54 protein-coding genes and 1 pseudogene (1 of these 55 running past the window's edge) are annotated in these 57,671 nt (G+C 37.0%); 15 read left to right on the top strand and 40 right to left on the bottom strand.

Annotated features, from left to right (window positions below; all coding sequences use genetic code 11):
• The 5 genes from ACSHW7_RS13925 to ACSHW7_RS13905 form a co-directional block, all read right to left on the bottom strand.
• Nucleotides 1-1,081 carry the 5' portion of an aldehyde dehydrogenase gene (locus ACSHW7_RS13925; protein ID WP_435679977.1) on the bottom strand. It extends 368 nt beyond the left edge of the window, so the window shows 1,081 of its 1,449 coding nt (coding positions 1-1,081); it begins with the start codon at nt 1,079-1,081; its stop codon lies beyond the left edge, outside the window.
• A 23-nt stretch (nt 1,082-1,104) separates the two neighbouring features.
• Complete coding sequence (locus ACSHW7_RS13920) at nt 1,105-1,533, bottom strand: RidA family protein (protein ID WP_435679976.1); 429 nt, start codon at nt 1,531-1,533, stop codon at nt 1,105-1,107.
• Between the two features lie 8 nt (nt 1,534-1,541).
• Nucleotides 1,542-2,960, bottom strand: coding sequence for an FAD-dependent oxidoreductase (locus tag ACSHW7_RS13915; protein WP_435679975.1), 1,419 nt, complete (start codon nt 2,958-2,960; stop codon nt 1,542-1,544).
• An 85-nt stretch (nt 2,961-3,045) separates the two neighbouring features.
• On the bottom strand, nt 3,046-4,305 hold the full coding sequence (kynU, locus tag ACSHW7_RS13910; protein ID WP_435679974.1) for a kynureninase: 1,260 nt from the start codon (nt 4,303-4,305) through the stop codon (nt 3,046-3,048).
• A gap of 39 nt (nt 4,306-4,344) precedes the next feature.
• Nucleotides 4,345-5,037: a hypothetical protein gene (locus ACSHW7_RS13905; RefSeq protein ID WP_435679973.1), complete on the bottom strand. Its 693-nt coding sequence runs from the start codon at nt 5,035-5,037 to the stop codon at nt 4,345-4,347.
• 72 nt (nt 5,038-5,109) lie between these two features.
• Here ACSHW7_RS13905 and ACSHW7_RS13900 point away from each other — a divergent pair, with 72 nt between their 5' ends.
• Nucleotides 5,110-5,277 carry a CDGSH iron-sulfur domain-containing protein gene (locus tag ACSHW7_RS13900; protein ID WP_435679972.1) on the top strand — a complete coding sequence of 56 codons (168 nt, stop codon included), beginning with the start codon at nt 5,110-5,112 and terminating at the stop codon, nt 5,275-5,277.
• A gap of 111 nt (nt 5,278-5,388) precedes the next feature.
• Here the strand turns inward: ACSHW7_RS13900 and ACSHW7_RS13895 are convergent, their stop codons facing one another.
• The 6 genes from ACSHW7_RS13895 to ACSHW7_RS13870 all read right to left on the bottom strand — a co-directional run bounded on the left by ACSHW7_RS13895 (nt 5,389) and on the right by ACSHW7_RS13870 (nt 9,467).
• Complete coding sequence (locus ACSHW7_RS13895) at nt 5,389-5,520, bottom strand: hypothetical protein (protein ID WP_435679971.1); 132 nt, start codon at nt 5,518-5,520, stop codon at nt 5,389-5,391.
• A gap of 30 nt (nt 5,521-5,550) precedes the next feature.
• Complete coding sequence (locus tag ACSHW7_RS13890; protein WP_435679970.1) at nt 5,551-5,706, bottom strand: lmo0937 family membrane protein; 156 nt, start codon at nt 5,704-5,706, stop codon at nt 5,551-5,553.
• Nucleotides 5,707-5,883: 177 nt separating this feature from the next.
• Nucleotides 5,884-7,422, bottom strand: a complete 1,539-nt coding sequence (locus ACSHW7_RS13885; RefSeq protein ID WP_435680042.1) for a cryptochrome/photolyase family protein — start codon at nt 7,420-7,422, stop codon at nt 5,884-5,886.
• An 11-nt stretch (nt 7,423-7,433) separates the two neighbouring features.
• Nucleotides 7,434-8,711, bottom strand: a complete 1,278-nt coding sequence (locus tag ACSHW7_RS13880; protein ID WP_435679969.1) for a DASH family cryptochrome — start codon at nt 8,709-8,711, stop codon at nt 7,434-7,436.
• Nucleotides 8,704-8,850: a DUF2256 domain-containing protein gene (locus ACSHW7_RS13875; protein ID WP_435679968.1), complete on the bottom strand. Its 147-nt coding sequence runs from the start codon at nt 8,848-8,850 to the stop codon at nt 8,704-8,706. Before ACSHW7_RS13875 ends, ACSHW7_RS13880 begins: the two co-directional genes overlap by 8 nt.
• The gene (locus ACSHW7_RS13870) at nt 8,850-9,467 is read right to left on the bottom strand and encodes a flavin reductase family protein (RefSeq protein WP_435679967.1); all 618 of its coding nucleotides are present in this window, start codon (nt 9,465-9,467) and stop codon (nt 8,850-8,852) included. Before ACSHW7_RS13870 ends, ACSHW7_RS13875 begins: the two co-directional genes overlap by 1 nt.
• Nucleotides 9,468-9,759: 292 nt before the next feature.
• On the opposite strand from ACSHW7_RS13870, the gene ACSHW7_RS13865 reads away from it, so the two are divergent.
• Nucleotides 9,760-10,557, top strand: coding sequence for a class I SAM-dependent methyltransferase (locus ACSHW7_RS13865; RefSeq protein WP_435679966.1), 798 nt, complete (start codon nt 9,760-9,762; stop codon nt 10,555-10,557).
• Nucleotides 10,558-10,595: 38 nt separating this feature from the next.
• On the opposite strand, the gene msrA is transcribed toward ACSHW7_RS13865, so the two are convergent.
• From msrA to ACSHW7_RS13850, 3 genes are all read right to left on the bottom strand, one after another.
• Entirely contained in the window at nt 10,596-11,288 is a 693-nt protein-coding gene (gene msrA, locus ACSHW7_RS13860; RefSeq protein WP_435679965.1) for a peptide-methionine (S)-S-oxide reductase MsrA, read from the bottom strand.
• A 148-nt stretch (nt 11,289-11,436) separates the two neighbouring features.
• Nucleotides 11,437-12,216 (bottom strand): zinc ribbon domain-containing protein, encoded by a 780-nt coding sequence (locus ACSHW7_RS13855; RefSeq protein ID WP_435679964.1) that lies wholly within the window; start codon nt 12,214-12,216, stop codon nt 11,437-11,439.
• 3 nt (nt 12,217-12,219) lie between these two features.
• Complete coding sequence (locus ACSHW7_RS13850; protein WP_435679963.1) at nt 12,220-13,314, bottom strand: Nif3-like dinuclear metal center hexameric protein; 1,095 nt, start codon at nt 13,312-13,314, stop codon at nt 12,220-12,222.
• Nucleotides 13,315-13,417: 103 nt separating this feature from the next.
• On the opposite strand from ACSHW7_RS13850, the gene lpxK reads away from it, so the two are divergent.
• Entirely contained in the window at nt 13,418-14,431 is a 1,014-nt protein-coding gene (lpxK, locus tag ACSHW7_RS13845) for a tetraacyldisaccharide 4'-kinase (protein ID WP_435679962.1), read from the top strand.
• Here the strand turns inward: lpxK and ACSHW7_RS13840 are convergent.
• From ACSHW7_RS13840 to ACSHW7_RS13810, 7 genes are all read right to left on the bottom strand, one after another.
• Complete coding sequence (locus tag ACSHW7_RS13840) at nt 14,428-16,683, bottom strand: ATP-binding protein (protein WP_435679961.1); 2,256 nt, start codon at nt 16,681-16,683, stop codon at nt 14,428-14,430. The two genes, lpxK and ACSHW7_RS13840, sit on opposite strands and share 4 nt — an antisense overlap.
• A gap of 33 nt (nt 16,684-16,716) precedes the next feature.
• Nucleotides 16,717-17,715 carry a type I glyceraldehyde-3-phosphate dehydrogenase gene (gene gap / locus ACSHW7_RS13835; RefSeq protein ID WP_435679960.1) on the bottom strand — a complete coding sequence of 333 codons (999 nt, stop codon included), beginning with the start codon at nt 17,713-17,715 and terminating at the stop codon, nt 16,717-16,719.
• Between the two features lie 3 nt (nt 17,716-17,718).
• A complete protein-coding gene (lipA, locus tag ACSHW7_RS13830) occupies nt 17,719-18,591 on the bottom strand; it encodes a lipoyl synthase (protein ID WP_435679959.1) in 873 nt (290 codons plus the stop codon).
• 67 nt (nt 18,592-18,658) lie between these two features.
• Entirely contained in the window at nt 18,659-19,870 is a 1,212-nt protein-coding gene (locus ACSHW7_RS13825) for an Nramp family divalent metal transporter (protein WP_435679958.1), read from the bottom strand.
• Nucleotides 19,871-19,873: 3 nt separating this feature from the next.
• Nucleotides 19,874-20,437, bottom strand: a complete 564-nt coding sequence (locus ACSHW7_RS13820) for an RNA polymerase sigma factor (RefSeq protein ID WP_435679957.1) — start codon at nt 20,435-20,437, stop codon at nt 19,874-19,876.
• Nucleotides 20,428-21,531 carry a glycosyltransferase gene (locus ACSHW7_RS13815; RefSeq protein WP_435679956.1) on the bottom strand — a complete coding sequence of 368 codons (1,104 nt, stop codon included), beginning with the start codon at nt 21,529-21,531 and terminating at the stop codon, nt 20,428-20,430. Before ACSHW7_RS13815 ends, ACSHW7_RS13820 begins: the two co-directional genes overlap by 10 nt.
• A 25-nt stretch (nt 21,532-21,556) precedes the next feature.
• Entirely contained in the window at nt 21,557-21,760 is a 204-nt protein-coding gene (locus tag ACSHW7_RS13810) for a membrane or secreted protein (protein WP_435679955.1), read from the bottom strand.
• A gap of 93 nt (nt 21,761-21,853) precedes the next feature.
• On the opposite strand from ACSHW7_RS13810, the gene ACSHW7_RS13805 reads away from it, so the two are divergent.
• Nucleotides 21,854-22,459 carry a fasciclin domain-containing protein gene (locus tag ACSHW7_RS13805; protein ID WP_435679954.1) on the top strand — a complete coding sequence of 202 codons (606 nt, stop codon included), beginning with the start codon at nt 21,854-21,856 and terminating at the stop codon, nt 22,457-22,459.
• A 184-nt stretch (nt 22,460-22,643) separates the two neighbouring features.
• Nucleotides 22,644-24,233, top strand: a complete 1,590-nt coding sequence (locus tag ACSHW7_RS13800) for a DUF4139 domain-containing protein (RefSeq protein WP_435679953.1) — start codon at nt 22,644-22,646, stop codon at nt 24,231-24,233.
• A 118-nt stretch (nt 24,234-24,351) separates the two neighbouring features.
• On the opposite strand, the gene ACSHW7_RS13795 is transcribed toward ACSHW7_RS13800, so the two are convergent.
• The 4 genes from ACSHW7_RS13795 to ACSHW7_RS13780 form a co-directional block, all read right to left on the bottom strand.
• A complete protein-coding gene (locus ACSHW7_RS13795; RefSeq protein ID WP_435679952.1) occupies nt 24,352-25,446 on the bottom strand; it encodes a glycoside hydrolase family 3 N-terminal domain-containing protein in 1,095 nt (364 codons plus the stop codon).
• A 65-nt stretch (nt 25,447-25,511) separates the two neighbouring features.
• Complete coding sequence (locus tag ACSHW7_RS13790) at nt 25,512-25,910, bottom strand: hypothetical protein (protein ID WP_435679951.1); 399 nt, start codon at nt 25,908-25,910, stop codon at nt 25,512-25,514.
• 22 nt (nt 25,911-25,932) lie between these two features.
• On the bottom strand, nt 25,933-26,604 hold the full coding sequence (locus ACSHW7_RS13785; RefSeq protein WP_435679950.1) for a hypothetical protein: 672 nt from the start codon (nt 26,602-26,604) through the stop codon (nt 25,933-25,935).
• An 81-nt stretch (nt 26,605-26,685) separates the two neighbouring features.
• Entirely contained in the window at nt 26,686-28,002 is a 1,317-nt protein-coding gene (locus ACSHW7_RS13780) for an amidohydrolase family protein (RefSeq protein WP_435679949.1), read from the bottom strand.
• A gap of 231 nt (nt 28,003-28,233) precedes the next feature.
• On the opposite strand from ACSHW7_RS13780, the gene ffh reads away from it, so the two are divergent.
• Both ffh and ACSHW7_RS13770 read left to right on the top strand, forming a co-directional pair.
• Nucleotides 28,234-29,562, top strand: a complete 1,329-nt coding sequence (gene ffh, locus ACSHW7_RS13775) for a signal recognition particle protein (protein ID WP_435679948.1) — start codon at nt 28,234-28,236, stop codon at nt 29,560-29,562.
• 63 nt (nt 29,563-29,625) lie between these two features.
• A complete protein-coding gene (locus ACSHW7_RS13770; RefSeq protein ID WP_435679947.1) occupies nt 29,626-30,513 on the top strand; it encodes a bifunctional 5,10-methylenetetrahydrofolate dehydrogenase/5,10-methenyltetrahydrofolate cyclohydrolase in 888 nt (295 codons plus the stop codon).
• Nucleotides 30,514-30,681: 168 nt separating this feature from the next.
• Here ACSHW7_RS13770 and ACSHW7_RS13765 read toward each other — a convergent pair whose 3' ends face one another.
• The 7 genes from ACSHW7_RS13765 to ACSHW7_RS13735 form a co-directional block, all read right to left on the bottom strand.
• On the bottom strand, nt 30,682-31,131 hold the full coding sequence (locus ACSHW7_RS13765; RefSeq protein ID WP_435679946.1) for a YkvA family protein: 450 nt from the start codon (nt 31,129-31,131) through the stop codon (nt 30,682-30,684).
• Between the two features lie 90 nt (nt 31,132-31,221).
• Nucleotides 31,222-32,265 (bottom strand): AI-2E family transporter, encoded by a 1,044-nt coding sequence (locus ACSHW7_RS13760; protein WP_435679945.1) that lies wholly within the window; start codon nt 32,263-32,265, stop codon nt 31,222-31,224.
• 11 nt (nt 32,266-32,276) lie between these two features.
• On the bottom strand, nt 32,277-32,699 hold the full coding sequence (locus ACSHW7_RS13755; RefSeq protein ID WP_435679944.1) for a VOC family protein: 423 nt from the start codon (nt 32,697-32,699) through the stop codon (nt 32,277-32,279).
• Between the two features lie 23 nt (nt 32,700-32,722).
• A complete protein-coding gene (locus ACSHW7_RS13750; RefSeq protein ID WP_435679943.1) occupies nt 32,723-32,923 on the bottom strand; it encodes a hypothetical protein in 201 nt (66 codons plus the stop codon).
• 207 nt (nt 32,924-33,130) lie between these two features.
• Nucleotides 33,131-33,697: a hypothetical protein gene (locus tag ACSHW7_RS13745; RefSeq protein WP_435679942.1), complete on the bottom strand. Its 567-nt coding sequence runs from the start codon at nt 33,695-33,697 to the stop codon at nt 33,131-33,133.
• A 164-nt stretch (nt 33,698-33,861) separates the two neighbouring features.
• On the bottom strand, nt 33,862-35,391 hold the full coding sequence (locus ACSHW7_RS13740) for a helicase HerA-like domain-containing protein (protein WP_435679941.1): 1,530 nt from the start codon (nt 35,389-35,391) through the stop codon (nt 33,862-33,864).
• Nucleotides 35,392-35,444: 53 nt separating this feature from the next.
• Nucleotides 35,445-36,143, bottom strand: coding sequence for a hypothetical protein (locus tag ACSHW7_RS13735; RefSeq protein WP_435679940.1), 699 nt, complete (start codon nt 36,141-36,143; stop codon nt 35,445-35,447).
• Nucleotides 36,144-36,306: 163 nt separating this feature from the next.
• Between ACSHW7_RS13735 and ACSHW7_RS13730 the strand changes: the two genes are divergently transcribed.
• Nucleotides 36,307-36,936, top strand: coding sequence for a 7-carboxy-7-deazaguanine synthase QueE (locus ACSHW7_RS13730; protein WP_435679939.1), 630 nt, complete (start codon nt 36,307-36,309; stop codon nt 36,934-36,936).
• Nucleotides 36,937-37,018: 82 nt separating this feature from the next.
• Here ACSHW7_RS13730 and ACSHW7_RS13725 read toward each other — a convergent pair whose 3' ends face one another.
• The gene (locus ACSHW7_RS13725) at nt 37,019-37,591 is read right to left on the bottom strand and encodes a DUF2911 domain-containing protein (RefSeq protein WP_435679938.1); all 573 of its coding nucleotides are present in this window, start codon (nt 37,589-37,591) and stop codon (nt 37,019-37,021) included.
• A 339-nt stretch (nt 37,592-37,930) separates the two neighbouring features.
• On the opposite strand from ACSHW7_RS13725, the gene gyrB reads away from it, so the two are divergent.
• The 4 genes from gyrB to mdh all read left to right on the top strand — a co-directional run bounded on the left by gyrB (nt 37,931) and on the right by mdh (nt 43,258).
• Nucleotides 37,931-39,871, top strand: coding sequence for a DNA topoisomerase (ATP-hydrolyzing) subunit B (gene gyrB, locus ACSHW7_RS13720; protein WP_435679937.1), 1,941 nt, complete (start codon nt 37,931-37,933; stop codon nt 39,869-39,871).
• Between the two features lie 147 nt (nt 39,872-40,018).
• The gene (locus ACSHW7_RS13715; RefSeq protein ID WP_435679936.1) at nt 40,019-41,020 is read left to right on the top strand and encodes a DUF6588 family protein; all 1,002 of its coding nucleotides are present in this window, start codon (nt 40,019-40,021) and stop codon (nt 41,018-41,020) included.
• A 92-nt stretch (nt 41,021-41,112) separates the two neighbouring features.
• Nucleotides 41,113-42,138 carry a DUF6588 family protein gene (locus tag ACSHW7_RS13710; protein ID WP_435679935.1) on the top strand — a complete coding sequence of 342 codons (1,026 nt, stop codon included), beginning with the start codon at nt 41,113-41,115 and terminating at the stop codon, nt 42,136-42,138.
• Nucleotides 42,139-42,331: 193 nt separating this feature from the next.
• On the top strand, nt 42,332-43,258 hold the full coding sequence (gene mdh / locus ACSHW7_RS13705) for a malate dehydrogenase (protein WP_435679934.1): 927 nt from the start codon (nt 42,332-42,334) through the stop codon (nt 43,256-43,258).
• An 84-nt stretch (nt 43,259-43,342) separates the two neighbouring features.
• On the opposite strand, the gene ACSHW7_RS13700 is transcribed toward mdh, so the two are convergent.
• A complete protein-coding gene (locus ACSHW7_RS13700) occupies nt 43,343-44,242 on the bottom strand; it encodes a T9SS type A sorting domain-containing protein (RefSeq protein WP_435679933.1) in 900 nt (299 codons plus the stop codon).
• Nucleotides 44,243-44,450: 208 nt separating this feature from the next.
• Between ACSHW7_RS13700 and ACSHW7_RS13695 the strand changes: the two genes are divergently transcribed.
• Together ACSHW7_RS13695 and secDF are read left to right on the top strand one after the other, a co-directional pair.
• The gene (locus ACSHW7_RS13695) at nt 44,451-45,062 is read left to right on the top strand and encodes a hypothetical protein (RefSeq protein WP_435679932.1); all 612 of its coding nucleotides are present in this window, start codon (nt 44,451-44,453) and stop codon (nt 45,060-45,062) included.
• A 233-nt stretch (nt 45,063-45,295) separates the two neighbouring features.
• Complete coding sequence (gene secDF / locus ACSHW7_RS13690) at nt 45,296-48,343, top strand: protein translocase subunit SecDF (protein WP_435679931.1); 3,048 nt, start codon at nt 45,296-45,298, stop codon at nt 48,341-48,343.
• Nucleotides 48,344-48,644: 301 nt separating this feature from the next.
• Here the strand turns inward: secDF and ACSHW7_RS13685 are convergent, their stop codons facing one another.
• The 6 genes from ACSHW7_RS13685 to folE all read right to left on the bottom strand — a co-directional run bounded on the left by ACSHW7_RS13685 (nt 48,645) and on the right by folE (nt 54,756).
• Nucleotides 48,645-50,489, bottom strand: coding sequence for a hypothetical protein (locus ACSHW7_RS13685; protein WP_435679930.1), 1,845 nt, complete (start codon nt 50,487-50,489; stop codon nt 48,645-48,647).
• A 136-nt stretch (nt 50,490-50,625) separates the two neighbouring features.
• Nucleotides 50,626-51,123: a DUF192 domain-containing protein gene (locus ACSHW7_RS13680; protein ID WP_435679929.1), complete on the bottom strand. Its 498-nt coding sequence runs from the start codon at nt 51,121-51,123 to the stop codon at nt 50,626-50,628.
• Nucleotides 51,101-52,039 carry a prolipoprotein diacylglyceryl transferase gene (gene lgt, locus ACSHW7_RS13675; protein ID WP_435679928.1) on the bottom strand — a complete coding sequence of 313 codons (939 nt, stop codon included), beginning with the start codon at nt 52,037-52,039 and terminating at the stop codon, nt 51,101-51,103. Before lgt ends, ACSHW7_RS13680 begins: the two co-directional genes overlap by 23 nt.
• A 103-nt stretch (nt 52,040-52,142) precedes the next feature.
• Nucleotides 52,143-52,376, bottom strand: a complete 234-nt coding sequence (gene yidD / locus ACSHW7_RS13670) for a membrane protein insertion efficiency factor YidD (protein WP_435680041.1) — start codon at nt 52,374-52,376, stop codon at nt 52,143-52,145.
• 35 nt (nt 52,377-52,411) lie between these two features.
• On the bottom strand, nt 52,412-53,905 hold the full coding sequence (gene cysS / locus ACSHW7_RS13665) for a cysteine--tRNA ligase (RefSeq protein WP_435679927.1): 1,494 nt from the start codon (nt 53,903-53,905) through the stop codon (nt 52,412-52,414).
• A gap of 173 nt (nt 53,906-54,078) precedes the next feature.
• Nucleotides 54,079-54,756: a GTP cyclohydrolase I FolE gene (gene folE / locus ACSHW7_RS13660; protein WP_435679926.1), complete on the bottom strand. Its 678-nt coding sequence runs from the start codon at nt 54,754-54,756 to the stop codon at nt 54,079-54,081.
• A gap of 150 nt (nt 54,757-54,906) precedes the next feature.
• Here folE and ACSHW7_RS13655 point away from each other — a divergent pair.
• A pseudogene (locus ACSHW7_RS13655) lies at nt 54,907-57,671 on the top strand (hypothetical protein); the annotation flags it as partial.

Below are 57,671 nucleotides of genomic sequence, written 5' to 3'. Positions count from 1 at the left end.
CTAGATTTTTTACTTCTACTCTATTTCCGCCGAAAAGTATAACACCGCCTTCCTCTTGTGCTATTTTAATATAGCTTTCCACTTTTTCTAAATGGGATTTAGAAACTAAAGCACCAATATTTGTTTTGGCATCTTTAGGGTTTCCAACTTTTAATTCTGAAACTTTGGCCACAAAATCCTTTTTGAATTTTTCAAAAATAGACGCTTCGATATAAATTCTACTTCCGCAGAGACAAATTTGACCTTGATTTGCAAACGAAGATTTAAGCGTTACCGAAAGCATTTTATCATAATCGCAATCGGCAAAAATAAGATTGGGGTTTTTTCCTCCCAGTTCTAAAGATAGTTTTTTAAACATAGGCGCGGCCGTTCTCGCGATATGCGCTCCTGTCGCCGTCCCTCCGGTAAATGAAATGGCTTTAATTTGAGGATGCTCAACGATGGCTTGACCTGTTTCTGGACCTGTGCCGTGGACGATGTTTAAAACACCTTTTGGCAGGCCTGCTTGGGTTAAAATTTCCCCTAAGAGAAAAGCCGTCAATGGAGTTACTTCACTGGGTTTTGCTACCACACAATTACCTGCAGCGATGGCTGGAGCGATTTTCCAAGTAAATAGATACAAAGGTAAGTTCCATGGCGAAATACATCCCACAACACCTATGGGTTGGCGCAAGGTGTAGTTCATTGTGTTCATCCCCACGCTCTCGTGCGCTTCGCTTGCAAACTGCGTAATTGCATTCCCAAAAAACCGAAAATTTGATGAAGCCCTCGGAATATCCACTGCCTTTGCCAAGCTCAATGGTTTGCCATTGTCTTTTGATTCGGCTGCTGCTAATGTGTCTAAATTTTGTTCTATTAAATCGGCAATTCTAATCAATATTTTACTTCGCTCGTCAATGGTTGTGTTGCTCCACTCGGGAAATGCTTTTGCAGCTGCTCTGTATGCATTTTCAACATCGGCTTTTTTTGACTTTGCTATTTTTGAATATACTTCACCATTACTGGGGTTGTAATTATCCAGCCAATCATTTTCTATTGGGTCAATATAATCTCCGTCAATGTAGTTTTTTAAGTATTGCATAAGATAGGTGCTATTTTAGAAGCCTATTCTGATAGAGGTTTATAAGCCGTAACCTTGATTTCAATAACCAAGTGTGGGTGCGGCAATTGGTGTACCGCTACCGTAGTTCTCGCAGGTCCTGTTTCTTTTTTGAAGAATTCTCCATATACTTCATTATAGCCACCAAAGTCGTTCATATTTACTAAAAAGCTACTCACATCAACAACATCTTCCATGGTAGCGTTTTCGGTCGCTAAAACGTCTTTTATATTATTGAGCACAGCTCTCGTTTGCTCTTTGATGTCAAGGAAAATAGTTCCCATTTCATCAATTTTATTGGCGCCTGCGATTGTGTTATCTGCCAATCGCGAACTTGTCCCGCTCACAAATAAAAAATCTCCTGCGCGTTTAATGTGAGGATATGCGCCACGTGGCGTTGCTTTTCCTTCTACTAATTTGCTTTTTGTTGCCATGTTTACTATTATAAATTTCCAACTACTGCGTCATCGTGAAGTGCTTCAGTAGTTTCTTTTTTTACTAATTTGAATTTTTCGGCTAGTTCCATGCTGTCAGGAAGTCTACCGTCGTTTAGCAAATTCAAAATAACTTTGTCCTGCACGCGACCTCTTGTCATTGCTTCGTGATAGGTAATGTCTTCATTAAAAGTAACTAATGAATATTTGCTGAAGTACTCCATAGGGAATTGAGATTCAAAAGCCATTTCCAACTTTCTTTTTTGTTGAAATAATGGGGTTGCCGTGAGTTCTTTCATTTCGCGGAAATTATCGACAGCCAAGTCTGCAATGGCATCGGTGTCTTTTTTCCGGGTCATTTCGTACGCATGGAAAATTGTTTTCCAGTCGTTTTCTTCGGAAGTTTTGCTGTCGTGTTTGTTTAAAATTTCATCAAAAACAACCACATCTTCAAAACTCGCGTTCATTCCCTGTCCATAAAACGGAACTATCGCGTGAGCGCTATCGCCTAATAAACAGGCTTTTCCAAAGCTACTCCATGGCGAACATTTAATAGTGCCCAAAGGTCCTGTAGGGTTATCAAAAAATTCCTCGACCAAATTCGGCATCAATGCTACTGCATCTGGGTATTCTGTTTCAAAATAAGCCATCACCATTTCAGGTGTGGTGAGAGTGTCAAAACAATAATCACTGTTTGAATACGGTGCAAAAAGCGTTACCGTAAAACTGCCATCTAAATTGGGTAATGCAATCAACATATCTTCGCCGCGAGGCCAAATATGAAGCGCTCCTTTTTCAGTACGATATCCTCCATTTTCTGTGGCAGGAATTGTAATTTCTTTATAACCGTGCGTCAACCAATTTTGAGAAAAACTAAACAAGAAATTTCTATCGTTGAACATGGCTTTACGAACCACAGAGCCAGCTCCGTCTGTTCCCAAAATAACATCTGCTTTGTAGGTTATTTCTTCTTTGGTATTGTAATCTTTAAACGTAGCAACGGCATTTTCGAGGTCTACTTTTGTACATCCTTTGTTGAAAATTATTTCAACATTCGGCATTGCTTCGGCAGCATCGAGTAAGAGCATATTCAATCCAGGTCTTGAAATTGAATTGATATATTCATTTTCGCGACCACTATAATTGCTCATAAAAGTATTGCCTTGCTTGTCGTGAATCATTCTACCGAGCATTGGGATACATAATTTGAGTGCTTCTTCTTCAACGCCAGCAAGACGCAAGCCTTTAAGACCGCGATCACTTAATGCCAAATTGATAGAACGACCCGCATCTTGCGTTACATCTCTCAAATCTGGGCGTTTTTCAACAAGTTGTACTTGATAGCCACGTTGTGCCATGCGTAATGCAAGCAAACTTCCGCAGAGCCCTGCGCCTATGATTAGTATTTTTTGATTTTTATTCTCCATTTTTTTGTTGTTGGAATCAAGCCTCGATCACGCTCTTTCCTTTTAAATCATGAATTAGGACAGGCTTTGGTTTTTTGAGTCCCTATTATAATACTTTTTTTAATCTCTCTACAAATTCAAAAACATCTTCATAACTATTATACAAGGGTGCCGGGGCAACTCTAATTACATCTGGTTCTCTCCAATCGCTAATGACGCCCGCTTTAGTAAGTTGTGTATGTAATGCTTTATCAGCACTTTTTACTTGGATGCTCAATTGGCAACCGCGTTCTTCTTTATTTCTTGGAGTAATTATATTGATGTTATCATCGTTTAATTCATCGAGCAAAAACTCTAAATATCCTGTGAGTTTTTCACTCTTTGTTCTAATGTTTTCGAATCCTGCTTTTTCAAATACATCGAGACTCGATCTAATTGCTGCCATTGACAATATTGGAGGGTTGCTCAATTGCCAACCTTCGGCGCCCGATAATGGGTCAAATTCATGCCGCATGTTAAAGCGAGTTTTCTTGTTATGACCCCACCAGCCTGCAAAACGATTTAATTTTTCGTTGTCGGCATGTCGCTCATGAACAAAACACCCACCCAAACTTCCTGGGCCGCTATTTAAATATTTGTACGTACACCATACTGCGAAATCTGCGCTTACCTCGTGTAAATTAGGCTGGATATTTCCTGCGCCGTGCGCAAGGTCAAAACCGACCATGCACTTGTGTTTATGACCGAGTTCGGTAATTTTTTTTAGTGGGAAATGTTGCCCGCTGTAATAATTTGTGCTGCCAATCATCAATAAAGCAATCTCATCTCCTTGATTTTCCATGATTGTTTGCAAGTCTTCAAAACGACAAAGTTCTTCACCCTCTCGTGGTTTCCAAAGAATTAATCCTTCTTTGGGGTCGTGACCATGAAATTTTAACTGACTTTCCATTGCGTATTTATCACTTGGAAAAGCATCACTTTCAACTACGATTTTATATTTTTTTGCGGTGGGCTGGTAAAATGAAACCATCATTAAATGGAGGTTTGTTGTCAACGTGTTCATTATGACTACTTCGGTTGGTTTTGCGCCCACAATTTTTGCCATACTCTCGGCTAAAAATTCGTGATAGGGTAGCCATGGATGTTTTGCATCTGTGTGTCCTTCCACACCATGCTTTGCCCAATCTTTTAATTCTGCCGTGATGTATTCTTGCGTTTGCAGCGGTTGTAATCCCAGCGAATTTCCGCAGAGATACACTAGTTCATTTCCATCTTTATCTGTGGGAAGTAAAAATTGTTTTCTGAAATGTGCCAACGGGTCTTCACGGTCACATTGTTGAGCAAAAGCTAAATTATTTTGATACATTGATAGTTGTTAAAAGCGAGATTTATTTAAAATGTGGAATCAGTCAACCGAAATATCGGTAAAGAAAAATTTAAAACTTCCTGCTTCGTTCTTATGCATTTTTGCAATTTTGAGTCCGTTGTAATCTTCATATTCTTCCCACGTTGTAATCATTGAAGGAGCAATAGTGTCCCCATTTCTATACACCCATTCTCGCACCATAAAATCTTTATCGTAATAAAAATCGTAAGCATCTCCGGGCGTATAGCCGCCTTCGTTTCCGTAGGTAATGGTTATCATGTTTAACGTGTCTTTTGAAATAGGTGCAACGGTATTTTGTTGTTCTTTAAAAGTTGTTCCTTCATCCCAAACCAAATTATAAGGAGCTAACAGCCAATATTTGTCATTGATAAATGCCGCGTCTTGTTGTTTAAAGGCTTCATCGAGATTATTTCGGTTAAAGGATACGGTGTCTTTTGCAGTCATCATGGTAACGTCGTTTGATTTCGGTTTCCAAGACCAAGAACGCATGCCTACTGGTTTGTCGTTACTGGTAACGTTAAAGGTAAAATTGATGGTGTTCACGTCTTTCCATTTTTCGAATCCGTTTTTATACGCAATGGTTTCAGCAGTTGTGAGGACATTGTTTTTGTCAGTTTCGGGAATTGAATCATCATTTTGATTTGTTGAAGCATTCTCTTTACAGGCGGTAAAAGCCGAAATGAATACCAATAAAATAGTTAGTTTTTGCATGGCAGATTTAGTTTCCCGTAAAAATAATGAATTACATTGCTATATTTACATTCAACCTTTTAAAATATACAGATGACAAAAGTAAATTTAATGGCAAATGGGCCTTTGATTGTAATTGGAGAGCATACCGTAACGCATCCCGATGGAAGTACGGAAGTAAAAGAGGCAAGAGCGTCATATTGTCGCTGTGGAAAGAGTAGTAATTTGCCTTTTTGCGATGGAAGACATAAAGGCGAATAAATTCTGAAATATGTCTTAAATACAATTGATTTATTTTTGTCACATTTCCGAAGCATAAAAAAAATCCCTTTCAAATGAATGAAAGGGATTTTTATTTATAAATTTTTATATTTAATCTACTGCGTCTTCAACATCATCTGCAACGTCTTCGATTTTATCTCCAACAGATTCTTTTTCTCTACAGCTAGTGAAGCTTGCACTTAACATTCCCACTGCGAATAATACTAAAATTACTTTTTTCATAATATGTGTTTTTAAATTTAAGGGTTGATTTTATAATCTTCTTCCGGTTAATAGTTTATAAATAACTAGAATTACTACTAGAACTAATAAAATGTGGATTAAGCTTCCAATTCCTGGAAATGCGAAATACCCAACGAGCCATCCTATAATTAAAATTACAACGATAAGCCAAACTAAATCTCTCATGGTTTTTTTGTTTTATTGATTAGATAAAACGAAAGTATGTTTATTTCAATAAATGTAGATTTAGTTTAACGATATTTAACCTTATTCGTTAATTTATTACCAATATGATTTTATTTAGTTAACAATTGTGTGTTTTGAGTTAAGATTCGGTTTTAAAGAATTAAAAATATTATGTATTTAAAAATCATCTGGATTTTCAATAATCAAAGCTGCTCTTTCTTTCAACGCTGAAATATCCTCGGCAGTTTTTTTATTTAGAAGATTCATCATCATTGCCATTCTATTATTGCCTTTGAAATGTTCGCGCTTATCGTCAAGAAAATTCCAATAAAGACTATTGAAAGGGCAGGCGTTTTCTTCGGTTTTAAGTTTGACGTTGTAATGACAACTGCCACAATAATTGCTCATTTTATTAATGTAACTCCCGCTGGAAACGTAGGGTTTTGTGGCAATGATTCCTCCGTCTGCAAATTGCGACATGCCTCTAGTGTTTGTTATTTCGACCCACTCAATGGCATCAATATAAATACCTAAATACCATTGGTCTACTTCATCTGGATGAATTTGTGCGAGCAGAGCAAAGTTGCCCGTCACCATTAACCGCTGAATATGATGCGCATACGCATAATCAAGACTTTGTTTAATGGCATGGTGGAGGCAATTCATTTTTGTGTTTGCCGTCCAATAGAAATCAGGGAGTTTATTTGTGTTTTCTAGTTTGTTGAGGGAGGCATATTCTGGCATTTTCATCCAGTACATACCGCGCATATATTCTCGCCAGCCTAAAATTTGACGCACAAATCCTTCTACTTGTGTGATCTCGATGGTTTCACTATTGGCTCTCCAATGCGCAATTACCGAATCAATCACCTCTTTTGGGCTCAGCATTTTACTATTCATTGCAAAGCTTAGTCGTGAATGAAATAAAAATGCATGCTCGGTATATAGCGCGTCCTGATAATCGCCAAAATGAACTAACAAATGCTCGCAAAAATAGTTGAGGACATTAAGCGATTGTTCGCGAGTTGTGGGCCAGTCAAATTGGTCAGCATTAATAAACCCTATTGTTTTAACACCGGCATTCTCTATTTCTTTGATGGTTTGCTTCACATCATTTTCAAAAACTAGTGGTGGTGGGATTGGGTGTTCCCCTTTATATTTATTGCGATTGCTGTGGTCAAAATTCCATTTTCCTCCTTCGGGGTCTTTTGGGGTGGTCATCATGATATCATATTTTTTTCGCATATCGCGGTAAAAATATTCCATGGTATATTGTTTTTTTCCTTCGTAAAAATTTTCAATATCGGTACGTGAGGTCAAAAAGTGCTCTGTGTCAATTGCTGAAATTTTAAGTGTTTTCGATTTCTCTTTAAAATCTTTTAACTGCTTGTCCAGTCTATATTCGTCAGGGAGCTGATATTCAAAATGAGTGATTTTATGTTGTTCAGCTAAGTTATTAATATTTTCTATAATGTCTTGTGTGTTTTCTGAAGTGTCTAGTTTGTAATAAATAACTGTATGTCCTTCACTTTTCAACCAGCTGGCAAAATTTCGCATGCTCTCAAAGAAAGCGACCACTTTTTGAATATGGTGCGTAGTGTAATCTGTTTCTTGGCGCATTTCAGCCATAAAATAAATAACATCTTCAATGGGGTCATTGTACCACGAATGTTGCTGGTTAAGTTGGTCGCCTAAAATGAGTCTTAATATTTTCATCATTTAAATAATTATGTCCACAAATCAATAAAAGCGCCATCTGGGTCATACATGCTCGCCTGTCTTTCAATATTAAATTTTCTTTCTCTGGGGTCATTGCCAACTCCTGCGTTGTACATCCAATTGCCCCAATTGCTATGTACATCAAAATCTATGAGCATGCTCTCAAAATAACTGGCGCATATACGCCAATCTTGCGCTTGCTCTTTCGCCCAAAAGCTCGCAACGTTTTGTCTACCTCGATTGCTCATCCATCCCGTTGCGGCAATTTCTTTCATGTTTGCGTTGACAAATGGATATTTAGTTTTGCCATTTATCCATTGCTCTTTTTTTGCTTCGGAAGTTCCCCAATCGTACTCCCTATTTAAAATCCCACCAATTTTAAAAATAGCATCGCCATGTTTTAAGGAAACGTATTTGAAAAAGTCTCTCCAAATCAATTCAAAAATCATCCAATAGGTGTCTTGGTTTTTTTTTACTTCTTTTTCAAACTTTTTCACTTCCCAATAAATCTGCCTTGGTGAAATGCTCGCATTTGCCAACCACGCCGAAAATTTTGAACTATAATCTGTACCAATTAATCCGTTGCGAGTTTGTTTGTAGGTTGCAATTTTTTGAGAATCCCAAATGTATTCTTGAATTCTTTTAAGTCCAGCAGTTTCTCCTCCTTTAAATGGGAATGCTGTGCGCTTGTCTTTTTTTGGTTTTTTTAAGCCGAGGTCTTCGATTGTTGGGATTTGTGTTTTTTGAGAGGAAGTTTCAACTGCTTTCAACCGGATATCATTAATATTTCTTACCGAACTATATTTTTCACATTTTTTTCTGAACTCGGTAAAGACTTTCGGGATTATAGAAAAATCATCGTAAGGAATATCGTCTGGGTGGAATAGAAATTGGTCGTAGGTTTCTTCAATCCTTATTTCTTCGGAAATAGCAGTTTTTAGGTTATTGAATACTTTCATTTCTTCTGCTGCCCATTCTTTTTGGCAGAAAATTGTGTCGATATTTATTTCAGAAATAAGCCCTGGTATTGCTATTTCAGGTTTCTCAAAATAGACATGCAGCGCTATGTTTATTTCGGCGAGATTTTTCCGAAGGTCTTCAACTGTTTCGATTAAAAATTGGGCACGAAAAGCTCCGGTCTTTTTAAAACCGAAGGCTGTTTCCTTAAAATGTCGTGGATCAAAGCAGTACACAGCGGTTACTTGTGTAGCATTTTTACAGGCTTTTTGAAGGCTCTCGTTGTCTTTAACTCTTAAATCATTTCTAAACCAAACTAAATTATGCATTTATCTTTTTGTTTTTTCGGCAGCGCTCGCTGCAATATTTTACTTCCTCCCAATTGCGTTCCCATTTTTTTCGCCATGAAAACGATAGTCCACAGGTCGCGCATATTTTTTCGGGCAGATTTGTTTTTTTGTGCGCCATTATTTTTTTGGTCTAGCGTATTCAAAACGCGCTAATAATTGTGGCAATGCGTAGCCATCAAGTCCATTAATGGCAACTGTTTCTGCTTTTTCTAAATTGAGAAATCCGTCGTCTTCGAGAATGCCTTCAGCAATATAAAGATGTTCAATGCTCCCTATAATCAAGAGACAACCGTTCTCTTTTATGTCGTAATGGTTGACGTAGTTGCAACCCATTGAAATTTTGGCTTTGCCAATATAAGGCGCAAAAAATCCATCTTTATAGTCGGGCTCAAATTGTGTTTTGTCAAATTCTGAAATATCGCCATCATATTTTGCGCTCGTGTGGTGCGCATCTTCAATACCATTTTTGTGAATGTGGTTTACCGTGAACACTCCGGTTTTTGTCAAATTATCAAACGTATTGCGAGGCACCGTCGTGGGACGTAAAATGAAACCCAATAAGGGCGGATTGCTCCCCAAATGAATCACGCTGCTAAAAATCCCGATGTTCGTAATCCCATCCTTGGAGCGCGTTGCAATCAAGTTTGCGCTCTTATATCCCGTGCAACTATTTATGAGATTGATGCAGTAGATTTTTTCTAATTCGGAAATGTGACTGGCGTTAAAATATTTCATCTGTTAAAGATAAAATTTCGTTCAAGGTTTTTTCTTAAAAATTAGACAAAATTCTTTAGAAAAGATGTCCGCTTGAGTGCAGTCGAAACCTCTTTCTAAATCTCTCCCAAGGGAATATTTTTAGCTCCTTTCCCTTGAGGGAAAGGTTGGGATAGGGTGTTTAACTATAATTTCAATAAAAAATCCACATAATTCCAAAACAGTACCATTAAATTTATCCAAATCAATTAGCCATGAATCTGATATAAATATCAAAATTTAATTTTTCGATTATATTGTAGAAAAAAAACTCATGGATTTACAAAAAGCATTTAACACCAACAGAGAGACTTGGAATAAAAAAGTAGCGGTGCATGCTGCGAGTGACTTTTATGCGATGGAAGCTTTTAAAAGAGGAGTTTCCACGTTAAATAGATTTGAGTTGGATGCCTTAGGCGATGTAGAAGGAAAATCGTTGTTGCATTTGCAATGTCACTTTGGGCAAGATACCATGAGTTGGAGTAGGCGGGGAGCCAAGTGTACCGGAGTTGATATTAGTGAAGAAGGAGTGAAGTTAGCAAGGAAGTTGAACGAAGAATTACAATTGGACGCTCAATTTGTTTGCTGTAATGTGCTGGATACTTCGCGGCATATTTCAGAAGAAAAATTTGATATTATTTTTACAAGCTATGGCACAATAGGGTGGTTGCCAGATTTAAAACCTTGGGCTGAGATGATTGCAGAGCGTTTAAAACCTGGCGGATTTTTCTATATCATCGATTTTCATCCCATTGCTTGGATGTATGATTACACGGTGAATCCTCCCACAATGAAATACGGCTACCAACAACAGGAAGTGATTTATGAAGAGCAAGACGGCACGTATGCTGATGGCAATTCAAAAATAAGAAGTAAAGAATATGGCTGGAATCATGGCTTGGGAGAGGTTATTACTTGCCTTGTAAAAGCTGGTTTAAAAATTGAATACCTCAATGAATATGAGGAATCGCCCTATGACATATTCCCCAACTTAATCACAAATAAAAATGGGATGTATGAATTGGATGGTGGATTATATCCATTGTTATTTGAGGTGAAGGCGATAAAATAGTAAAAAAAATCCGGAACAATTGTTCCGGATTTTTTTATCTAATGCTCGTTGTGCATCGCACCCTCTTTTATCAATTCAGGATATTTTTTCTGAAATTTCTTTAATCTAGGGACAGATACATTTCTAATATATCCTTGGTCTGGATGAAGTCTTTCGTAGTCTTGATGATACGCTTCACCCTCCCAAAATTTTTCAAAAGGCAATACCTGTGCTGCTACTTTTCCTTCGCCCACTTCTTTTTCTAGTTCGGCAATTTTGTTGTCAATGATATTCTTTTGTTCGTCATTTTGGTAGAAAATGATAGAACGATATTGAGATCCATAATCTGGACCTTGACCATTTACTTGAGTAATATTTTGTGAACCAAAATATACATCAACGAGTGTCTTAAAACTCACAACGCTGGGGTCATAAATAATTTCTACAGCTTCTGCGTGTCCTGTTCTTCCTGTGTTGCTTGCTTCATATGTTGGGTTTTCGGTATGTCCACCACTATAACCAGAAATAGACTCTTCAACTCCTTTTACGCTTTCATAAATAGCTTCCACGCACCAAAAGCATCCACTGGCAAAATAGGCTTTCGCCATTCCATTTTGCATTGGGACTTCAACGGGTTCCACATTTTGCTGTGCCATTGCTTCCTTTTCTTTGTTTGATTTGTTGGAGGATTGACAGGCTGCTGGTATTGATAATAAAAATACTGCGGCAAGTGCTATGGTAATTCGTTTCATAATGGATTTGTTTTTTTCTAAGTCGGTAAAATGTCTTGTACATTTCCGAAGTATAACTAAAGTATTGTTAAAGTTATTTCAGCAATGAATTTAAAAAGAAAAGCCTTCACATTATGTGAAGGCTTTGTTATAATTTGAAGGGTAAGATTTACTTTAATTTAGCAAATACCTTATCCATTTTTTCAACTTCTTCGCCAGCTAATTCTGGATCCACAAGAATACGTCCACTATGCTCGTCAGTAATAATTTTTTTACGACCTGCAATTTCCATTTGCACTTGTGGCGGGATTGTAAAGAAAGAACCTCCAGATGCTCCACGCTCAACGGCAACAACGGCTTGACCGTTCTTTACGTTTGTGCGGATGCGTTTATAAGCTTTTACTAAACGCTCCTCAATTTGCTTTTCAAACTTAGCAGATTCTTTAAGTAATGCTTGCTCTTCTTTTTCTGTTTCGCTCAAGATTTCATTAAGTTCACCCTGCTTGTGCTTTAAGTGGTCTTGTCTTGCACCTATGCGCTCTTGAGTTTGCTCAATGATTTCATTTTTTTGTGCAATTTGCACTGTGTATTCCTTGATGTGCTTTTCAGCCAATTGAATTTCTAATTCCTGAAATTCAACCTCTTTACTCAACGCATTGTACTCACGATTGTTACGTACATTATCTTGTTGCGCAGTATATTTTTTCATCAGTTCTTTTGAAACCTCTATGGAATTTTTCTTCACTTTGATGTCATCTTTGATAACTTCAAGTTCGCTTTTTAGTTTTTCCATACGGGTATTCATCCCCGCAACTTCGTCTTCAAGGTCTTGTACTTCTAAAGGCAGTTCCCCACGTACATTCTTAATCTCGTCAATTCGAGAGTCAATTAATTGTAAGTCGTACAAAGCACGAAGCTTTTCTTCAACTGTTAATTCTTTACTTGCCATAGGTTAAAAATAGCTAATTGGATTTGTGTTTGTTTGTGATAAAACGACTGCAAAAGTAGTTATTTTTTTGCTAAGAAACGCATGCAAAAGGTCTTTTGTGTATTGCTCACTTTCATAATGCCCAATATCTGCCAGTAGTATCTTGCCTTCAGCGCTAAAAAAGTCGTGATATTTCAAGTCTGCGGTAATATAAGCATCTGCTCTGTTGGCGATTGCAGCTTTGATGGCAAAACTCCCGCTGCCTCCTAAAACAGCTACTTTTTTAATATCATTGCTTAAAATTGACGAATGACGGACGCAGTCGGTCTTCATTTTTTCCTTCAGAAATTTTAAAAACTCCGCTCCTTTCATTGCATTTGGCAATTCTCCTATCATTCCCATCCCTATATGTTGGTTGGTGTTTTCCAGCGTTGTTACTTCAAACGCGACTTCCTCGTAGGAATGAGATTCTTGCAACGCATTTAAAACAGCTTGTTCGCAGTGCTTCGGAAATGTAACACTCAATTGAATTTCTTTCTCTGTATGCAACACCCCTCTTACTCCTTTGACAGGATTTGAAATTGAATTTCCTTTGTAACTCCCGAAGCCTTCCGTTGTAAAACTACAATCATCGTAATTCCCAATACTACCAGCTCCTGCAGCAAAGAGTGCTGTTCTAACCGTTTCGATTTCATCGACGGGAACATAGGTGACCAATTTTTTAATCGTGTCTTTCTTCGGAATTAAAACGTGATAATTTTCTAAACCCAGCGTTTGGCAAATCATTGCGTTTACGCCTTCAAAAGAGTTATCTAAAGCGGTATGCACCGAAACAATATTGATGTCATTTTTAATAGCCTTTAAAACCACGCGCTCCACGTAGGTTTTGCCCGTTATTTTTTTAAGTCCGCTGAAAATAATGGGATGAAAACTCACTATCAAATTGCATTTATTTTCAATCGCTTCATCAACCACTTTTTCCAGCGTGTCTAGTGTGACGAGGATTCCGGTCACTTTAGCAGAAGCATCACCCACTAATAATCCTGTATTGTCAAAATCTTCAGAATAGGCGAGTGGTGCCAATTCTTCAAGATGTTTCATCACTTCTTTAACCGTCATTGTTGAAAAATTTCAGTAAATATACTAGAATGTGTTTAAACATTTTTTCTTTAAATCTTTCAATCACGAAATTAATTTGACTCGATATTGTTACTTTCGTTCTATGAAGTTTTTCCGCAAATTATTATTTCCGTTCGCTGTCCTTTATGGTTGGGTTACACGCACACGAAATTATTTTTACGATAAGGGATGGTTTAAATCTAAGCAATATAGATTGCCTGTTATCTGTGTGGGAAATTTAAATGTGGGTGGAACTGGAAAATCTCCCATGATTGAGTTGCTCATTGAAATGCTCAAAGAGGATTACAAAATCGCAACATTGAGCCGCGGCTATAAGCGAAAAACGACTGGATTTTTAGAGGTCAAAACTACGCACACTGCTATTGAGGTAGGCGATGAGCCACTTCAATTTAAACAAAAATTTCCAAATATTACCGTTGCAGTTTGTGCAGACCGCCAAATGGGAATTGAAAAATTAGAAAAGGAAGCAGACGTTATTTTATTAGACGACGCATTTCAGCATAGAAAAGTAAAGGCTTCTTTGAATATTTTATTGACGCCGTGCGACGAACTCTATGTGCAGGATTATTTGCTACCAACAGGTAATTTGAGAGAAGCGCGCTCAGGTGCTGATAGGGCAGATGTTATCATTGTAACAAAATGTAAAAAGAATATCGCGTATGCAAAAATGCAGGAAATACGGTTTATTTTGAATATTGCTGCACATCAAAAACTCTATTTTGCTACGATTGACTATGCGGATTCTGTTTTTGGAATTTCAGAAGAATTACCTCTTATTTATTTAAAAGACAAACCATTCACCTTAGTTACTGGTATTGCAAATCCAAAACCACTCGTAGAGTTTTTGACTTCGGAAGGATATAATTTTAAGCATAAAAAATTTCCAGATCACCACAATTTTTCAGAAGCTGAAATTTCAGCATTAAAAAGGGAGGAAATTATCCTTACTACCGAAAAAGATTTTATGCGATTAAAAGAGCCTCTAGGCAAATTTGCGATGTATTATCTGCCAATAAAAACAAAAATACTGAACAGACAGGAGGGGTTTTTAAGAGAAATGGTGGTAGCAAATGTGGAAGCCAATTTGTTTTCTTAGTCTTGCAATTCTCTTTTATGAATGGTTAAGTAAATCTTCTCGAAAAACTCTTCTGGCTTGAAGGGTTTGGGTATAATTTCATTAAATCCAGCTTTATAAAAACTGTCTAGATTTTCATCAATGGTTACCGCTGTTAGCGCGATAATAGGGAGCTCTTCGTCAAAAAGGCGGACTTTTTGAGTAGCCTCTATACCGCTTATTCCGGGCATGTGAATATCCATTAAAACTATGTCAAAAATATTATTTTTAATCAATTCAATGGCATCCATGCCATTGTCCGCAACTTGACAAATCATGTTGTTTTTCTCAAGTATTTTCTTTGTAATCATTTGGTTGATTTTATTATCCTCAACAACGAGTACATGTTTTTCTTCAAGGAAAGCATAGTCAATTTCAGATTTTTCAATCATTTTTCCAGTTTCATTATCTTTATTATCAGAAACCTCTATATCTAGGTTGAACCAAAATTTTGATCCTTGGCCTAATTGACTTTCAAGGTTGATTTTACTATTCATTAATTCTAATAGATTTTTTACGATGGAAAGTCCAAGTCCTGTGCCACCAAATTTTCTATTAATTTGTAAGGATCCTTGTGAGAAAGTTTCAAAAATACTTTTTTGCTTTTTCTTTGAAATTCCTACACCGTTATCTTCAATCTCAAAATGGAGCTTTACAATACGTCCCTTTTGGTCTAATTTTTTTACACGCACTGCAACCTCTCCATTTTGTGTAAACTTCACCGAGTTTCCAATAAGATTAATTAGGATTTGCGAGAGTTTTACTGGGTCGCCCAAAAGTTTTTCTGGGATAGAGTTGTCAAAATCGAAGACTAATTTTGATTTTTTGTCATCAGCCGATGTTTTAAGAGCGACAAGCACGTCCTTGATACGCTTTTTAAGATTGAAGGACGTTTTTTCGACTTCCACCTTATTTGCTTCTAGTTTGTTAAGGTCTAGAATATTATTGATAAGAGACAGTAAATATTCTCCAGAAAACTTGAGAGAGTTTAGGTGTTCCTTTTGATATTCTTTTGGGTTTTCCTCCATTAATAAATGTGTAAGCCCAGTTACTGCGTATAATGGCGTGCGTAATTCGTGAGTAATCGTTGATAAAAACTGTGCTTTTGCAAGCGATGCTTTCTCGGCTTTTTCCTTTGCTAGTTGCAACTCGGTATTTTTGTCTTGAAGCAAATTATTTGCTTTGGCGCGTAAATTATTGTTTTTATATAGTGAAAGTGTCAACAAGGATAGTATAGCTATAATTGCTATACTCATTCCATTGGTCATTTTGTTAAATTTTTCAGAGCGCTCGTTTTCGGCAAGGTTCAACTCGTTTTCTTCAATAATTTTTGTGAGCGCTCCTACTTTAGATTCTTCTTCGTTACTGATAGAAATGGCATCAATTATGACCAGATTGAGCGAATCATTTTTTCTAGTGAACTCTTTGAAAGTAGTTAATGCGTCCTCGTAATTTTCTTCTTTTAAAGCTATTTCCGATTTTATTTTATAGCTATCTATTTTTAGTTTTGTGTAATTATTAGCATCAATAATGGTCATCGCATCGTCTAATGTAACTTTTGCATCTGTTGTATAGTTTGTGTTCTCATTCTCCTCTTCATCTATTTCAAGAAGCGCCACAGCTTTATTGATTAATGCTGATGCTTCTAAGAATTTTAATTCGTATTTTTTATATTCTGAAATTCCTGCATTATAATAATTAACTGCAACTTTAGGGTTTCCTTTTCCAAATTCTAAAATTCCTCTTCCCAACAAAATTGATGATTTTCTTTTTTCATCGTTTATAGTATCAAAAATAGAATCTGCTAATTCAAAATTTCTTTCAGCGAGGTCATATTTACCAAGTCGGGTTGTGATTAACCCCTGCATGATATAACTTTCGGGTAGACTTGATATTGCACCAGAATCCTTAATCATTTTAATGGCATTTTTATTTAAAAACCCAGCCTTATCATAATTTTGCAGGTAGTAATGTAGTAGTGTGTTAGTCACCATTACATCTGCTTTTAAATTAAAGTCGTCAATATTTGAAACCAAATTGTTTGCTTTGGTTAGGTTGTTCACAGCATCTTTAAAATTGAATTGTAAAATGTTCAAATTGGCATCAGTTCTGTATTTTTTGACTAAAGCAATGGAATCATCAAGCGGTGTTTGTGCGTGAATAACCGAAACAAAAAGACACATCACGAATAATGATGAGATATACTTTAAAGTTTGAAACGAGGGCTTTTTCACTATTAATTGAGTGTATTTAATCGATAAATATAGTTATTTAATCGGATATCGCATTATCAAATCAATTATTCTTGAAGAATAACCGGTTTCGTTATCGTACCATCCTATAATTTTTACCATTTTTCCAATTACAGAGGTCATCTGAGCATCAAAGATACATGAGTTAGAATTGCCAATGATGTCAATGGATACAATCGGGTCTTCGGTATATTCAATGATGCCATTAAATTCATTTTCCGAAGCTTTTTTAAAAAGATTATTTATTTCACCAATTGTTGTTTCTTTTTTAATATTCAGTGTGATATCACAAAGCGAACCATTAGGCACAGGAACTCTAATTCCGCAACCACCGATTGCATCTGAAAGTTCGGGAAAAATTTTTGTCAATGCTTTGGCAGCTCCTGTAGTTGTTGGTACTATGGATTGCCCCGCAGCTCTTGCGCGACGTAAATCTCTATGCGGTTGGTCGTGTAAACTTTGGTCAGTTGTATACGAATGCACCGTAGTAATATAAGCTTGTTCAATACCGAAATGGTCATTGATAACCTTTAGCATAGGTGCTGCATTATTGGTTGTGCAAGAGGCATTTGAAATAATTTCATCATTTGCTTCGAGAATGTGTTCGTTGACCCCTAGAACAACCGTTTTAATATCCTCATCGATTGGGGGTACTGATAAAATTACTTTTTTGGCTCCCGCCGAAATATGCTTTTGTAGATCAATGCGGGTTTTAAACTTACCTGTTGCTTCAACAACAATATCAACATTATTCCATTCTAACTTATCTAGGCTCATTTCCGAAGAAAACTTGAATTTTCTATCGTCAATTAAAAGATTGCCGTTTTCAACTGAAATATTCTTTTTAAGCACGCCGTGAATGGAGTCGTATTTTAATAGATGACTCAACGTTTTTACATCAGCAATGTCGTTTACAGCTATTACTTCAATGGTGGGATGGTCTAACAGAAGTCTAAAAAGGGTTCTGCCAATGCGCCCAAAACCATTGATACCAACTCTTGTCTTAGCTCCCATATTTTATGTGAGGTGCTTTTGAGCTTTGTAAGAAGAACGAACAAGTGCGCCACTTTCCACATGACGGAAACCCATTTCAAGGCCTATTGTCTCGTACTTTTTAAATTGCTCAGGAGTTATAAATTCTTTAACGGGAAGATGTTTTTTTGAAGGTTGAAGATATTGCCCAATGGTAATAATATCAAGCCCTACGTTGCGTAAGTCCTTCATTGTTTGTAACACTTCCTCTTCGGTTTCACCAAGTCCTAGCATGATGCCACTTTTTGTGCGCTCAATACCATTTTCCTTTAAATATCTTAAGACTTCAAGACTACGCTCATATTTTGCCTGGATGCGTACTTCTCGCGTTAAACGTTTTACTGTTTCCATATTATGAGAAACTACTTCGGGTTTTACGGCGATGATGCGGTCAATATTTCGTGTGTTTCCTTGAAAATCCGGAATAAGAGTTTCGAGGGTTGTTTCAGGATTCATACGGCGAATTGCTTTTACCGTTTCGGCCCAAATAATAGAACCCATATCTTTTATGTCATCTCTGTCAACGCTAGTAACTACGGCATGTTTGATACCCATCAATTTGATGGAACGGGCCACTTTTTCTGGTTCATCCCAATCCACATCTTCGGGTCTTCCGGTTTTTACACCACAAAATCCACAGGAGCGGGTACACACGTTTCCTAAAATCATAAACGTCGCTGTACCTTCAGTCCAACATTCTCCCATATTGGGACAACTTCCTGAAGTGCAAATAGTATGCAAATCATACTTTTCAACCAGTCCGCGAAGCGCGGTATATTTTTTTCCAGTAGGCAATTTTACCCGTAACCACTTGGGTTTAGGGGTTCTTTGCGTGGGTGTTGCTGTTTCTGTACTCATAGAATACAAAGATAAGGAATAGTCTGTAGTCTTTAGTAATAGTGATTCTTTTTTATGGAGCTACCAATTATAATAATGTGCTTAAATACCAAACGGAAAAAGCAATCAAAACAACGATTGAAATCAGACTATAGATTTTCATTGTTTTATTGGGTTGTGCAATTACGGGCGTATGCTTGCTTATTATTAATCTATAATTCATAATGGCATAAAAGGGTGCCGTCAAGAATGATAGAATTGTGGCAATAGTGATGAGTAGCTTCATTTCTGAAACGAAGAAAAAGAAAATTGTCAACGTTCCAATAATAAGTATGACTAACCAAAAAAAATAGCCCATCTTATAGGTTTTATCGTTTAATATTTCCGAAGTACTACTCATAACTCTTGGTGATCCATCGAGTGTAGTTAAGGTGGTACTGAACATAGTCGTCAGCGCGGCAATACCAATGAGGACTGCTGCTCCGTCACCGAGACTGTTTGTATATAAAGAGATGAGTTGGTTTGCAAAAACATCGGCTTTTGGTGAAAAAGTTTCTCCACTTTCAAACATGACAATGGCGCCTAATGATAGAAAGCCAATGGCTAAAATAATTGTCGTGATATATCCCGTATTGAAATCAAAACGAGATTGCGCTGGGGTGATGGAGGTATCCATTTTTTGTTTTTCCACGGTCCACATAGAATGCCAAATTGAAATGTCTAAAGGTGCCGGCATCCAACCCATAAAAGCGATTAAAAATGCAATGCTCATAGGAGAATCTGGCAAAATCTGATGGAAATCTACTTGGTTTGTTTCAGGAATTAATAAGATTACAGCAACGATTGTGCTCAAAGTGAGCGAAACGACAATCACTTTCATTACATTATCAAGTACTTTATAGCGACCGAGAATAAGAATTCCGAAACAAATGATTGTAACGCTTAACGTCCAGAACAACGTGCTCCCAAACCCAAACAAAGAAGAAGCAATCCCTGCGGTAACGATGGTTACGGCAGTTTGAATAGTAAACATCGTAGCAAATGTGATGATAAAATAAGCAATGAGTAAACCGCGACCCATTTTTTTATATCCGTGCAAAAGGCTTTCTCCAGTAGCACTTGCATATCGGGGACCGAATTGAAAAAAAGGATATTTAATAGCGTCGATCAACAATAAAGCCCATAATAATCCAAACCCGAAATCTGCTCCAGCTCGAGTAGATTGTACTAAATGAGAAACACCAATAGCTGCACCTGCAAATAAAAATCCAGGGCCTAATTTTGAGAAAAGCGATTTCAAATTTTATTTTTTAATGATGATTTCGGCGAGGAGTTTTTTTGCTCTTAGTAGTCGCACTTTCACATTGTTTAAAGTTTCGTTGGTGCTTTCAGCAATTTCGTCATAGCTCATTTCTTGGAAATAGCGCAGTTGGATTACCTCTTGATACATGGGGTTTAGCATTTTAATATATCTAAGGAGTTGGGAAAGATTTTGTTCGGTAATTAAAATATCCTCAGGAGTGGGAGAGGTGTCTGCAATTCGCTTTAATTGTTCGTCGCTATCGCTTGCGGTGTTTGTATAAACAGCTGCATTTTTTTTGCGGGTTTTGTCAATTTGGATATTTTTTGAAATAGCAATCAGCCAAGTACTAAATGTAAATCCTTCGTCATACGTGTCGATGCGGTCAAATGCTTTTGCGAATGTTTCAATAGTAATGTCTTCGGCTTCGATAGGGTTGCGAACGCGTTTGAGCTGAAAGCCGTACACAAGGTTCCAATGATTGTCAAGAAGAAATCTGTAGGCAGATTGGTTTCCTTCTTTCGCTCTCTTAATTTGTTTTGATAGGGTGGCTTTTTCTACTTCCACTTCGTTGGTTTGGATGTGCGATTAGACATAAAGATAGTTAATTGCATCACGAGTAGCAAGAGGTCTAAAAATAAGATAAATGGAATGAGTGTTTTCTCTTTCAGCTTTGCTGCACCAAATCCAATAGCCAAATATTGAAAAAGTATTTTGGCTCCCAAAAGTATCAACCCTATTTTCCAAAAAGACGTAAACATTACCGCGATTATCAGTACAAAAAACAACAATCTGCAGGTATAGTATAAACCCAATAAAATTCGGTGTGATTTTTTATAATGTTTTGCCGTACTCACGTGTCTTCGCTTTTGCGTTATCCAGGCTTTCCAGGTTTTTTTTGGTTCCGAATATGTAAACGTATTTGGGTCAATAACAATGGCAGTATTCTTTGAATCTGCAACTTCATTCACAAATAAATCGTCGTCGCCACTAGGTATTTTAATGTGCGAAATAAAGCCATTATGCTTATAAAAGAGTTGACTAGTGTAGCCTAAATTTCGTCCAACGCCCATATAAGGCATTCCGCTTTGAGCGTATGAAAAATATTGAATTGCCGTCATCGCAGTTTCAAATCTAATAAGGGCATTTAGTAATCCAGCTTCCTTTTTATAGGCGCCATAACCTAGCAATACTTGTTTTTCTTCTGAAAAGTGCTGACTCATATTTTTGAGCCATGATTGAGATGCGGGACTACAATCTGCATCTGTAAAAATAAGTCGAGTGCGAGTTGCTTTTTTTATCCCCAGGGTTAATGCATACTTTTTACTTGCCCAAAAAGCTTCGTTGTTTTCTACATTGCAAATTTTGATTCTGCTGTCCGTTTCAGCAAAACTTTCCATGATTTCGAGCGTGTCATCGTTGGAAGCATCGTTAATTAAAATGAGTTCAAAATCGGGATGATTTTGTTCCAGCCACAATGGGATGTTTTGTTTCAGGTTTTCTGCTTCGTTTTTTGCACAAACTATAAGTGAAACAGGAAATGTAGATATGGATGTATTCGTATTCTCTTCTGAAATTTTAGCAAATGAAAACCTCGAGAATAGAAAATAAAATAGAAATAGAATGAAAGTGACAACACCTAAAGCGTAAAGTATTACCATGCGAGCGCTTGCCTTTTATGAACTTTTATGAGTGTGCTTCTTCTTTGCAGTTTTCAAATTGGTCTGGGGTTTTACCGCAAAAACCACAAGCTTCGCCATCTTTATTTAAAAACGGACTTTGGCTGGCGCATGTTCCGGCAAATTTACCGTCCTTTTTTGCCCAAAGTTTAATTGCAATACCTGCTACGGCTAATAATAAGAGTACTAATGTGATTAGAAAAATTGCCATTACATAAATAAATTATGTTACAAAAATACAATCTTTATTACAGATAGCATTTTAATTTGATTAATTTTAGGACCTTTTAAAAACCTATATATTATGAAATCCATACTTAGTTATTTTCTAATCGCATTGTTGTTTCCGTTGTTATTTTCGTGTAAAAATGAAGTCAAAGAAAATACTGAAACAGCACCTGTAGATTCGGTGGCTAAAATTTCCGAAGGGAAAGAATTAGATGCTAAAAGACAGAAGAATATAAGTAGTTCTGTGGTGTCTCGTGCGATGATGACGCCAGAACTTTCAAGGTTTGTGAGTAGTGCTATTTCGGCTGGGCTTGTGGATTCTTTGATGCAGGGTGGTAAAATGTACACGATTTTTGCGCCTACTAACGACGCCTTTGACGCGATGGATTCAAAAACAAAAGAGAGGGTTTACAATCTTGCAAATGTGGCTTCATTAAAGCAACTTCTTAAAAATCATATTGTGATTGGCAATTTAGATTCCATTAATCTTGTAAGTAGCATTCGTAACCATAATGGCAATTTTAAAATAAATACGATGGGCGGCACTCAATTAAATGCTTCGCGCGATGGGATGGATATTATTTTTACTGATGCCAATGGTAAAAAATCGAAACTAGTCAAGAGCGATATCAAAGCCGAAAATGGCATTTTGCACGTGATTGATGCCGTAATGGGAGAGTAGGTTTATTTATGTTTTCATTTATTTAGTTTGAATTTTTAAAATAAGTTCTCTTTGTTTTGGAATTTTAAGAACGCGGCCAAACTAATTAGTTGAGGTGCTTCACTCACTGTAACACTCGGTTAACTCATTTAAGGTTTTTTGGCTACTAGTACTGTGTTAGTTTTGAACAAAAATATTCAACGAAATGAAAAAGCAACTATTTTTAGTATTCCTTCTGTGCGCAGCAACTGTCTTTGGCCAGACTGAAATTGATTCCAAAATTAAGAGTGTAAAAGTGTTTAAACAGAATGCTCAAATTGCCAGAAACGCAACATTTAATGCAACATCTGGAACACAAGAAATTGTATTAACTGGGATTTCAACGCATATTGTTCCTTCAAGTTTGCAAATACAATTTGAAGATGCGAGCGCGGTGTTGTTATCTGCCAAATATGAAAACAATTACTTAAAATCTACCACAAACAACAAGCAAATAGAGGGTCTTAAATCGCAAATGGAAGCCGTTGCTGAAGAATTAGCCATACTTGAAGATAAAAAGAGCAGCTATAAAGGAATGGAGGAAATCCTTCAAAAAAATCAAGATTTAGGAACCGGAAATGCTAGTTTTACACCGCAACAAGTAATTGAACTGAGCAATGTGTATGAAACAAAATTTCTAGAAATTCGTAAAAAATTAAGGGCGGTAACAAAGGAGCAAAAGCCTTTACAAGAACAAATGGCAAACCTTCAGAAACAATTAAATGAAGTTAATGCAAAGTTTAACAAACCATCTGGTAATATCATTCTTAAAGTGGCTTCAAGCACTTCAAAAACGATTGCTTTCGAAACTAAATATATTGTCAACAACGCGGGTTGGAATCCTATTTATGATTTAAGGTCAAACGGAATTACCGAAAATGTTCAGCTTAATTATAAAGCAAATGTATTTCAAAATACAGGTGTAGCTTGGGATAATATTTCAATGACCGTTTCTACGGGGAACCCTTCTCAAAATAACAACCGCCCCATTTTAAGTCCGCTTTATGCAAATGTTTACGAGCCAAGAGTTGTAGGTTATGGAGCAGAAATGGAAATGGAGGATGCAGTTGTGCAGAGTAATATGGCTTTAGAATCTCGTAAAGCATCTGCTGTTCCCGTTATGCGGTCTGAAATTTCAGAAAATCAACTCAGTGTAGATTTTGATATCACGAGCAAGCAAACTATTAATAGTGATGGCAAAGAAAATCTGGTGGCTTTAAAATCCTACGAACTAGAGACAGAATATATTTACCACTCAGTCCCAAAATTAAATACTGGAGCATTTTTACTTGCTAAAATTAGCGATTGGAGCGAGTACAATTTGGTTGCTGGAAATGCAAATATCTTTTTTGAAGGTAGTTTTGTGGGCAATTCCTACATCAATCCGGCGGTCACTTCAGACGAGTTGTTGATTTCTATGGGATTAGATAACAGCATTGTTGTTGAGCGAACTCCCATTGCGAGTTTCAAGTCTTCAAAAACTATAGGGACCAATAAAAAAGAAGAGATTGGCTATGAAATCACAGTGAAAAACAAAAAATCTGTTCCAATCAAAATTGAAATTTTAGACCAAGTTCCCGTGTCTCAAAACAAGGATATTGAAATTACTTTAGATGAAAAAGGAAGTGCGGAATACACTGAGGATATTGGTAAATTATTATGGACGCTAAACATTGCGCCTAGACAAACTCAAAAAGAAACGTTTGTTTACTCGGTGAAATACCCTAAAAGCAAATCGATTACTGGCATCAAATAATTTTTCTGAAACCTAACTCAAATTAAAAAGCAGCAAATTCTTTATTGAATTTGCTGCTTTTTTTTCTTCGGAAATTTTAAAAAATAAATTTTTGGAGTTTCATTTCAACTGAAACCAACTACATCAAACCCAAAAATAACTTCATTCGGATAATTTTCTTTACCGAAGTATATATTTGCTGTTTATAATTTTGATCAAGTTGCATTTCAGCAATAATAGCATCAATTGTTTGAGTTTCGTCGATGGGCATCAATAGCATATCGTTCCCAGCTTTTGAGGCGAGTAGTGGTGCGTTGTCGATTATAGTGACTGCTTTCATAATGTTTAGTGCATCAGTAATTATAAGACCTTTGAAGCCCAATTCTTCTTTTAGTAATCCCGTTACAATATTTCTCGAACAACTTGATGGTAGGCCATTCGTATCATATTTTGAGTTGTTTCTAATTGTAATGTGCGCCATCATTATAGACAAAACACCAGCTTCAATTAACGGCGGGTACACGTCAACTTCCTGTAAATCGCCATCAATGTAAACGCTTTTTTTGTGGGTGTCGCCGGTAACGAGACCGTGTCCAGGAAAATGCTTTGCCGTGGCAATAATGCCCTGCTCTTGAGTGGTTTCAATAAATTGTTTACTCAATGAAATCACTTGATTCTTATCATTGCCAAAACTTCTATTCTTGATGGCTTCATTCCCAGGACTTACATCCACAACGGGAGCGAAGTTTTGTCTAAATCCTATTTCCAACAACTCCTTGTTGATAATTCGCGCCACCGAATCTGATTGCGCATCTGTCTTAATATCAATAGTATTCATCAATGGCGAAGTGCCTTTCAATCTGCCATTAAATAAACTAGGCTCGGCATCAATAGAGTAAAGGAGCGGAAGTTGGTTTTGTGATTTATTGATTGCATTAAGACTGTCAATAACGCGTTTGTGGTTTTCTTTGGTTCCCTTTAAAAATACGACACCACCTATTTTATTTTCCTGTGCTAATTTTATGACAACGCTTTCAGGTTTTCCTAATTCTCCCGCCGATGTTACTATCATCTGTGCCACACGTTCTGTATCGTTGAGCGATTGAAAAATTTCATCCACTCGATTTTCAATTACAGGGTCGTATTTATAGAAATCATTTAGATTGTGAGATTGAGAAATGACTTGCGAGCAAGTTATTAATAGGGTGATAAAAGTAAATAGTGCTTTTTTCATTAGTTCAATTTTTTTCCGTTTTAAATTTGCGAAGATAGACTCTTTTGAGTCGTTATTTACGTTCGCTATTTTTTAAAAACTTTTAAGAATACGATTAAAAAGAATACAAAAAAGAACAAATCATTAATACCATAAACAGAGTAGAACATACCTGCCATTACATCTTTTTCATATACTTCTTGGATAGAATTATTCATCAACCATTGAATCCAAGTATAGCCATAAATTATCTTTTCGATAGCAAATACGGCGATGAGCCAAGGTACCTGTTCATAGTTTTTCGCTACGGAAATATGAGCCAACCCCCAAAGTAAAATCATTAGCAAACCAAAGTTTGTCATGACTACCGGGTCATATTCAGCAATAGTTTCGTTGGTGAAAAACCTAGAAAAAATAAGGACCGACGTATTCATCAGTCCCGAAATAATAAATCCTTTTGTAATTTTAGATTGCGTTAATTCCATAAGGATTGTTTTTTATAAGTGATTATTCTCCTTCATGTTCAATTTCCTCTTCGCTCAGCACTCCAGAGAATTCCATTGTTTCAAAATCGTCTCTATTAAACCAATAATCTGAGCTTACTAGTTGGTATTTATTTTCTCCTTTTTTATGTAACTCCCAGATAATCCCGTCTGCAATTTTCAATTCTTTTTCTGAATCTAATTTGTCGCTAAATAATCTCTTTAGCAAACTTCTTTCAGTAAGCATGTCACTCAACGTACGCAGCATAATGTCTTTGTCCACAGTAACTTCTCCTTCAAATGAAAGCTCGATATCAATAATTGAAGCAATGGTCTTCGGAAATTTGCCGTTATACGCTTTATATAACAATTGATTGATGTTATAAAGTGGATAATGCAAAGGGATTTCGGGATATTCTTCAGCAATTTTGTCGAGCAACATTTCGTGTGCGAGGTTTTCAATCTGTCCCGTATTTAAATGGTCGCTCAATTTATAAGCAAGTACGATTTCCGCAGCCTGTGGTGGTTCAAAATCTGAAATTGCCAGCGAAAGCATTTCAAAAAGCTCTGCATCAGAAAGCGCTGAAGTATCACCAAAATCAAATAACTCCAGTAAATTTCTGTAGTCATCATTATTCCAGTATCCCGCAATCGATTCAACCGACTTAATGTTCTCAAGCTTTATTGTAAATTTCATAATTCTAATCTTTTTTAAGTTGTAAATACAAAATTTAAGCTTTTCATCATAACTCCTAAGGTGTTTGTGAATAGATTAACATCACATCGATGATTTGTAAACATAGCCCTCTTTCATCACAAAAGTTATATTCTTTAATTCTGAAATGTTCTCCAACGGATTTCCATCTACGGCAACAATATCTGCAATTTTTCCTTTTTCTAAAGTGCCAAGACTGCTTGACATTCCAAGAAGTTCTGCGGCATTTATTGTTGCGGTTTTGATGGCTTCGTTTTCATCCATACCATATTTTACCATCAATTCAAATTCGCGCGCATTAGTTCCATGTTTGCTCACGCCACTATCAGTTCCAAAAGCAATATTTATATTTCCTTTCATCGCTTTTTTAAACGAAGCTTCCACAACGGGAGCTACTTGTTTAATTTTTTCAACAATCGCGGGTGGAATATTGGGGTTCACGGATAACTCCTCATATACTGAAACTCCTGCCAAAAGCGTGGGCACTAAATAAGCCCCCGTTTGTTGAAATAGTCTAATTGATTCGTCATTTAAATAAGACCCGTGTTCAATTGAATTGACTCCCGCGCGCAACGCTGCGTTTACACCTTCGGCATCATGGGCGTGGGCGGCTACTTTTCTACCTAAACTTGCTGCTGCCGCTACGATTGACTTCATTTCGTCATCTGTTAATTGTTGACCCACACCAGCTGCGGTATTGCTCAAAACTCCACCTGTTGCCGTTATTTTAATAACGTCGGCGCCACTTTTTACGAGAGCGCGAACCGCACGACGGCAGTCATCGCTACCATCGCAAATACTCACATCTTGTCCCACCATTTCCATAATAGCATCTTTATAACCATGAAAATCGCCATGCCCACCTGTTGCCGAAACGGCTCCGTTGGAAGCAATAATTCTTGGCCCTTCAATTGTTTTGTTTGCGATAGCTCGTTTGAGTGCATTCATAATATGGGCATCTCCACCCAGATTGCGAACAGTTGTAAATCCTGCATCGAGCGTTCTTTTTGCGAACGGGATGGCTTCGAAGGCAGCATCTGCCTCTTCGAGTATTGTCCATTCGTGCGGATTTGAAGCCGGGTCCCTCTCGCCAGTAATATGCGTGTGCATGTCAATAAATCCGGGCATTATAAATTTATCTTTTAAATCGATAATCGTAACATCGGGATTATTCATTCCCAGTTGGGCGGGCTGTAAGTAGCCACTTCGCATGTCGATGATTGTACCTTTTTCAATGACAATGGTCTGCTCGGTCTTTGGCGAGTTTCCAGGAATATCAAGCACTGTTCCCGCATGGATTACTGTAATTTGGCTTAATGAAATTGTCGAATTTAAACCGAAAAGTATAACAACGAAGAGTAGTTTTTTGAAATATAACATGGGCTGTAGTTTTAGAAAGGTAAGTTACGGAAAATGGAATTTTATATTGATAGCTTACACCGTTAATATTTCCGAAGCTAAATGGAGCTAAATTCATTGTTGAAACTGCTTATTTACAACCTTCTAAAAGCTATTGACTAAAGACGATTTTTCGCTTTGAAACGCTTGCTTAAATCACTATCTTTGCCACCCTCGCAGAAAACGTGCGATTGATTAAAAACTAGATTGATTATGTTCGATAATTTAAGTGATAAGTTAGACAAAGCCCTCCACGTCCTCAAAGGTCATGGGAGCATCACAGAAGTAAATGTTGCCGAAACTTTAAAAGAAGTGCGCCGAGCATTACTCGATGCCGATGTGAATTTTAAAATCGCCAAAGATTTTACTACTACGGTAAAGGAAAAAGCGTTGGGTCAAAATGTATTGACTACGTTGCAGCCTGGGCAATTGATGGTAAAACTCGTGAAAGATGAGTTGACCGCTTTGATGGGTGGTGAAGCTGTGGGGATGAATCTTAAAGGAGCTCCGAGCGTTATTTTAATGTCTGGTTTACAAGGAAGTGGTAAAACTACATTTTCGGGGAAATTAGCGAACTATCTAAAAACCAAAAAATCAAAAAAGCCTTTATTGGTTGCCTGTGATATTTACCGTCCTGCGGCAATTAACCAATTACAGGTAGTTGGAGAGCAAATAGGAGTTGAGGTATATGCTGAGGTTGGAAATACGGATCCGGTTGCCATTTCAAAAAACGCTATTGCACATGCAAAAGCAAATGGATTTAATGTAGTTATTGTCGATACAGCGGGTCGTCTTGCCGTTGACGAAGCGATGATGACGGAAATTGCGAATGTTCATAAAGCAATTACTCCAGACGAAACCTTATTTGTTGTGGATGCAATGACTGGGCAAGATGCGGTAAACACTGCAAAAGCCTTTAACGACCGTCTTAATTTTGACGGAGTTATCTTAACAAAATTGGATGGTGATACAAGAGGTGGTGCTGCACTCTCTATTAGAACGGTCGTAGAAAAACCAATAAAATTTATAGGTACGGGTGAGAAAATGGATGCGATTGATGTATTCTATCCATCACGTATGGCAGACCGTATTCTTGGAATGGGGGATGTGGTTTCGCTTGTAGAAAGAGCGCAAGACCAGTTTGATGAAGAGGAAGCTAGAAAATTGCAGAAAAAGATTGCGAAGAATCAATTTGGTTTCGACGATTTTATGAAGCAAATTCAGCAAGTGAAGAAGATGGGAAGCATGAAAGACTTGGTCGGGATGATTCCAGGCGCTGGAAAAGCCTTGAAGGATGTGGATATTGATGATGATGCCTTTAAAGGAATTGAAGCAATTATCAATTCGATGACCCTTGAAGAACGCACGCAACCTGCAGTTATTAACGGAAGTCGTAAAAAGAGAATTGCAAAGGGTAGTGGAACTTCGGTTCAAGAAGTGAATCAACTTTTAAAGCAATTTGACCAAATGAGCAAAATGATGAAAATGATGCAAGGTGGTGGTGGAAAGAAGATGATGCAAATGATGGGGAAGATGAGGTAAGGAAATTTATGAATTACGATTTTCGATTTACGAATAAGAAAAATTAACTAATAACTTCAGCAAATGACAATTCTCGACGGAAAGAAAGTAAGTAACGATATCAAAAATGAAATTGCCGCTGAGGTAACTAAAATGAAAGCGAATGGCGAGAAAGTACCACATCTTGCCGCAGTAATAGTGGGTGATGATGGTGCGAGCTTGACATATGTGGGGAGCAAAGTCCGTTCTTGCGAGCGAGTGGGTTTTGAGTCTACAATGGTGCGATTGCCCAATACCACGAGTGAAATTGAACTACTTGATAAAATCGAAGAACTTAATGCCAATGATGACATTGACGGTTTTATCATTCAGTTGCCGCTGCCTCCACAAATAAATACACAACGTGTTTTGATGGCTGTTGACCCTAGTAAAGATGTTGATGGATTCCATCCTGAAAACTTTGGTCGAATGGCGCTGGATATGTCCACGTTTATTCCTGCCACACCTTTTGGAATTCTAGAATTACTAGAAAGATATAAAGTAGACACTAAGGGAAAACATACCGTAGTTATTGGCCGTAGTCACATCGTGGGACGACCAATGAGTATTTTAATGAGCCGAAAAGGTTGGCCAGGAAATAGCACCGTTACACTTACACACAGCAACACAAAAAACATTACACAGATTACGAGTCAGGCAGATATAGTTATATCTGCATTGGGCGTTCCCAATTTTTTGAAAGCCGAAATGGTAAAAGACGATGCTGTCATTATTGATGTGGGAATCACGAGAGTAGAGGATGATACAAAGCCAAAAGGCTACTCAATCGTAGGCGATGTAGATTTTGAAAACGTAAGCAAAAAAGCAAGTTTTATTACTCCAGTTCCTGGAGGAGTAGGTCCTATGACAATCGCGATGTTGTTGAAGAATACATTGTTAGCAAGAGAGCAGAGAGCTAACGGGCGTAAGTAATGTTGGACGATCGTCCATTTGAGAGCAGTCAAACCTATTAAGTTCTAATAACCATTTATAAAAATTCCCGTTTTGAAATAATTCAAAACGGGAATTTTTATTTTTAAGCTTCCGCGAAAATTTTAAGGAGTCAATCGCTCTTGTTTGATTGATAATTGACGCGTATTTTTATGAATTAGCTTGTTCAATTTTCCAATCAAGATATTTATGAATATCACTTTCAATCCAACCAATACCAATTGAAAATATAGCTAAATCATCAAGGTATCCAATTCCGGGAATAAAATCTGGCACCAAATCTAGGGGATTTAAAACATATAAGAGGGACATTACAATTGTGGCAATGGTGAACCAAGGTACATTTGTATAAGCACCGCGCTTGATATCCTTGATCATCCCGAACATAATTTTTCCAATTTCAAGATATTTGGTCAATGAGTTTACGCCAGAAAGTTTCTTTTCCACTGCTTCTTCATTTTCGAGTAATACCTCGATATCATCATCATCAACTTTTACTACCTTATCTTCAAAGGTGTCATTTATCTTTTCTTCAAAAAAAGAAGTCTCTTTAGAAGCATTTTCTTTATCTGTATTTTTATTTTTCTTGTTGAAGAACATATTTGTTAGGTTTTACGTAAAAGTACAATTTGTGAAATTTAATTTATTTAAAATTTTGTTATTTGTTTTCAGAAGGACTATTAAAATTAGTTAAAGTATTTCCTCGGATTCTTGTGGAACTTCCTTTCCATATTCCTTTTTGTAAATCCTAACAATAACAATAAATAGACTAATGAGTAGAGGTCCAAAAATTAATCCAATAAAACCAAAAAGTGGAACTCCAACAATTACACCAATCAAAGTAATCAATGGATGAACATTATCCAGTTTTTTTAATACATAAAGTCTAATAATATTATCAGTCGAACCAACGACTACAAGACCATAAATCAATATTGCCCAAGCTTGAAAATTATCTCCAGTCGAAAGTGTCAATAAAAAAACAGGAATGATGCCAAGCAGCGTCCCTACGAATGGAATCATTGAACCAATTGTTACAATTACAAACCAAAAGAAAGGGTCTTTAATACCAAAGATAAAAAAACCGATGAGTGCAATTACGCCTTGCGCTATTGCAACCATAGGAATACCCAAAGCGTTTGAGCGTACCATGTGGTTTATTTCTTTTCCAATTTCTTTTAGATTTACCCTATTGATTGGTACATATTCATAAAGAGAATCTTTAAGCTGTTGTCTACCGGTAAGCATATAATATAATAAGAAATACATGATACCAATTGCAATGAAAATGGTAAATGTGCCGCCGGCAAATCCTTGTAAATTTTCGGAAATCCATGAAGATACTGCACCAACGTCTATTTGTGAACTTAGATCATAGCCCAGCTTTCCTTCCCAATTTTCTAGTTGATTTTTAAAAGCTTCGGTTACTTTTTGTGAATTTCTTACGGCCTCGCCTATTTTATTTCCTAGCATGATGACAATACCAGTTACAGGAAGCAATATTCCTATAAAAGAAATAAACATTAAAAATGCAGCTGCCCAATCTGGCTTCCATCCTTTTTTTACAAGTTTTGTCATCCATGGACGCATCAATACATAAATGGTAACAGCTCCTAAAACACCAGAAAAGTAAGGGAGCATTTCTCTAAAAATCAACACTCCTATTAATAAAATAATGAGCAAAATAAACACCTGTCTTATGATAACAGGCTTTATGGCATTAGATTGATTCATGATTTTATATATTAAATTGCAAATAATTGATTGATGTCTTTAAACGATTTAAATTCAAGCGCATTTCCTGAAGGGTCTTTAAAGAACAAAGTGGATTGTTCACCCGCGAGCCCTTTAAATCTAGTATAGGGTTCAATGATAAATTCAATACTTTTTGTTTTTAATTTTTCGGCTAAAGAATTGAAATCATCCATGGAAAGTACAACGCCAAAATGGGGAACTGGAACATCTTTGCCATCAACTGGGTTTGAAGTTTTAGGCTCATTGTTTGATTCTTTATAGTGGATTACTAGTTGGTGTCCAAAAAAATTGAAGTCAACCCAATGGTCGCTACTGCGTCCTTCTTCACAACCTAAAATATCTCTGTAAAATTTGCGACATGCAGCAAGATCATGAACGGGAATAGCTAAATGGAACGGTTGTATTTTGCTCATAGAAAATTAAATAAGTAAATTTATTAATTATTCTCAGCATCAACAACATCAGTATCTTTACGGTATTTTAAAAGACCAATTCCCGCAAAAAAGAATACAACTCCTAAAATAATTGAAGGCCATTGAGCATTACCAATATTCATGCTTCCAAAAGCAGATAGAACCCCTAAAATTAGAGCAATTGCTCCTCCAATGGTCATAATAAGTCCTAATATTTTAATCATGATTAAGTTGTTTTTTGGTTAATGATTTAAAGATATTAGTTTCAACTGATCTACTAAATGACATTAACAGAAGTTTGTGTGTTGAAAGCAACGCTAAAGCAAGGTTTTTCTTCTTCGGAAATATGAAATAGTAGAAATTTCAGAAACTTAAAAAAGCCTGTAGTTTTTAAACCACAGGCTTTTTAAATATTTAAAAATTTATAGAAGTTACTCTTCGCTTTCGTCCCAGCCAACCATAAAATATTTAAATTTTGCAGCGTCAGGAATTTGTGATGCTTCAATCGTTAAACTTGGGTCGTAGCGTAAATTTTCTGGAAGTTCTTTTTTGTCAATGGTAATATAAACATCGCTATCTTTCAGAAAAAGCACAACCGCGTCGAAGCTAGTTTGTATCCCTGCAATTTCATAGTTATCCTTAATGTCTTTATAGGTGCTTTTAATGTTTAAGCCTTTGTTGGTCTTAAAACGTTCGTCAAAAACTCGAATATTTGTAATGGTAGCTTCAGGATTATTTTCATCGTCGGGAGAAAGTAAAAGTAATTTTTTTCCACCTTTTTCAAATAATTCGACTTCGCCTTGCGTGCCAATGGCATCTTTGATTGGGGTAAGCGCAACAATACTGTCGTTTGCGAAAATAGAATCTAATTGCTTTACCGTTGTTTCGTTGTTGACCGGGCCAACGCTTCCATCACCAACGGCAAATTTATCGGTTTTTGTTTCGCATTGAATAAATGCTAATGATGCTACTATTCCTAAAAGTATCGTTTTTTTCATAGGTAATGCGTCGAGAATTTACTTCTATTTCCGCTGGGTTTTTTTGATTAATGTTTCGTTTTTAAACGGTGCAAAAGTAGAAAACTTACCTTATAAAAGTCTTTATTGATAGTTAATCTTTAGATAAAAAATTATTCTTTTTTTTGAACTATTTTTTTATCCAATTAACGCATCATTTTTCCAAGAATACCTAAAACACTTCTTATAACAGTGGGGCTTGTCAATGTCTTAATCCAAGGGTTTTGTCTATTGCTACTGCGAGTGGTCGCTCTTCGACTCGTAACTTTTTCGGCTTCCTCCTTTTCCTTTCTAGCTTTTTCTTTTGCCTCTTCTTTTTCGGCAATTTCTATCTTTTTGTTGAGCATTTCGTAGGCGCTTTCGCGGTCAACAACTTCATTGTATTTTTTCACCATTTTTGAAGTGTTAATCAAATCTCGCAATTCGCTATCTTCAAGAACGTCCATTCTGCTCATTGGTGCACGTAGCATGGTTACGGCAAGCGGAGTGGGAATCCCTTTTTCGTTTAGCGCACTTATCATCGCTTCTCCAATTCCCATAGAGGTCAATGCCTCATCCGTTTTGTAATATTCGCTAATAGGATAATTTTCTGCGGTTAATTTAATGGCTTTTCTGTCTTTTGCGGTAAAGGCACGCAATGCATGTTGAATTTTTAATCCCAATTGTCCCAATACAGCATCTGGCACATCCGTAGGGTTTTGTGTTACAAAATAAAGACCCACGCCTTTTGAACGTATTAATTTTACAATACTTTCAATTTGGTCGAGTAGTGCGTCACTCGCTTCATTAAAAATAAGGTGCGCTTCATCAATGAAAATAACCAATTCGGGTCTTCCGCTATCGCCTTGCTCTGGAAACGTAGCATAGATTTCGGCCAATAGGGAGAGCATAAATGTTGAAAATAATTTCGGCTTGTCTTGGATATCGGTCAATCGTAAAATATTGATATATCCCATCCCGTTTTTATCGGTACGCAACAAATCGTCTGTTTCGAACGACTTTTCTCCAAAGAATAAATCACCTCCTTGTTGTTCGATTTCTATTGCTTTCCGAAGAATAGAACCCGTTGAGCTCGTTGACATTCTACCGTAGTCTTTTTGAATTTCTTCTTTACCTTCTTCGGTAACGTAGTTGAGCATTTTCTTGAAATCTCTCAAGTCGAGTAATGGCAATTTGTTGTCGTCACAATATTTGAAAATCACGGCGACAATTCCACTTTGCGTTTCGGTTAAATCTAAAATCCTTGATAGCAATACGGGACCAAACTCACTCACGGTGGCTCGCATGCGAACACCTTCTTGTTCTGACAGCGTTAAAATTTCCACAGGAAATTTTTTGGACTCAAATGGAATTCCAATTTTTTCGTGTCGCTCATCAATTTTCGCATGTCCGGGACTTGGCATGGCAATACCGCTTAAATCTCCTTTCATGTCCATCAATAAAACGGGCACGCCTTTTTCGCTCAGGTTTTCGGCAAGCACTTGCAGGGTTTTTGTTTTTCCTGTACCCGTTGCTCCAGCGATGAGGCCGTGACGGTTGATTGTTTTTAAAGGAATTTTTACGAATGCATTGGTTATGGTTTCTCCGTCGAGCATTGCCGAACCCATAATTATTGAATCACCTTTGGTTTGGTACCCTTCGGTAATGTGGTCAAAGAAAGCTTGTTTGTCTGCCATGGTTGTTATTTTGGATAAAAATAGTAATTGTATAAAGCTTCCGAAGAGAAATATTAATTTAATTTATTTATTCCAAAATTAAAAAAGGCTGCGTTTATAGGATTGTTGTTATTATTAAATACATATCTAAACCTGACGGTTTGATTAGCGGTAATGGGGTACATTAAAGTACCACTTGTTCCCCAAAAATCTGAAGAAGGTAAGCTTGTAAATCCTCTAGAAAGGTAACCAATTAGAGTTCCATTTATGGTTACGGCAATAATATATTTGCTATTGCCTGAGGGTGCGTTGTTTGAAGAAAAAGAAGCTGATAATAGATAATTTCCAGATTCTTTTACGGTAATCGTACCATTACCTGTTACTGTGTAGAGTGCGTTATCATTTACTAAAATATCTGCGATACCAATAGGGAATTCATAATAGGTGTTGTTTCCACCTAGGATAGCATTGTTGCCGCCTGAATAATTTTTATTAACAATTAACGTTCCTTTATTTGTGTTTGTAAGTGATGACCAAACGCCGTTTGTTCTAATAAAGAGGCTGTTTTCTGAACTATTATAAACGATTGCTCCGTCAAGAGGCGTTGGTATATTGTTCATTTGAGTGGTTGTCATTCTGGGGGGTACAAATGCGCCTAATGTACTCTGTATTTCCAAAGCTGAACCGTCGTCTGGCGAAGTAGTACCAATACCTACCTGAGCAGTTGCATTAATTGAAATAAATAATAAGAGGATATATAGTAAATTTCTCATGTTTTTTTTCAAAAGTAACAGCACGAGTTTTTTTTCACGGCATTTTTTTTAGATTTTGGACATATTGCATTTAATTTCCGATGAACTACCTAGGGTGAAGTCTCATACTCTTTTAATTGTGTTTAAATGATGCATAATTTGTGAAAAGTGTACCTTTGCCGTAATGGAAATAGAGATTCAAAACAAGGTTGATAATGGCACGATGTTGCCATTGATGGAGGAGTTTTACACCATACAAGGTGAGGGGTATCACAAAGGTACCGCTGCATATTTTATTCGCGTCGGCGGTTGCGATGTGGGATGCCACTGGTGCGATGTAAAAGAGAGTTGGAATCCTAAAAGTCATCCACCAACCTCTATCGAGAGTATTGTTGACAATGCGGTTAAGCATTCAAAAACAATTGTCATTACAGGAGGAGAACCTTTAATGTGGGATATGAATCCACTAACGCAAATGCTCAAATCAAAAGGCGTTGACACGCACATTGAAACGAGCGGAGCTTATGAGCTTTCAGGAACTTGGGATTGGATTTGTTTATCTCCAAAAAAACGAATGCTACCCACAGAAAAAGTTTATGAGCAGGCAAATGAATTAAAAATGATCATTTATAATAAGGACGATTTCCGCTTTGCGGAAGAGCAAGCCGCAAAAGTGAACAAAAATTGTAAGTTGTTTTTACAGCCGGAGTGGAGCAAAAGAGATAAAGTCATTCCTCAAATTGTAGATTATGTGATGGCAAACCCAAAATGGTTGGTAAGCTTGCAGACACACAAATATTTGAATATTCCTTAAAAGATAATCGAGGTATAAAAATCAGAAATCCCGAACCTTATAAAGATTCGGGATTTTTAGTTTTATAAAGTTTTCAATAAACTTATTTTTTCATGCTTGACATTGTATCTTTCACTGCTGTAAAATCGGCAGCAACGATTACATTGCCCCAGCCCATATACATAGTAACTCCAGTTGAAGATTCATCAAATGCGATTGAAAACGCCTCAATTGTATCCTTTCTCATATTAACTGTCGCCTTCGTTCTGGCAACGTCCATTTTTTGGTCATACGTATAAGAACCCCAAACGTTTGAAGCTTTGTTGATAATCACGGTCCATTCCTTTTCTCCAGGAATTGTAAATAATGAATATGTTCCTGGTTGAACTATGGTATTCCCAACCTTCATTGGTACATAAAAAGTAATTTCAGTTGCTTCATTGGCTCCGGTTCTCCAAACCTCACCATTAGGCGCTAGTTTCGCCAGCGCACGATCCTTAAGTTGTGGGCGGCTGTATTGCACTTTCACGAGTTTGTTTGAGACTTTGTAGTCTGACGGGAATGCCGCAACATCCATTGGGCTTTTATCTAGATCCTTAAATTTTTGAGCGGTAGCATCTGTGCTCATAAGCGCAGTTACTGTAAATGCCATTACGGCAATCATTATTTTTTTCATAATTGTTGTTTTAAAGAATTTAAAGATACCTTGATTTTCAATACCGAAATGTTACAACTTTCATAAAATCTTTATCTCAATCTTACATTTAGACGCATCAAGTTTATCCTAATTCATGCTTGATTTTCTTCGGAAATTTTAAACCATTTAAAAAGCAGGGTTTTTCACAATGTTTTGTTAATAACTTAACCCCTAAAAACTGCCGAATCCCCTCATTTTGGAGTGGGTTTGGTTATATTTGTCATACTTCGGAAAAAAGCGGTTTTAAAGTCCTCTCAGGGCTTCGTTGTTATATATTTCCGAAGAAAATATAAAGCGTATAATTGAAGCTAATAATTTATGAGCGAAGAACAGAATAAAGGTAATTACGGAGCTGACCAGATACAGGCATTAGAGGGAATGGAACATGTGCGCATGCGTCCATCCATGTACATTGGAGATGTGGGAGTACGCGGTTTGCACCATCTTGTGTATGAGGTTATTGATAACTCTATTGATGAGGCATTAGCGGGTCATTGTGATACTGTTCATGTGTGGATTAACGAGGACAATAGTATTACCGTTAGAGATAACGGTCGTGGTATCCCTGTGGATATGCATAAAAAAGAAGGTGTGTCTGCACTTGAGGTGGTAATGACCAAGATTGGTGCCGGTGGAAAGTTTGATAAAGATAGCTATAAGGTTTCTGGTGGTTTGCACGGTGTGGGTGTGAGTGTTGTAAATGCACTTTCGGCACATTTAAAAGCGACTGTTTTTCGTGATGGAAAAATTTATGAGCAGGAATACGAACGCGGTAAAACAATGTATCCCGTAAAAAGTGTGGGTGAAACTGATTATCGTGGTACTGAAGTAACATTTACACCAGATGAGCAGATTTTCCAGCAAACGCTTGAATATAGCTATGATACTCTGGCAAGCCGTCTACGTGAGTTGTCTTTTCTTAACAAAGGTATCACCATTACAATACAAGATAAAAGGTTTACAGAAGAGGATGGTGCATTTAAAGGGGAAACGTTCCATAGCGAGGAAGGATTAAAGGAATTTATCCGTTTTCTAGATGGAAATAGAGAAATGTTGATTGGTGATGTAATTTCAATGGAAGGGGAGAAAAACGATATCCCTGTAGAGGTTGCGATGGTTTATAATACATCGTATAACGAAAATTTACACTCGTATGTAAACAATATTAATACGCACGAAGGAGGAACGCATTTGAGCGGTTTCCGTCGTGGATTGACAAATACACTCAAGAAGTATGCAGATGCTTCTGGAATGCTGGATAAATTAAAATTTGATATTGCTGGAGACGATTTTAGAGAAGGTTTGACGGCGATTATTTCAGTAAAAGTACAAGAGCCACAATTTGAAGGACAAACAAAAACAAAATTAGGAAACAGAGAAGTAACTAGTGCAGTGAGCCAAGCGGTTTCTGAAATGCTTGAAAACTACCTTGAAGAAAATCCTAATGATGCTAAAATCATTGTTCAAAAAGTAATACTTGCTGCAACAGCACGTCACGCAGCGCGTAAGGCTCGTGAGATGGTGCAGCGTAAAACTGTAATGAGCGGTGGCGGTTTGCCAGGAAAATTGAGTGACTGCTCAGAGCAAGACCCAGAAAAATGTGAAGTATTTCTTGTCGAGGGAGACTCGGCAGGTGGAACGGCAAAACAGGGTCGTGACCGTAATTTCCAAGCCATACTACCATTACGTGGTAAAATTTTGAATGTGGAAAAGGCGATGCAGCACAAAGTATTTGAGAACGAAGAAATCAGGAATATTTTTACGGCACTCGGTGTAACTATTGGTACAGAAGAGGATAGTAAAGAATTGAATCTAACAAAACTGCGCTATCACAAAGTAGTCATCATGTGTGATGCCGATGTTGATGGTAGTCACATTTCTACCTTAATATTAACCTTCTTTTTTAGGTACATGCGCCAACTTGTGGAAAATGGGTATGTATACATCGCAACCCCACCATTATACTTGGTTAAAAAAGGAGCAAAAAAGGAATATGCTTGGAACGACAAGGAGCGTGATGCTTTTAACGAAGAGTTTGGTGGAAGCGCAAGTATCCAGCGTTATAAGGGTCTTGGAGAGATGAATGCACAACAATTATGGGATACTACAATGAATCCAGCATTTAGAACACTGCGTCAAGTAACTATTGATAGTGGAACTGAGGCAGACCGCGTATTCTCTATGTTAATGGGTGATGAAGTGCCACCACGTAGAGAATTCATTGAGAAAAATGCTAAATACGCAAATATTGATGCATAGTTTTTCTTCTGAAATTTAAAACAACAAAAACCTCTGCTATAATTTCATATTATTGTAGAGGTTTTATCTTTAGCTGATTTCAGTAACTATAAAACCCAACCCAACCCGACCAATCATTTTACAATGAAACTATTGCAACTGCCCCAAATGCAAAAAAGCATTTTATTCACTTTATTTTTAATCGGCACTATTTCAGCAAATGCGCAAACATTTATTGCAGATGTGGAAGACTTTTTGGTCGATATGGTTTTTATCAGTAATCAATATGTTTCGCCAGCCGCCGATGCCGCCGTATTTCAATCCAGCTCAAGTTGGCACACAACGGCAACAGGATTGTATTTATTTGAAGTAGATGGCTCCATTCATTTTAATATTTTACCTGTGCCAAAATCTCAGCAGTCGTTTACGGTATCGAATTCAGATTTTATAAGTCTCAATATTCGTGGAGCCAATACTGCCCAAGTTCCCACAGCACTAGGTGGCGACACCAACGTGTTTTATGACTTTGTCCTCGACGGCGATGACTATGAACTGCAAACATTTGAAGGAGCAAAACAGAGTACGTTTTACTATCCTTACCTGCAAGCAAGTGTGGGGCTTTGGCGAGAAACCGAACTTACAATACAATACGCCCCCGAGATAAAAATTGATGAAAGCGGCTATCAAACCTTTGGTGCTGCGATAAAGCACAATGTGAGCCAATATTGGCAACAACCAGATGATACTAACGGCGTTGAGGTTGCCGTGCAAGTCGCGTATTCGTTATTTGATTCGCAAATTTACTTTGACGATTTTGCTATTAAACAATCAAATCCGGAGCCAGGAGATATTCCTTTGGCGATTATCAATTCGTTGACGGTGGATGCCAATTCTTGGACAGGGCAAATTATAGGTTCAAAAAGGTTTAATGATTTTGAGGTCGTAGGCTCATTTGCAGTTTTATCCAACAAATTTGACTACACAATGGGTGGAGAAGGCGATTTGTTTTTAAATCTTTTAAATGAAGCGTTCACGGCTCTTGAAGACGCAAACACATTGGTAAAAGGAAATTTAGGAATGAATTATCATTTCAATAAATTTTATGTGGCGGGTACCGTTTCTCTTGGGAAGTTCTTAAATACTAATGTGTCTTTGCATTATAGGATTTAAGGAGTTTTTAAGTCCTTCGGAAATTTTAATTTTTAAATTAATGTATACTTTTGAATTCAACGTTCCGTTTTATTTGAACAAAATTTATTTTTATGAAAAAGTTATGTATTGCATTCACTTTATTGATAGCTACAAATTCAATAGCACAACAAAATCTAGAAGATTTACTCGCTGCGGGTATTGAGGACGCACAACGATTTACTTCCTCGTATATCGCTCCAGCTGCTGAGGCAATGATGTACAGCACTTCAAATGGGTGGATTCAAACAGCCGAATCTAAAAAACCGCTTAGGTTTGAAATATCGTTTGTGGCAAATGCTACGTTTAGCAATGATGAAAGCCAACGCTTTTTACTGAATACAAACGACTACAACAATCTACAATTTAGAGATGGAAGTACTTCAAAAATGGTTGCCACGGCACTTGGTGAAAATGACCCAGAAATAAGGGTCTTTGCTGAAGTTGATAACATTGTGCCAGGAATGCCCCGGCAGGAAGTAGAATTTGAATTGCCACAAGGATTAGCCTCTGCAAATGTAAATATTGTACCGAGCGCATTTTTACAAGCACGATTGGGCTTGTTTAAAGGTGCCGAAATCAAAGCAAGATATTTTCCAAAAGTAGAACAAGAGGATGTAAAGCTTGGACTCTACGGAGTTGGATTACAATATGAATTCACTAAGTTGTTACCAGCAGATAAAATTTTTCCCGTAGCCATTGCTGGGGTAGTTGGCTACACCCATCTTGATGCCAATTACGATTTTACAGATACCGATATTATCGATGGTGAGAATCAGCAATTTGATGTTCAGCAGAACAGCTATGTGTTTCAATTACAAGCTTCAACTAAGCTGCCAATTTTTAATGTTTATGGTGGTGTAGGGTATTTGACTGGCACTTCAGATTTTGGTGTTTTGGGTACATACCAAGTGAGAGCGGGTATTCCATTATTAGAGAATACGAGCACATTTACGAATCCGTTTTCTATTTCTCAAAAAATTTCTGGTGTACGAGCAAATGTGGGAGCGCACTTAAAATTGGGTTTCTTCAAATTTAATGTGGATTACACGCTTTCAGAATTCAACTCACTTTCGGCAGGATTGAATTTCGGAATTTAAATTTTTTTCCTCATTTCAGCGTAAGCAAACTTCTAAAATAGTGTTCATTAAGGTTTATTAAAACGCAGATAAATTGTACTTTTGCGTAAAATTTCAGCAGCGCAATTTCTTCGGAAATAATGTGCATTTGGAACTTCTGAAATAGAAAGAAATTACTAATTAACGTTGTGAAAACAACCAAAAAAAATTACAGATGAAAGTAACAGTTGTTGGTGCCGGAGCAGTAGGCGCAAGTTGTGCAGAATATATTGCTATTAAAAATTTTGCAAGTGAAGTTGTACTTGTTGATATCAAAGAAGGCTTCGCCGAAGGGAAAGCGATGGACTTGATGCAAACAGCTTCTTTAAATGGTTTTGATACGCGCATCGTAGGTTCGACAAACGATTATAGCAAAACAGCCAACAGTGATGTTTGTGTAATTACAAGTGGAATTCCGCGTAAGCCAGGAATGACTCGCGAAGAGCTAATTGGTATCAATGCAGGGATTGTAAAAGAGGTTTCGGGTAACTTAGTAAAGCACTCTCCAAACACTATTTTAATCGTTGTGAGTAATCCAATGGACACGATGACGTACTTGGCACACAAAACAACAGGATTGCCAAAAAATAGAATTATAGGTATGGGTGGTGCACTTGACAGCGCTCGTTTTAAATATCGTTTGGCCGAAGCACTGGATGCTCCAATAAGTGATGTTGACGGAATGGTAATTGGTGGACATAGTGATAAAGGGATGGTGCCATTAACACGTCTTGCTACCAGAAATAGCGTACCTGTATCTGAGTTCATTTCTCAAGAAAGATTGGATGAAGTAAAAGAAGCGACTAAAGTGGGAGGAGCAACCTTAACAGGATTGTTGGGTACATCTGCATGGTATGCGCCAGGTGCTGCGGTATCTGCGTTGGTACAAGCCATTGCTTGTGACCAGAAAAAGATTTTCCCCTGTTCGGTATTATTGGAAGGTGAATATGGCATGAATGACCTATGTATTGGTGTTCCCGTAGTACTAGGAAAAAATGGAATCGAGAAAATAGTTGATATCAAATTGACGGATGCCGAAAAAGCACACATGAAAGAAAGTGCTGATGGTGTGAGTGCAACAAACGCTTTGTTAGAATTGTAAAAATCCTTTTTCAAAATATGATGAAACCTCACAGGTCATTAGGCTTGTGAGGTTTTTTTGTTGAATTCATTTTAATAAAAAGCGCTATTTCTTCACAAATTTTATAGATTCAATGTCGCCACTTTCATTTTCAATAGAAACAAAATAAACACCTTTTGCATAACTAGAAACATCTAAACTGTAAATACTATTCATAGAAGCGCTTAGTGACTTTAAAAGCTGTCCTTGCATGGAAAACACTTTGATTTGCAGTTGATCTGTGTTGCTATTTTTATTACGTAGTATTAATGTGTCTTCCACTGGATTTGGATATATAGCAAACAGTTTTTCTTGATTGTCAGGAACATTCAAAATACAATCTTCTGAGTACACGAAATCTGCTTGGATAAACCAAGTGTTATATGGAGGTTGGTTGCTATTTGCGGCGATTTCATCATCAATTAGCACGCAGTCTAAATCATCAAGTTCACATGGTCCGCTGCCGCCACTGCCGCATAAAAATGTTACGGTCAATTCCTCGTTATTTCCATTTTTTAAATTGAGGTACGATAAAAAGAATAAATCTTCACTGTAGAGCTCTTCTAGATTTATATTATTACTTAAATCTAAGGATGTAATTAAAAGATTTTCACCACCAGTATTGCTGATATAGAGTTCTCTTAACTGGATGTTATTGCTCAAATTTATAGAAGTAAGACTGTTATTCGTAACATCTAAGACTTCTAAGGCTGTAAAATCCTCAATCCCAGTTATGTCTAAGGCTGCTTGCTGTGAAAGGTCAAGGGTTACGATGGTGTTGATATCACTAGTTAATACTTGCCCGTTGATAATACCATCACTATCAATTCCTAAATTAATAAGAGATTGTTCAAAAACGGAATCAGGTATCTCTGTCGTTTGCGCCAAAGAATATTTGATGGTAGCTAACAGAAAAATTAGGAGCACCCATTTTTTTATTAAAATGTGAAGTAGTGAAATTTTCATTTAATACGGGATTTTGATATTGCCATATAAACTGGGAGTTAGTTTAAAAGTACTTTTTTTTTCAAATAAAAAATTTATGTTGATTTTGATATTTGATTTGTTTTAAAATTTTACAACATAACCAACTTTACCAAAGCAAGTTGTTTTTTAGCAGATTATAAGTAAAGACACTACCATTACCGTCTTTATTTTTTTTATATTTGGCGCGATGAAATTTAAATGGTTCTTACCGGTTTTATTCACTGTCTTGGTCGCGGTTGGCGTTAGCATTGACAGAGATGCACTGCGCAATCAAGAAATTGTGGTAGAATTTGGTGCTAGCCAAATTTCAAAGGAAGCTAGCCAGAATGCCATTTCAAATGTTACCGAGCAATTAGAGCGCATAGGGGTACAAAACATCGCCATCGAAAATGCGGTGCAAGGAAAAGTAACCATTAGCTATCACAGTAACCTCGATGCAGCGCAAGTAAAGCGTATGTTGACTTCGGAAAAGAACAGCGCATTATATCTTGGTAGTATTGATGGTAGCGTTCCGTTAAAATTTCCTTCGGAAGATACTCAGAATACATACAAAATAGACGTTCACGAAATCCAAAACGGTAGCGATACCGAAAGGGGCCTTGATGGAACAATCGTTCAATTTGAAACAAAAGTTCTTAGATTTTCAACACCCAACGTTTATTTTTCAAACCCTGAAATTATCATTTTTGGAAAAGAGAATAGCGACGCTGTTGCCTATATTTCAAACAGAACAAACGATATTGCAATTCAATGCAATGCACATAACATTCCCGAAGTGCGCGCAGGCCCACTAAGCTAAGGGAACAACTATTCATGATGCTTTTAATTCTGAAATGCATCTCCCAAAAAACTCAAATGAAATTATTTAAATAAGCAACGCTTTAATGCATGGTTTTTTAATATTCATTTAATCAAGGTTGTCAAATTTCAGAAGATAGCCACACACTTATAATTTATAACAAAATAATTGTCCAATCGAGCGATAGATAGTAAATTCGCCCGATTTTAAAAATTAAAATTAAAACCCAAAAAATGACAAATAAAGGACTTATTACAGTTTTTGCGGTATTGTTTGGATTGGTAAGTTTATACCAATTATCCTACACATACTTAGCAAACAAAGTAGAAGATGAGGCGGCGACGTATGCGCAGTCAAAATTTTCTAAAGACCAACCTAACGAAAGAGCTGCCGCTGAGGTTGCTTATTTGGATAGCGTTGCAGGAAACCCAATAATGATGGGTATCGATTACAAAACTGCTAAAGAGAAAGAGCTTAACAAGGGTCTTGACTTAAAAGGTGGTATTAACGTAATCCTACAAATTAGTGTAAAAGACATCCTTAAAGGATTAGCAAATAACACAAAAGACCCAGCTTTTAACCAAGCACTTGATGCCGCAGATGAGCGTCAAAAAGATGCGCAAGAAACCTATCTTGAGTCATTCTACGCTTCTTTTGAAGCACTTGACGGAGAAAACAATCTTGCATCGCCCGATATCTTTTTCAATAAAAACCTTGAAGATGATATTGATGCTTCCATGAGTAATGACGAAGTGAAGACTGTTATCGACAGAAAAATCGATGAGTCTATTACATCTGCTTTTGAAGTATTGCGTAAGCGTATTGATAAGTTTGGGGTAACACAGCCTAACATTCAGCGTTTAGGGAATTCTGCTCGTATTTTAGTTGAATTACCAGGAGCGAAAGATGTAGAGCGTGTATCAAAACTATTACAGAGTACAGCGCAATTAGAGTTTTGGGATGTGTACAAGTTTGAGGAAATGTTTGGTTTCTTACAAGAAGCTAATGCTAAAGTTGCTGAAATTGAAGCATTAAAAAATCCAGCTAACGAAACAGCTGAAGAAGTTGCCGAAACTGAACAAGATACAACAGCAACTGAAGGTGATGATATTAGTGATCTTCTTGACGGTGAAAAAGTAGATGAGTCAACCGAAGATATAGAAAAGCAAAACCCTATTTTCTACAAAATGGTATCTCAAGGATTTGCGGGTCGTCCAGTAATCGCAACATTTGCTTTGAAAGATACTGCTACTATCAATGCTTATTTACGTATGCCACAAGTGAGAGCATTATTGCCACAAGAGCAACGTTTTACAAAGTTTATCTGGGAAAAGCCAGCGGACATCCAAGTGACCAGAGATGGAAACGAGGAGACAATGACCGCTACGGGACTTTACGCCATTAGAGGAAATCGTGAAATGACGCCACCACTTTCGGGAGGTGTTGTGACAGATGCTGCTCAAACGTATGACCAATTTAGCAACGTAGCTGTATCTATGCAAATGAATGGTAAAGGAGCTAAGATTTGGGAAGAAATGACCAAAAATGCAAACACAAATAATTCGCAAATTGCCATTGTACTTGATGATATTGTATACTCTGCGCCAGGTGTAACATCGCCAGGAGGAATTGCTGGAGGACGTTCAGAAATTACAGGAGACTTTAATATCCTTGAAGGACAAGATTTAGCAAACGTACTTCGTGCTGGTAAATTACCTGCAAGTGCCGATATTATTCAAGCAGAAGTTGTTGGTCCTACGCTAGGTGCCGAAGCTATCAATAGTGGTATGATTTCATTTATCATCGCATTGTTTTTGGTATTGGTTTGGATGATTTTTTACTACGGAAAAGCAGGAGCCTTTGCCGATGTTGCTTTGGTGGTGAACATCTTGTTCATTTTTGGAGTATTAGCAGGATTGGGTGCTGTATTAACATTACCTGGAATTGCCGGTATTGTATTGACCATTGGTATTTCGGTGGATGCGAACGTACTTATTTTTGAAAGGATCCGGGAAGAGTTGGATAAAGGGAAATCTCAAAAAGATGCGATTAAAGATGGTTTCCAGAATGCATTATCTTCCATTCTTGATGCCAATATTACAACGGCACTAACAGGTATCATTCTTTTAGTATTTGGAACAGGACCTATTCAAGGATTTGCAACTACCTTATTGATAGGTATTTTAACTTCATTGTTTACTGCTATTTTCATTACAAGATTGTTTATCGACAGTTACACGAAGAATGGAAAACCATTATTATTCTCTACGGGAGCAACGAAGAACTTGTTCAAAAACGTAAATATCAACTTCCTTGGAAAGCGCAAAATGGCGTATATCATTTCAGGAATTGTAATTGCTTTAAGTTTAGGTTCATTGTTTACTAATGGTCTTAACCAAGGTGTTGACTTTGTGGGTGGGCGTACATACACAGTTCGTTTTGCACAGGATGTTGATGCGCCAGCGGTAACTCAAGACCTTGTTTCACAATTTGGAAGTGCTGAGGCAAAAACCTACGGTGGTAATAACCAATTGAAAATCACAACCAAATATAAGGTGGATGAAACTGGATCTGAAGTAGATCAAGAAATTCAGTCTATGTTATATACTGCTGTGAAGTCACACTTGCCAACGGGAATGACCGAAGAAGAGTTTAAGAGTGATAACGACGCCAAAGTTGCTGGAATTATGGAGTACTATAAAGTAAGTCCTTCGATTGCCGATGATATTAAAAAGGATTCGTTCTGGGCTGTATTTGGTTCGTTGATCGTAGTATTTTTATACATTTTATTACGTTTTAGAAGATGGCAGTTTAGTTTAGGTGCTGTTGTGGCGGTATTCCATGATGTATTGATTGTACTTGGAGTATTCTCATTGACACAGAACATTATGCCATTCTCAATGGAAATCGACCAGTCATTTATTGCGGCGATTCTTACCGTAATTGGTTACTCGCTGAATGATACCGTGGTTGTTTTTGACCGTATTAGAGAGTATTTCAATGACAATCCTTCGTGGGGCTTTGGTAATGTAATTAACCGCGCCTTGAATAGTACATTGAGCCGTACGTTAAATACGTCATTGACAACACTAATCGTATTGATGTGTATTTTCTTCATTGGTGCCGAGTCAATCCGAGGATTAATCTTTGCATTGATGGTAGGTGTTGTAGTAGGTACATACTCATCATTGTTCATCGCAACACCAGTAATGTATGACACAGTAAAGAAAAAAGCTGCAGATTTGTTACTTGAGAAAAAAGAAGAGGAAGTAGAAGCGTAAGCTTTTCATTTTTATCTGAAATATGAAATCCCTTTCAACGATTGTGTTGAAAGGGATTTTTTTGGCTCCGGAAATGTGAATCGTTTTAAGGTATTGGTTTCAAAAACCAAATATATTTTTTATTAACAGATTTTGTGAAATATATAGAGCCAAATAAGGTTATTCCTATAACAAATGCCAAAAGTAAATCTATATTATCTCCTTGAAAATATCGGACAATTCCAGCTAAAATACTTAGAATTCCTATTACAATTAGTAATTTTTTTGTTGTTTTATTCATTTGTAATTATTTAAATTTATTTTACTTACTTAAAGCCTTAATAATACGTTCTTCATTTAAGACTACGTCTCTAAAAAGAACATGAGGGAATAAAGTGTATTTCGAATCTTTAAAAGCTTCAGCAATATTTAATAATGAAGAAGCTGTTACCAATGACAAGTTCATTTCGGTATCCATTTCACAATCTGATATAAAGTCATCAGTGAATTCTGGAGAAACCAATAATATTTTTACGATTCTTAAATCATTTTTTAATGCTACATTTTGATAAGACTTCAATTGTCTAGAAACTGTGCTGAACTTATTGTAACCTCTCTCTTTTGAAGTTTTGCACTCGACAATAATGATTTCATTGTTATCAAGGTTTAAAAGGATATCCATCATATCCTTACTTGTATTTATTTTGTTTTTGAAATTATCATCAACATTGAATCCAAGACCTGCAAAGATGTTTTTTGTCAATTCTTCGAATTTTAACCCTAATTCTGCTTCCTTGACGTCAATCCCGTTTTCTTTCAATAAATTGTAATTACGATAGGCGACATTTTCATAATTCTCGAGATATAGATTTTCTACATCTTTATATTGGTTTAATATATTCAATATGTCATCACCTCTTTGCTTTACTCCATTTTCCTTGATAAACTTTATTAGATCCTCTTTAATAAGTAAATCTAAAATATCTCTTGGCTTGATGTTGTAGTCTAAAAGAAATTCGGCCTTTAAAACATATTCTTCTTGAAATTCAAACTGTTGTTTAATTTGCTTATTCAATTTTGGTAAAGAATTGTTTAAATCGGTCAATAATTTGTCAAATCCATCTATTGAAATCCCTACTTTCTCATCTTTCTCAACAGTTTCAAAATGTTTAATAAGACTGTCAATTTTATCATCTAGAACGCTACCCCTTAAATTATTTATGTTTAATCCTTTTTCACAAAGTTCGTTTAGGGTTTTTTTCTTTGAAGTTAAAGTACTTGCAGGTTTGTAAATATCTTCAAGTAAGAGATTGGTAAAGGAAACACCTTCTTTTATTATTTCTTCAATTTTATCCGAATAATTTAATTTTCTGTCAATATTGTGTTCTCTTGCAATTTGATTTATAATTGGCTCTCTTAGTAGCTTTAGTGTTCTTCTGTAAAATTTTTCTGCGACTTCTTTCTGCCTAACTTTCCTTAAAATCCTTACCATCTCGTCCGCTACATAAATAGTGTTTTCTTTGTTAGAATAAAGAATCACTCCTATGTTCTTAAGACTCTTAATAACATCTTGGATGTCGTACTTTTTAATTGGAAGTATTGAATAGTTGATCAATTTAACTTCTTCTTGAGATAACCCTAATTGTTTTGATAACGTCAGAATTATTGATAACTCGTCAGAGGTTATTTTTGTTTCTCTGTTATTATCTACATCGTTATAATATGCTGTATGCAAACACGCATTATAAATTCTATAGTCTCTTTTTTTTATTTCGCTGATTTCTGATTTTTCATCTCCTAAATCATTTTTCAATTGCTTAATTCGACCTTTGATGTGCTTTATTTCATTTTCATATAATCTAGAAAACCAATCCTGTTTCATTATACAGTTCCCGTCCCTTATAATTATGTCAATCAAAATATCAAGTTGAGAAGTTATTTCTTGAAATTCACATTTTATATGATCTGTAAACTCATCGGATACTAAAGCAAATATTTCTGAGACATTTCGGTTGTCTACAGATTTTAACCCTTTGTCAGATGAACTAAGAATTTTATTAATCTGCTTAATGTTTTTAGGGTTTTTAGAAATTATAGTATCTATAATTTTAATGAAGGAGTTTTTTTCAAGTGAACCTAGTTTGTCTAATATCTTTTCTAATTTCATTCGTTTTAAAGGTTTTCAATCGTTACTGAAATGTGTACTACATTTCATAAAGATATTGTTAGGGGGAGAACCCTAAAGATAGATAAAGAAATTTAAAATTAAAATCCCCCTCCTCCGGAGCGGTTAGGGGAGGCTTTTACTCTTTCAAATCCCATTCAACCCTATCTCCTTCAACAATGCCACGGCTAGAAGAAACGGCACCGCCAAGTTCGAGCACGTATTTTACAGGAACGCCAGATGGAAGGGACGTAGGGTCCATTGGTTTGGCTTTGCGGTAGATTTTTACAATCTTTTTGTTGGCATCAATGTAGAGAATATCAAGTTCGATTTCGGTATTTTTCATGTAGAACGAGCGTGGTTGCTCATTGTCAAAGATGAAAAGCATTCCGCTATCTTGTGGAAGGCTTTTGCGGTACATTAAACCTGTTTGGGTTTCATATTCTCCCTCAGCGGTTTCAATGGTAAAGGTGTGGATTGCTTCTTCGGTATTTTGTTTGTAAACGGTAAGTCGGCCGTCATTAGTGAAAGCAATTTCTTTGGTGAGTACTTTGGTTTTTTTCTCCTCGCAAGCGGAAAAAGAAATAATAAAGAGTACTAGAAAAAGGCAGTATTTAAGCGTTGGGTGAATTTTCATATTTCTTTTTGTAAGAGGTGACCATAAAGTAAATTCCTATTAAAATAAATGGAATACTTAATAATTGACCTGTGTTCAATGCCCAATCTGCACGCTCTCCCACTTGAGCTTCTTTCACAAATTCTACAAAGAAACGAACAGTCCAAAGGAGTACCAAAAATGTTCCAAAAAGAAAACCAAGTTGTTTGCTTTTATCTGTTTTCCAGTATAGCCACATCAAAATCGCAAATACAAAAACATATCCTACACTTTCGTACAATTGCGCAGCATGTCTAAAAGGAACGGATGCCAAAGCATCAGCAAACGTAGGGTCATTTGCAATGGCATCGTACGCTTTTCCGCTGTCTTTTATACCGGTAATGGCACTGGCTCTATTGGGAGAAATTTCATCATGAAGAAATTGGACACCCAAAGGAAAATCGCCAGAAGGTTTTCCAATAATTTCAGAATTTATAAAATTACCGATCCTTACAAAAATAGCTCCGCAGGCAACGGTTAAAACTACTCGGTCGAGAATCCAAAGCATTGGTTTTTTGAGTACTTTTTTACTGTAAAAATACATGGCAATAATTACCCCAATCGCAGCTCCGTGACTTGCAAGACCTCTAAAACCGGTGTATTCTATTTCGGGTACAAAACTAAACGGAAGAAAAACAGACAATGGGTCTTCGAGCAGCAATTCACTTTGATAGAAAATTACATGTCCCATTCTCGCCCCAACGAGAATAGCAATTACCATATAAATAAATAAACTGTCCAAGTTTTTTTCGCTTTCATTTTCATGAGCAAAAATCCTTTTGATTAAAAACCAGCCAAGGACAAAAGCGACCACGAACATTAAACTATAAAACTTAATTTCGAAAAAACCTAAATCAATCCCTTCGCTCGGGTTCCATAAAATTGTAAGTGCGCGCATGTATCTATTTATTTATCGCAGTAAAGATAAAAATAGCTTCGCAACTTGAAAGCAGAAAAAGAAAATAGTTATTTGGTAACGATTGAAGACTCTTAGAATTCCGTTATTTTTTCGGTGGAACGGGGTCGTACCCCTCTCCGCCCCAAGGTGCGCAACTGGCAATACGTTTTGCTGCGAGCCAACTTCCTTTTAAGATTCCGTGGACTTGTAAAGCTTCAACCGCATAATGCGAACAGCTTGGCGTGTAACGGCACATGGGTGGTGTCAACGGAGATATAAATCGTTGATATACCCGTATTAAAAATACAAAAGGAGCAATCAATATATTTTTCAAAATAATGCTATTTTAAATGTCTGGTCACGTTTCCGAAGTTACGATAATGAGAACGTTGTCCCGTCTTTTCCGTCTTTCAGTTGTATTCCAAATTCCAGCAATTCATCTCTAATTTTATCGCTCGTCGCGAAATCTTTATTGGCTCTCGCTTGGTTGCGCAAGTCAATCAACAATGAAATGGCGCCCTCCAGTTTATCGGTACCTTCATGTACTTCGGAAATGTTAGTCAAACCAAGAATGTCAAATATGAAGGTGTGTAGCAATGTTGTCAATTGATTAAGGTCATTTTTGCTAATCGTTACAGTACCTGCTTTTAGTTTATTGATCAACGAAACGGCATCAAACAAATGCGCAATTAAAATGGGCGTGTTGAAATCGTCATTCATCGCTTCGTAAAAAGACTTTTCTAACGCAGGTAATGTTTCCGAAGTAAAACTTGAACTGCTTTTTGAAACTTCAATCCCTTTCAATGAACTCACCGCTTCCATTAAACGGTTGAACCCTTTTTCGCTTGCTAATAATCCGTCGTCCGTTAAATCGAGAATGCTACGATACGAAGACTGCATCATAAAAAACCGAATAACATTAGGACTAAATCCTTTACTGAATTTATCATTATCCCCAGAAAGCAACTGACTGGGATTTATAATATTCCCCGTAGATTTAGACATGCGTTGTCCGTTCATTTCCAGCATGTTGGCATGCATCCAGTAATTTACTGGAGAAACTCCTTTTGCTGCAACGTTTTGTGCAATTTCACATTCGTGGTGCGGAAATTTTAAATCCATTCCGCCACCGTGGATATCGAATTGTTCGCCTAAATATTTAGTGCTCATCGCAGTACATTCAAGGTGCCAACCTGGAAATCCATCGCTCCATGGCGAAGGCCATTTCATGATGTGTTGAGGTTCGGCACGTTTCCAAAGGGCAAAATCCTGCGGATTCTTTTTGTCGCTTTGACCGTCGAGTGCACGAGTGTTATGGATTAAATCCTCGAGTTTTCGCTTGCTTAAAATTCCATAGTCGTTTGCTTCGTTATATTTATGAACATCAAAATAAACAGAGCCGTTAACGATGTATCCAAAACCGTTATCGATAATCGTTTGGATCAATTCAATCTGCTCAATAATATGACCTGTTGCGGTAGGTTCAATACTTGGAGGTAAAAAATTGAAAAGGTTTAATATGCTGTGGAAATCCACGGTATAACGTTGTACGATTTCCATGGGTTCAAGCTCTTCAATTCGCGCTTTTTTCGCGATTTTATCTTCACCAACATCGGCATCATTTTCAAGGTGTCCGGCATCGGTAATATTACGAACGTAGCGCACTTTGTAGCCTAGGTGTTTTAGGTATCTAAAAATCATGTCAAAAGACATAAATGTACGCACATTGCCAAGGTGGACATTGCTGTACACAGTAGGTCCACAAACATACATTCCCACATTTCCCGCGTGAATAGGCGTAAATTTTTCTTTGCTCTTAGAGAGCGAATTAAAGATATTGAGTTCGTTGTTTTTGTATAATTCCATGGAAGATGCTTGTTGAACAAATTTTAAATTTTCAGAGTAATTTTGGTTGTAAAGAATGACTCAAAGATAGTGGGTTTTACACAATTGTTTCAAGTTGCCACATTTCCGAAGAAAAGAGAAGAATTAATAGTTATAAAAATTTTATGTCAAATCTAGAGTCTGTTATCTAACGTCTAAAACGTTGTATCCAACTTTATATAATCCAAAAATTCTCTGCGCACAGATTCTTCTTTAAAAGCCCCACCATATTCACTCGTTACGGTGCTGCTGTCAATATCGCGAATTCCGCGTGAGTTTACACATAAATGCTTGGCGTCGATAACGCAGGCAACATCTTTAGTGCCTAAAACATCTTGAAGTTCCTTCACAATTTGCATAGTGAGTCGCTCTTGAACTTGCGGGCGTTTTGCAAAATAATCCACAATGCGGTTCATTTTGCTAAGTCCCACAACGGTGCCTTTGCTAATGTAGGCAATGTGAGCTTTCCCAACGATAGGCAACAAATGGTGCTCGCAAGTAGAGTAGAGGGTAATGTTTTTCTCAACGAGCATTTCGTTGTATTTGTATTTGTTTATAAAGGTGGATGCCTTCGGTTTTCTGTCAGGATGAAGTCCGCCAAAAATTTCCTGCACAAACATCTTGGCAACACGATTGGGTGTGCCTTTTAGGCTGTCATCGGTAAGATCAAGTCCTAGTGTTTGCATGATGTTTTGTACATCACCTTTTATGCTCGCTATTTTTTCAAGGTCGCTCATTTCAAAAGCATCATCCCTAAGGGGAGTGTCTTGACTTGAACCACTGTGGTCGATACCCATTTCTTCTGAAATTTTAAGCTCTTTTTCTAAATCCATTTGCTGAAATTTTCTGCGCTTTTGTGCGAAGGGTGCAAAGATAATCAAATCCCGTTTTGCAACCGAAACTTTGAATGTCCTAATTTTAAGATTAATGATAACGAATTAATCACAAAATTTTCTTAATTTTCGCGCGTTATTTAAAATACTATGAAAAATTTATACCCTACAAGATTGCTACTTTTAGTAGCTGTCACATTATTCTCATTTATTAATTTGAACGCCCAAGGTCCTGGTTCACTCTTTGTAGATGCCGGTCCAGACGTAACAGTTCCCTGTGCTACAGGAGGTTCAGTAACTCTTACGGCGGATTTCCTTGAAATTTTTGAAACTATTTCTGGAACATATACTGTGTCACCTATCCTGTATGCGCCACCTTTTACTTTTGATGGATTGGCGAATCAATTAAATCCTAATGCAGATGATAGATGGTCATCGGTGGATATGTTACCTTTTGATTTTTGCTTCTTTGGGAATTTAGAGCAAGAATTTCAAGTTGGTTCTAATGGAGGAATTCGTTTTGATGTAGATCCTACGGATACAGCAAGTGGGTATGCTTTTAGTGAAAATATACCCAACAATGCTAATCCGGTTTTAGGAGAAGTAAATGTGTTTACTCCATATCACGATATTGATCCTACTCAGAGTAGCAATGAGGAAATTGGATATGAAGTTTTGGGGACATACCCTAATAGGGTATTAGTAGTTTCTTATTTTGAGGTGCCTTTATATTCTGGAGCATGTAATAGTTTGTTAGCGACTCAAATGGTTGTGTTCTATGAATTCTCTAATGTGATTGAAATGTATATACAGGATAAGCCAAGTTGTCCTACTTGGCAGGATGGTGCAACTGTGATGGGAATTCAAAATAACGATGGTACTGTTGCTTATGTACCACCGGGGAGAAATACATCAGACAGTCCTTATACATTAACAAACGAAGCTTGGAGTTTTACTCCAGACGGTGCGCCAACCTATGTTTTTGAATGGGTAGATGCAGCAGGTACGGTAATTGCTACTACACCTACTATTACTGTTTCTCCACCTGGACCCACGGTTTACACGGCTAGAGTTACATATACAAATACTTGTAACGGTGAAGTTGTAGTACTTGAGGATGATGTATTAGTAACACCGCTTGCACCATTTACGGTAGACTTAGGCCTTGATATTGAAACCTGTAACAATGCTGATATTCTTTTAACAGCAGATACTATGGGTATGTCTGGTCTGTCTTATGAGTGGTTTTATGGTGGAGCGTCTCAAGGACCTTCAACCATTAATGATAATACGTTTACAGCTGCATTCCCTAACTCTGGGACATATTCCGTAACTGTTTTTGACCCCGCAGACCCTACTTGTCAAATTACAGACTCTGTTGAAATTACTTTTAACCTGCAGCCTATTATTGCAAATCCACCAATGGATTTATTTCAATGTGATGATGGAACAGGAACTGGAATTTTTGATTTAACCGTAAATGATTTGGTCGTTTTAGGTGCGCAGGATCCTTTGGAGTTTTCTATTACATACCATAACTCTGCTGCTCAGGCAATGGCAGGAACACCTTCTATTGCAAACCCTATGGCGTATGCGATAACAGGTGTTCAAGAAGAAATATGGGTACGAATTGAAGATTCATCTGGAACGTGCTTTGAGTTTGATTCGTTTTTTATAGAATATCGCACGGCAATGGCAGGTCCAATGACTGATATTTCGATTTGTGATCCTGACGGAAATGGAAATGAATTAGTTAATTTAGTTGCATTGAAAACAGCAGAGGCCTTAGGAGCACAACCCGCTGCAAATTATACGGTAACATTTCACGACTCACAATTTGATGCAAATACAGGTGCAAATATTTTGGCAAACCCGTATCCAGTTGTCGGTCCCGTTCAAACCATTTACGTAAGAGTTGAGAATAATTCAAATACTACATGTGCTGCTACGGATCAATTTGATGTAACGATTATTACCACTCCAACAGCAAATGAGCCTGACGATTTATTCCAATGTGATGATGGTTCAAATACAGGTGTTTTTGACCTCACTGTAAATAATACCTTGGTTTTAGGTGGCCAAGATCCTGCTACAGTAAATATTACATACCATAATTCCTTAAATGATGCAAATGCAGGAATGCCGCAAATAGCAAACCCTACTGCATATCCCATTACAGGTACTCTTGAGCAAATATTTGTTCGTATCGAAGATTTAACTGGACAATGTTTTTCAGTTGAGTCTTTTTTAATTGAATTTACACCAGTGACCGCAGGTCCCGTTACGGATGAAAATTTCTGTGATCAAGACTCAGATGGTCTTATTACGGTCAATCTTCCTGCATTAAAAGATGCTGAAGCTCTCAATGGTCAAAATCCAGCTAATTATACAGTGAGTTATCACGATAATTTACCAGATGCGTCAACCGGAGCAAATCCCTTGCCTTCAATTTATATCGTTACAGGTCCTTCTGAAGTTATATATGTGAGAGTTCAAAATAACACTGTGACTACTTGTGCAGATTTTACACAGTTTACAATTAATATTTTCGAAGCTCCTATCGCAACAACTCCATCTAGATATGATATTTGCGATGATCTTCCCAACGATGGTTTTGCAACTTTTGATTTAACTTCAAAAGATGATGAAATAACAGGTATGAATCCAGATGCATCAGTTTCTTACTATACGTCATTTGCTGGTGCACAAGCGGGAATTTTTCCAATTAACCCAGCAAATTCTTATGTAAACACTTCGTTAGGTTTCCAGATTGTCTATGCGCGCGTTGATAACATTAATGTATCTGATTGTTACAACATTGTTGCATTAGAGCTCCAGGTCAACGACAGTCCTGCCATTACGGACCCTATCAGTGATTATTTTTTGTGCGACTTGGATGGCGACGGTCTCGAGAC

This window comes from Patiriisocius sp. (assembly GCF_051252435.1).
In the GTDB taxonomy this organism is placed as follows: Bacteria; Bacteroidota; Bacteroidia; order Flavobacteriales; family Flavobacteriaceae; genus Patiriisocius.
This window is presented reverse-complemented; position numbering and strand designations above follow the sequence as displayed.

What these genes read in the sequence shown, in the direction of transcription:
- ACSHW7_RS13920 (WP_435679976.1), bottom strand. Translation starts at nt 1,533, where the DNA reads ATGGCAACAAAAAGCAAATTAGTAGAAGGAAAAGCAACGCCACGTGGC.
- ACSHW7_RS13915 (WP_435679975.1), bottom strand. Translation starts at nt 2,960, where the DNA reads ATGGAGAATAAAAATCAAAAAATACTAATCATAGGCGCAGGGCTCTGC.
- kynU (WP_435679974.1), bottom strand. Translation starts at nt 4,305, where the DNA reads ATGTATCAAAATAATTTAGCTTTTGCTCAACAATGTGACCGTGAAGAC.
- ACSHW7_RS13905 (WP_435679973.1), bottom strand. Translation starts at nt 5,037, where the DNA reads ATGCAAAAACTAACTATTTTATTGGTATTCATTTCGGCTTTTACCGCC.
- ACSHW7_RS13900 (WP_435679972.1), top strand. Translation starts at nt 5,110, where the DNA reads ATGACAAAAGTAAATTTAATGGCAAATGGGCCTTTGATTGTAATTGGA.
- ACSHW7_RS13895 (WP_435679971.1), bottom strand. Translation starts at nt 5,520, where the DNA reads ATGAAAAAAGTAATTTTAGTATTATTCGCAGTGGGAATGTTAAGTGCA.
- ACSHW7_RS13890 (WP_435679970.1), bottom strand. Translation starts at nt 5,706, where the DNA reads ATGAGAGATTTAGTTTGGCTTATCGTTGTAATTTTAATTATAGGATGG.
- ACSHW7_RS13885 (WP_435680042.1), bottom strand. Translation starts at nt 7,422, where the DNA reads ATGAAAATATTAAGACTCATTTTAGGCGACCAACTTAACCAGCAACAT.
- ACSHW7_RS13880 (WP_435679969.1), bottom strand. Translation starts at nt 8,711, where the DNA reads ATGCATAATTTAGTTTGGTTTAGAAATGATTTAAGAGTTAAAGACAAC.
- ACSHW7_RS13875 (WP_435679968.1), bottom strand. Translation starts at nt 8,850, where the DNA reads ATGGCGCACAAAAAAACAAATCTGCCCGAAAAAATATGCGCGACCTGT.
- ACSHW7_RS13870 (WP_435679967.1), bottom strand. Translation starts at nt 9,467, where the DNA reads ATGAAATATTTTAACGCCAGTCACATTTCCGAATTAGAAAAAATCTAC.
- ACSHW7_RS13865 (WP_435679966.1), top strand. Translation starts at nt 9,760, where the DNA reads ATGGATTTACAAAAAGCATTTAACACCAACAGAGAGACTTGGAATAAA.
- msrA (WP_435679965.1), bottom strand. Translation starts at nt 11,288, where the DNA reads ATGAAACGAATTACCATAGCACTTGCCGCAGTATTTTTATTATCAATA.
- ACSHW7_RS13855 (WP_435679964.1), bottom strand. Translation starts at nt 12,216, where the DNA reads ATGGCAAGTAAAGAATTAACAGTTGAAGAAAAGCTTCGTGCTTTGTAC.
- ACSHW7_RS13850 (WP_435679963.1), bottom strand. Translation starts at nt 13,314, where the DNA reads ATGACGGTTAAAGAAGTGATGAAACATCTTGAAGAATTGGCACCACTC.
- lpxK (WP_435679962.1), top strand. Translation starts at nt 13,418, where the DNA reads ATGAAGTTTTTCCGCAAATTATTATTTCCGTTCGCTGTCCTTTATGGT.
- gap (WP_435679960.1), bottom strand. Translation starts at nt 17,715, where the DNA reads ATGGGAGCTAAGACAAGAGTTGGTATCAATGGTTTTGGGCGCATTGGC.
- lipA (WP_435679959.1), bottom strand. Translation starts at nt 18,591, where the DNA reads ATGAGTACAGAAACAGCAACACCCACGCAAAGAACCCCTAAACCCAAG.
- ACSHW7_RS13815 (WP_435679956.1), bottom strand. Translation starts at nt 21,531, where the DNA reads ATGGTAATACTTTACGCTTTAGGTGTTGTCACTTTCATTCTATTTCTA.
- ACSHW7_RS13810 (WP_435679955.1), bottom strand. Translation starts at nt 21,760, where the DNA reads ATGGCAATTTTTCTAATCACATTAGTACTCTTATTATTAGCCGTAGCA.
- ACSHW7_RS13805 (WP_435679954.1), top strand. Translation starts at nt 21,854, where the DNA reads ATGAAATCCATACTTAGTTATTTTCTAATCGCATTGTTGTTTCCGTTG.
- ACSHW7_RS13800 (WP_435679953.1), top strand. Translation starts at nt 22,644, where the DNA reads ATGAAAAAGCAACTATTTTTAGTATTCCTTCTGTGCGCAGCAACTGTC.
- ACSHW7_RS13795 (WP_435679952.1), bottom strand. Translation starts at nt 25,446, where the DNA reads ATGAAAAAAGCACTATTTACTTTTATCACCCTATTAATAACTTGCTCG.
- ACSHW7_RS13790 (WP_435679951.1), bottom strand. Translation starts at nt 25,910, where the DNA reads ATGGAATTAACGCAATCTAAAATTACAAAAGGATTTATTATTTCGGGA.
- ACSHW7_RS13785 (WP_435679950.1), bottom strand. Translation starts at nt 26,604, where the DNA reads ATGAAATTTACAATAAAGCTTGAGAACATTAAGTCGGTTGAATCGATT.
- ACSHW7_RS13780 (WP_435679949.1), bottom strand. Translation starts at nt 28,002, where the DNA reads ATGTTATATTTCAAAAAACTACTCTTCGTTGTTATACTTTTCGGTTTA.
- ffh (WP_435679948.1), top strand. Translation starts at nt 28,234, where the DNA reads ATGTTCGATAATTTAAGTGATAAGTTAGACAAAGCCCTCCACGTCCTC.
- ACSHW7_RS13770 (WP_435679947.1), top strand. Translation starts at nt 29,626, where the DNA reads ATGACAATTCTCGACGGAAAGAAAGTAAGTAACGATATCAAAAATGAA.
- ACSHW7_RS13765 (WP_435679946.1), bottom strand. Translation starts at nt 31,131, where the DNA reads ATGTTCTTCAACAAGAAAAATAAAAATACAGATAAAGAAAATGCTTCT.
- ACSHW7_RS13760 (WP_435679945.1), bottom strand. Translation starts at nt 32,265, where the DNA reads ATGAATCAATCTAATGCCATAAAGCCTGTTATCATAAGACAGGTGTTT.
- ACSHW7_RS13755 (WP_435679944.1), bottom strand. Translation starts at nt 32,699, where the DNA reads ATGAGCAAAATACAACCGTTCCATTTAGCTATTCCCGTTCATGATCTT.
- ACSHW7_RS13750 (WP_435679943.1), bottom strand. Translation starts at nt 32,923, where the DNA reads ATGATTAAAATATTAGGACTTATTATGACCATTGGAGGAGCAATTGCT.
- ACSHW7_RS13745 (WP_435679942.1), bottom strand. Translation starts at nt 33,697, where the DNA reads ATGAAAAAAACGATACTTTTAGGAATAGTAGCATCATTAGCATTTATT.
- ACSHW7_RS13740 (WP_435679941.1), bottom strand. Translation starts at nt 35,391, where the DNA reads ATGGCAGACAAACAAGCTTTCTTTGACCACATTACCGAAGGGTACCAA.
- ACSHW7_RS13735 (WP_435679940.1), bottom strand. Translation starts at nt 36,143, where the DNA reads ATGAGAAATTTACTATATATCCTCTTATTATTTATTTCAATTAATGCA.
- ACSHW7_RS13730 (WP_435679939.1), top strand. Translation starts at nt 36,307, where the DNA reads ATGGAAATAGAGATTCAAAACAAGGTTGATAATGGCACGATGTTGCCA.
- ACSHW7_RS13725 (WP_435679938.1), bottom strand. Translation starts at nt 37,591, where the DNA reads ATGAAAAAAATAATGATTGCCGTAATGGCATTTACAGTAACTGCGCTT.
- gyrB (WP_435679937.1), top strand. Translation starts at nt 37,931, where the DNA reads ATGAGCGAAGAACAGAATAAAGGTAATTACGGAGCTGACCAGATACAG.
- ACSHW7_RS13715 (WP_435679936.1), top strand. Translation starts at nt 40,019, where the DNA reads ATGCAAAAAAGCATTTTATTCACTTTATTTTTAATCGGCACTATTTCA.
- ACSHW7_RS13710 (WP_435679935.1), top strand. Translation starts at nt 41,113, where the DNA reads ATGAAAAAGTTATGTATTGCATTCACTTTATTGATAGCTACAAATTCA.
- mdh (WP_435679934.1), top strand. Translation starts at nt 42,332, where the DNA reads ATGAAAGTAACAGTTGTTGGTGCCGGAGCAGTAGGCGCAAGTTGTGCA.
- ACSHW7_RS13700 (WP_435679933.1), bottom strand. Translation starts at nt 44,242, where the DNA reads ATGAAAATTTCACTACTTCACATTTTAATAAAAAAATGGGTGCTCCTA.
- ACSHW7_RS13695 (WP_435679932.1), top strand. Translation starts at nt 44,451, where the DNA reads ATGAAATTTAAATGGTTCTTACCGGTTTTATTCACTGTCTTGGTCGCG.
- secDF (WP_435679931.1), top strand. Translation starts at nt 45,296, where the DNA reads ATGACAAATAAAGGACTTATTACAGTTTTTGCGGTATTGTTTGGATTG.
- ACSHW7_RS13685 (WP_435679930.1), bottom strand. Translation starts at nt 50,489, where the DNA reads ATGAAATTAGAAAAGATATTAGACAAACTAGGTTCACTTGAAAAAAAC.
- ACSHW7_RS13680 (WP_435679929.1), bottom strand. Translation starts at nt 51,123, where the DNA reads ATGAAAATTCACCCAACGCTTAAATACTGCCTTTTTCTAGTACTCTTT.
- lgt (WP_435679928.1), bottom strand. Translation starts at nt 52,039, where the DNA reads ATGCGCGCACTTACAATTTTATGGAACCCGAGCGAAGGGATTGATTTA.
- cysS (WP_435679927.1), bottom strand. Translation starts at nt 53,905, where the DNA reads ATGGAATTATACAAAAACAACGAACTCAATATCTTTAATTCGCTCTCT.
- folE (WP_435679926.1), bottom strand. Translation starts at nt 54,756, where the DNA reads ATGGATTTAGAAAAAGAGCTTAAAATTTCAGAAGAAATGGGTATCGAC.